Here is a 54,795-nt window from a genome sequence, read left to right as displayed (position 1 = left end):
GAGACGTCGCCGGCGATCATCGCGGGGCCGAGCTTGTCCAGCATCCAGGAAGCGGCGGAGCCGCCGAGCAGCACCCGGCGCAGCAGGTTGAGATCGAGGCCCGAAGCGCGGCCGAGCGCGAGCGCCTCGCAGATCGCCTGGATGTTGATGCCGCAGATCAGCTGATTGCAGAGCTTGACGGTCTGGCCGGCGCCGGATGCGCCGACATGGGTGATGGTCGTGCCCATCGCGCGGAAGAACGGCTCGGCCTTGGCGAACGTGTCCGCATCGCCGCCGGCCATGATCGAGAGCGCGGCGTTCCTGGCGCCCACCGGCCCGCCGGAGACCGGCGCGTCGATGAAGCCGACGCCTGTCTTCTGCAGGTCCGAATGGATGCGGCGGACGGCGACCGGCGAGATGGTGCTCATGTCGACGATCAGCTTGCCCGGCGGCGGGGAATTCAGCAGGCCCTGCTCGCCGTAGATCGTCGCCTCGACGTGGGGCGTGTCGGGCAGCATGGTGATGACGATATCGGTGCCTTGCGCGGCATCGGCAGGGCTTTTGGCACGCGTCGCGCCTTCCTTGACGCTGTCGGCCAGCGCGGCTTCGTTCAGATCGAAGACGCGGACCGCGTGGCCCGCCGCCTGCAGGTTGCGCACCATCTCCCGGCCCATCGTGCCGATGCCGATGAAGCCGACCTTGCCCTTGTCGTTCCGTCCCATGTCGTCAGTCCGTTTCTTGTTTAATCGGCGTCTTGATTGAAGGGCTGTGCGCGATCAGCCCGAGGCACTGGTCTTGTCGATGTCACCGACGACGGCGCGTCTGCGGTATTCGTCGCCGATGGCGAAATGCTTGCGCAGCGTCGCATCCGCGCGCTCGGGATCGCGCGCAATGAGGGCTTCGAAGATGCGGCGGTGATCGTCGACAAGGTAGGTCTTCATCGACGGGAAGGCCTGCACCAGCTCGCGGCGGCTGCGATGCGAATGTGTCAACAGGCCCGCCATGGAGGCGTGCAGCACGCTCAGCGTCTCCGAATGCGAGGCGACGACGATCGCGCGGTGGAAGTCGAAATCGGCCATGCCGCCGGCATCGGCTTCGTCGATGGTCTCGCCGATCTTCGTCAGCGCGCGCTGCAGCCGTTCGAAATCGGCGATGTTGGCGCGCTCGCAGGCGAGCCGGATCGCCTGGCATTCGATCGCGACGCGCGCCTGCATGACGTCCTCGAGCATGTCGGCCTGCTGGGCGAGGGCGAAGGTGAAGAAGTCGTTCAGCACCGAGACATCTGGCCGCGTCACGACGGTGCCGATGCGGTCGCGGATCTCGACGATCCCGAGGACGGTGAGGGCGCGCAGCGCCTCGCGGACGATTGGCCGGCTGACGCCGAGAAGGGTGGCGAGCTCGCGCTCCGAAATCAGGCGGTCGCCCGGCCGGAGCGAGCCGGTAAGCAGGCGCTCGCGCAGGAAGGCAAACACCTTCTCGAACCCCTTTTCGCCGTCGGCGGCTCGCTTGAACTCCATCCCCGTCTCTTTGGTCTGATCGTGGTCAGACCAGTATGCTTACCAGGGCGCGGAGGTCAAGAGCCTTCCCTCGGAGGGACCAGCGGGGCGAGCTCTATCGCGGGGCACCGCAATGATGAGGCTTCATGGCGCCGCCGCCTTGTCGGTTGCCATCTTTCGTCTGAGAGGGCTCAGCCTTGAATGTTCCGACCGGCTCTCCTCGCGTGCTCCTGATGTTCGACGGACGCAAGGAGGTCCAGTTGGCTCGCCAAAGCGAGATAGGCGTTTGAAACGCTCACAAGCACATTGGCGAGCCGCTTCGCCGACATGGCATCATTCGCGCGCGCTCGGTATTGCTCCGCAAGCTTGCGACAATCCTCGGGTTTGAGCATTCAGCCCCCAAAGAGAGCTGAACACCCGCGCTGCACTCCTGGTTCCTAATCGCGAGTCCACGCAGCTGTACAAGCATCGTCGGTTGCGGCTCGCGCTCCGAGTTGCCATCATCCTCGCAAACCGAGATTCTTCCAGTGACCCTCACGTCTCTCCGAAGCAGTGTCCGCCTCCTCTACGAGGGCGCAACGCCGGACGGCGTGCGCTTCCGTTATGCGCTGCTCATCTTCGATATCGTGACGGTGCTGTTCATTATTGCGACCTCGTTCCTGCCGCCCAGTGACATCGTCGAGACGCTCGACGTCCTGTTCGGCGTTATTCTGCTTGCCGACTTCTCCGCCCGGCTCCTGGTCGATCAGCATCCGTTTCAAAAATTCACCCAGCTCGCGACGTGGGCTGACATGGTCGCGATCGTATCCTTCCTGGCGCCGCTTGCCGGCGAGGCGGGCGGCTTTCTCCGGATTCTGCGGACGTTGGGCCTGCTTCGCGACTACCAGATGCTGGTGAGGCTCCGCATCGATTCACCGTTCTTTCGTCGCAACGAGGAGGTCATCTTCGCCGTCACGAACCTCGCCGTTTTCATCTTCGTGATGACCGGGATCGTCTACGAGACCCAGAAGTTTCGCAACGAGGAGATCCGAAACTATGCCGATGCCCTGTATTTCACCGTCACGGCGCTGACGACGACCGGCTTTGGCGACATCACCCTGGCGGGTACGTTCGGTCGTCTGATCACCGTCGTGATCATGATTTTCGGCGTAACGCTGTTCTTCAATCTCGCCCGCGCACTCCTCAGTCCTCACAAGGTGCGGTTTCAATGCCCGACGTGCGGGCTCCAGAGACACGATGCCGACGCCGTGCATTGCAAGGCCTGCGGTACCGTTCTCAATATTCCCGATGAAGGGGCGATCTGAAGAGCCCTCGGCGCGACGTGGACGCCTTCGATGGTGACATCATGCCAGTGTTTTGCCCGACGGATCAACTTTGATTTCGGTTTACCCGTAAGTCATTGAGCGGACAGAGGTCGGCTACTGTGCATGGGGTTGTTTTTCATACTTTTATCGGGCGGCCCGCTGCTGACTGCATTTGGGTCACCGCAACACCACCCACGCCGGCGCGTGATCGCTGGCGCCGTCCTCGCCGCGGATCTTCTTGTCGACGCCGGCTTTGGCGAGGCGCGGGGCGAGAGCAGGGCTGAGCAGGAGATGGTCGAGCCGCAGGCCCGCATCGCGCGGCCAGCGGTTCCGCTTGTAGTCCCAGAACGTGTAGATGCGCTCGTCGGGATGCAGCTCGCGGATCGCGTCGCACCAGCCTTGCTCGACCAGCGCGGCAAAGGCCGCGCGGCTCTTCGGCTGGATCAGCGCATCCTTGTCCCATGAGCGCGTCGGATAGATGTCGATCTCGGTGGGCGCGACGTTGTAGTCGCCGGCGAGCACCACCGGCAGGTCCTGCTTGATGAAGGTGTTGGCGTGCCGCCGCAGCCGCGCGAACCAGTCGAGCTTGTAGTCGAATTTAGGTCCCGGCTGCGGATTGCCGTTGGGCAGATAGATGCTGGTGACGATGACGCCGCGCACCGCGGCCTCGATGTAGCGCGCTTCGAGATCGGCAGGCTTTCCCGGCAAGCGGTCGCGCGTCAGCACGGGCTCGGCATTGCGGGCGAGGATGGCGACGCCGTTCCATGTCTTTTGTCCACGCCACACCGCGCCATAGCCGGCCCTTTCGATGGCGGTCGCCGGAAATTCGCCATCACTTGCCTTCAACTCCTGAAGCGCGACGACATCGGGCTTCGCAGCGCGCAGCCATGCCAACAGATTGGGCAGGCGGCGGTTGATGTTGTTGATGTTGAATGTCGCAATCTTCATTTAGAGCTACCGGCTCTGCCTTTCGTCCCTGGAGATACAATGTCCAAGTTGAGCTTTGCCGCTACCGCCTTCGTCGTCGCGTTCTCCGGGGCCACGGCACAGTCAGCCGAAACACGCGGCGCGTGCAAGGCGGACTACGACAAATTCTGCGCCGGCATCGCGCCGGGTGGCGGCATCGTCGCCTGTCTCAACGCCAAGCGCGACCAGCTCAGCGCCACCTGCAAGACGGCGCTGGACAGCAGAAAGAAGAAATAATCCTTGTGTTCCGGACGCGCGGAGCGCGAGCCGGGATCCAGAAGGTGACACGGTGAACTGCTGAGATATGGGCCCCGGCTCTGCAGCGCACTACGCCGCGAAGTGCGGCGCACTGCGCTGCGTCCGGGGCACGCGCGCGTGTTAACTCGGTAGCGGCGGCAACGCCGACGGCTGTTCGATCGGCGGTGGGGAAGGCGGCTGCCCGGCGTTCGAGGCGGGCTCCGGCTTCGTCAGCGGCTCCTCGACATTGCCGCCCTTGTAGACGCGGGCATAGCGGCGGCCGAGGCTGGTCAGCACCTCATAGCCGATCGTGCCGAAATGGTGCGCGAGTTCGTCGACGGTGATGCCTTCGCCGAGCAGCGTCACCATGTGGCCGCGCCGCACCGCGTTCGGCGGCAGATCGGTGATGTCGATCGCGATCAGGTCCATGGAGATGCGGCCCGCGACAGGGCAGCGCTTGCCCGCCACGATGACATCGGCGCCGCGGGTGCCGTCATTGGAGCTGGCGGCGCGGAAATAGCCGTCGGCATAGCCGACTGCGATGATCGCCAGTTTCGTCGGCCGCCGCGCGGTCCAGGTGCCGCCATAGCCGACGGTCTCGCCGCGCTCGATGCTGCGGATCTGCACGATGCGCGCCTTGAGGTCGACCACCTGCTGCATGGGATTGTCGGCCTCCGGCGTCGGGTTGACGCCGTAGAGCGCAGCTCCCGGCCGCACCAGGTCGAACTGGAAGGGCGCGCCGAGGAAGATGCCGGAGGAGTTGGCGAGCGCCGCCGGCACGCCTGTGAACTCGCTGGCGATGCTGCGGAAGGCCGCGAGCTGTCTGGCATTGATCGGGCTGTTGAGCTGCTCGGCCGAGACCAGATGGCTCATCACCAGCGTGATGCCGTGATCGCCGGCGTTGATGCGGGGGATGATGGCCTGCGCTTCCGACAGCGTCAGCCCGAGCCGGTTCATGCCGGTGTCGATGTGAACAGCGGCGCCCCCGTTCCAGCCGGTGCGGCGGCAGAACACGTCCCATTCGGCGAGCTCGTTGAGATCGCCGATCACCGGACGGCAATTGATCTTGGCGTAGTGCTCGCCGGTGTTCTGGAAATAGCCGCCGAGCACGTAGATCGTGGGCTCCGGAACGGCGGCGCGCACCTTGCGCGCTTCCTCGATGGTGGCGACGAAGAAGGTCTTGCAACCGGCTTTGCTCAGGGCGCGCGACACCTGCTCGGCGCCGCAGCCATAGGCGTCGGCCTTGACCACCGCCGAACATTCGGCCGGCACCGCGGTCTTCTCGAGCTTGCGCCAATTGGCGATGATCGCATCGAGATCGACGGTCAGCACGCCGCCGAAGGCGGCGAGCGCGGCAGCCTGGTTGGCCTCCGGGGAGAGGGGGCCGGATTGCGGGATTGATTTCGGGGCGGACGCCATTGTCATGGCGTCGTTTTACGCAAGAGACCGGCCCCGTTCAACCCGGGGAACAATCTAGTAGTCGCTGCGGTCCGGCAGTTGGCCGTCATGCGCGAGGTCGCCGAAGCGCGTGACCGAGGCATCGAAGTGCAGCTCGACGGTGCCGGTCGGACCGTGGCGCTGCTTGCCGATGATGACTTCGGCGCGGCCGACCGTGCGTTCCATGTCGGCCTGCCATTTGGCATGCTCTTCGGTGCCGGGGCGCGGCTCCTTCATGGCGAGGTAATATTCCTCGCGGAACACGAACAGCACGACGTCGGCGTCCTGCTCGATCGAGCCGGATTCGCGCAGGTCCGAGAGCTGCGGCCGCTTGTCGTCGCGCGATTCCACCTGGCGCGAGAGCTGCGACAGCGCGATCACGGGAACGTTGAGCTCCTTGGCCAGCGCCTTCAGGCTGGTCGTGATCTCCGTGATTTCCTGCACGCGACTGTCGCTGGCGCGCTTGCCCGAGCCCGAGAGCAGCTGGATGTAGTCGATCACCAGGAGATCGAGACCCTTCTGGCGCTTGAGCCGGCGCGCGCGCGCCATCAGCTGCGCGATCGACAGGCCGCCGGTGGCGTCGACGTAGAACGGCAGCGACTGCAGCTCGATCGAGACCTGCCGGATCTTCTCGAAATCGGCTTCCGTGATGCCGCCGCGGCGGATGTGGGAGGAGGGAATGCCGGTGCGCTCGGCCACGATACGCGTGGCGAGCTGGTCGGCCGACATTTCGCAGGAGAAGAAGCCGATCACGCCGCCATTGGCGGCCTTCATGGTGCCGTCGGCCTGAAGCTCCGGCACGTAGGCCTGCGCGACGTTGTAGGCGATGTTGGTCGCCAGCGACGTCTTGCCCATGCCGGGGCGTCCCGCAACGATGATGAGGTCGGAATGCTGCAGACCGCCCATCTTGGTGTCGAGGTCACGCAGGCCCGTCGAAATGCCCGACAGCTTGCCGTCGCGCTGGAACGCCTTGGCTGCGAGATCGACGGCGACCGTGAGCGCCTGCGAGAATTTCTGGAAGCCGCCGTCATAGCGGCCGGACTCGGCGAGCTCGTACAGCTTGCGCTCGGCGTCCTCGATCTGCGCCCGCGGTTGGAAGTCGACCGGCGCGTCATAGGCGACGTTGACCATGTCCTCGCCGATGCCGATCAGGTCGCGGCGCAACGACAGATCGTAGATGGTGCGGCCATAGTCCTGGGCGTTGATGATGGTGGTGGCTTCGGCCGCAAGCCGCGCCAGGTATTGTCCGATAGTCATGCCGCCGACATCGGTATCGGCCGGCAGGAACGTCTTCAGCGTGACCGGGGTGGCGATCTTGCCCATCCGGATCAGGCTGCCGGCGGTCTCGAAGATGGTCTGGTGCAGCGGCTCGAAGAAGTGCTTGGCCTCCAGGAAGTCGGAGACGCGGTAGAAGGCGTCGTTGTTGACCAGGATTGCGCCCAGAAGGCTCTGTTCCGCCTCGATATTGTGCGGTGCGCTCCGATAGGCGGGAGTTCCGGCATCGGGCGCGAGTTTGAGAACGTTCGAATCAGTCAGTGCCATGGTCGGGCGTGCTTAGCAATTTTCTTGGGCGGATGCGGGGCCGGGATAAAGCGCCGCCGCAGGTCAAAGCGGAAGCAAAAGCTGACCGCTATCAACCGCTCAGTTAAAATGGTGGATGATTAGCAGTCGCAGCACACGCCGCGCTTGACTGGATTTTGGCGGAACTCGCTCGGCGCAGAGAGCTGTGATCGCGCCGCGGAAAAATCCTGAAATCCGTGAACCCGGGGGGCTGACGTGCAGACCTATCGAGAAGCGCGCGAAATGACGCTCGCTGACCGATTCGGCTCGGCTTCAGACCAGCAGGAGGTAGACCAGCGCAACCAGGGCCGCCCCAACGCCGGTGACGATCAGGGCGTAATCGGTGCGAAGGTCGTCCTGCACGTCAAACGAGGTTTGGGTCTCTTTGCTCATGGCGACGGTCTAGGCCAGGCCCGACCAGACTTCTGTGAAGCAGATCACATCTCCCCGGATTCTTTCGGGTGTCATGCCGGAACAGGCGGATGGGCAGGGGATTATCTCATTCCCCCGCCAACAGGGATACGAGGCGAGCGATGCAGCCAGAACGGCAGCACCAGAACTGGCAAAGCGAGACAGGCAGCCGGCTTTGGCTGTCGGGGCTGATCGCGGCTATGAAGCACGCGGAGCGGCCCGAGGTGCGTCGCCAGCCGGTCGCCCCCGAAATCCTGCTGGAATTGCGGGCGCAATTGGCGTTAACGGCGTCTTTCCGGACGTCCGGGATTTCGACACTTCGTCACTAGGATCCGGACCTATTCACCAGCCAGCTTGAGCTTCGGCATGGCCGCGCCCTCCCGGGCCCGCAGCCGGGCTTCTTCCTGCGGAATATAGTCGCGGGTCATCGGCACCACGCCCTGGCGACGGGTGATCTGGATCTGGAAGTTCATCATGGCTTGCTTGCGGAACGTCATCTCGCAGGCCGCGAGGTAAAATTCCCACATCAAGGCGAAGCGCTCGTCGTAGAGCTGCACGGCTTCCTCGCGCCGCGCCATGAACCGCTCGCGCCAAGCCTTCAGCGTCTCGGCGTAGTGCAGGCGCAGAATCTCGATGTCGCAGACCAGCAGGCCCGCGCGCTCGATCGCCGGCAGCACCTCCGAGAGGGCGGGGATGTAGCCGCCGGGGAAGATGTATTTGGCGATCCACGGATTGGTCGAATCCGGGCCCTGCGAACGGCCGATCGAATGCAGCAGCATGACGCCGTCTTCCTTCAGCAGCTCGGCGCAGCGCTGAAAGTAGGCGTCGTAGAACCTCGCCCCGACATGTTCGAACATGCCGACAGAGACGATGCGGTCGAACGTACCTTCGACGTCGCGATAATCCTGGAGCTGGAATCTGGCCGAGCCCGTCAGGCCCTTTTCGGCGGCGCGCGCATTGGCGACCTGCAGCTGCTCGGTCGACAGCGTGATGCCGGTGACGTCGGCGCCCGCGATCTCGGCGAGATAGAGCCCGAGGCCACCCCAGCCGGAGCCGATGTCGAGCACGCGCTGGCCATTGCCGACGAGAAGCTTCGCCGCGATGTGCCGCTTCTTGGCAAGCTGCGCGTCGTCCAGCGACATCTGGGGCGTCTCGAAATAGGCGCAGCTATATTGCTTGTCGGCATCGAGAAACAGCGAATAGAGCCGGCCGTCGAGATCGTAATGATGAGCGACGTTTTGACGGGAGCGCGGGCGGGGATTGAACTGCTTGAGGTGCCGCGTCAGGTAGCGCAGGTGCCACCACGGCTTTGCCCACTGCGGCAATGGGTCGGGTTGATCGAGCAGGATCGCGAGGGCATCAGCTATGGTGCCGCGCTCGACCACGAACTCGCCGTTCATGTAGGCCTCGCCCAGCCCCAGCTCGGGATTGACGAGGACCCTCCGCTCGGAGTCCGCAGTGACGAAGCGGACTGCGACCGGCTCGCTGGAGCCGTCGCCGACGGTGAACTTCGACCCGCTTGCGCTGGTCACCGTCAACGACCCGCGGCGGATGAATTGGGACAGAAATCGACGCAACAAACGGTCCATCGGCAATCCTCTCGAGCGAACCCGAAAGATGCGACTACCCGGCCTTTATAACTGACGCCCAGGCGCCGCAGCGGTTCCTATGCGTTTGCATTCAAATCTAGCGAGCCGGTTCCGGCTGCGCTATTGCACTGTGTTCAAAGTAGATATTCGAAAACCGCTTAATCACATCCTTGCGCGCGGACCTGCTTCCATTCGCGGCTCAATCGGTTAAAAGGTGACCGCCGCCGCGCCGGATGCCGGCTGCATTTGCGGAAATTCAACGGAGATGATGGGAATGTCGAGCCGAGCGCTCAGCCTCGCGACGGTGTTGCTTCTGATTGGCTTCGGTGCGGCTAATTCCGTTCTTGCGCAGGCGACGAACCTCGAGGCTGGCAAGACCCCGTCGCAGCTGTTCTCGCAGACCTGCAATGTCTGCCACAAGAGCCCGCGCGGGCTGCTGAAGTCCGTGTCGCCCGGCTCGCTGCCGGGATTCCTGCGCCAGCACTACACGACGAGTTCGGACATGGCGGGCGTCCTCTCCGCCTATCTGATCTCGAACGGTGCCACCGACACCCGCTATCAGGCCAAGGACGCCAAGAAGGACGGCGCCGCGCCTGAACAGCAGGGTCGACGCCAGCGCGCGCAGGATGCCGCGAGGCCGGACGGCGAGGGCGCTGCTCCTGCCGCCGAGGGTACGCGCCAGAAGCGTGCGGCGCGGCCGGCCGAGGAGGGTGCCAAGCCGGAGGGAGAGGCTGCGCCCGAGACACGCAAAGGCAAGCGGCGCGCCAAGCCCGGCACGGAGGAAGCCCCGAAGGTCGATGCCGCGGCGCCGGCGACCGACGACAAGAAGAGCGAGCCGAAGCCGGAGCCCGTCAAGCCTGACAGCGCCAAGGTCGAGCCGCGCAGCGAGACGCCGGCGCTGCGGCCAGATCCGGTCCCGCAGGTGACGCCGGCCGCTCCAGCCGCCGCCAAGCCCGCTGAGCCGGCCGCGCCCAAGCCGGTGGAAGAGGCTGCTCCGAAACCTGCCGAGCCGGCCCCCGCGGCCAAGCCGCAGGAACAGGCGCCGCCCGCGACCGCTGCAGCCCCGCCGCCGCCGCCGGCGCCGCCTGCGTCCTCCGGTCCGCCGGCGCCGCCGATCTCGCGCTAAGTCACCCGGATCTTTCGATCGACGATGCGAAGGCCGCGCCCATCCGCGGCCTTCGCACCGTCTTGACCCTCATTAGAGTAGTGCTCTAGAGTATTGCTCTAGGAGGCGCCCATGACGGCGAGCGTACGAGACGACCTGTTGGCGGCCGGCCTTGCCGTGTTCGACCGCGTCGGCTTCGAAGCCGCGACCGTGGCCGCGATCCGCACCCGCGCGCGGGCTTCCAACGGCAGCTTCTTCCACGTCTTCGGTTCGAAGAAAGAACTTGCCGGTGCGTTGTTTCTGGAGGTCCTGCGGCACTATCACGCCGCGATACTGGCTGCGCTCGATCCCGGCCCCGACGCCGAGCAGGGCATCGATCGCCTGATCCGGGCGCATCTCGACTGGGTCGTCGCCAGCCGGCGCGAGGCGCGCTACCTCTTCGAGATCTCGCGCAGCGAGTGGGGCGAAGACGTGCGCGACGCCCAGCGAGCGCAGAATGCGCGGCTTGCCGAAGGCATTGAGCGCTGGCGCGCGCCGCTGGTCGCAAGCGGCGAACTTCTGCCGATGACGCCGGTGATGTTCGTCAGCCAGCTGATCGGTCCGGCGCAGATCTTCTGCCGCGCCTTCCTGTCGGGTCGCGAGCGCACCGATCCGCGCATCGAGGCCGATACGCTGATCGCCTGCGCCAATCGTGCGCTGAGGCCGTTCGATCGCATCAACAAGCCATAAGGGGAGATCGCATGCGAGCCGAAGCTGATCCGGAATTTGCGCCGATTGCCGAGCGCATCCACGCCAATATCGGCCGGCAGGGTTTCATGAACCTGGTCGGCGCCGAGCTCTCCGAATTGGCGCGCGGCACCTGCACCATCGCCGTGGAGCGCCGGCCGGAGCTGTTACAGCAGCACGGCTTCTTCCATGGCGGCGTCATCGCCTTCCTGGTCGACAACGCCACCACGATCGCAGCCGCCACGTCGCGCGGCCAGCCGGCGTTGACAGCGGAATACAAGCTCAATCTGCTGTCGCCTGCGGTCGGCGAAAAGCTGATCTGCCGCGCCCGGGTGATCAAGCCGGGCCGCCAGGTCGCGGTGGTCGCCGCCGACGTGTTCTGCGTCAGCGACGGCGTCGAGAAGCATACGGCCACCGCGCTGGCCTCGATCGCGATGCTGAGCGAGGACGTCGTTGCGAAAACGAAAAGCCCGGCCGCGTGAGGCAGCCGGGCTCCGTTGTTTCTTCGTCATTGCCGGGCTTGACCCGGCAATCCATCAAGAAAGCTTCTTTGACGATGGATGCGCGGGTCAAGCCCGCGCATGACGAGTTGTGGCTTACTTCTCTTCCGCAGCCGGCGCCGGCGCGACCTCGTCGTGCTGGGCTTCCGGATCGAAGAACTCGCCGGCGGCGGCGATCGCCTCGGCGGCCGCATCGCGATCCTCGTTGCGGGTCGAGATGTCCTCGCCGCGATTGATGCGCTCGGCCTCGTCCTGGCTGCGGGCAACCGTGACGGTGATCTCGACCTCGACCTCGGGATGAACGGCAACGGTGATCGAGTGCTTGCCGATGGTCTTGATCGGCGCGTCGAGCTGGATCTGCGGACGGGCGAGCGAAACGCCGTCGGCTTCGAACGCGAGCACGATGTCACGCACGTTGACCGAGCCGAACAGCTGGCCGGCTTCCGAGGCCTGGCGGATCACGATGATGTTCTTGCCCTCGATCTTCTCGGCGACCTTGGACGCCTCGGCCTTCGAGGCGAGATTGCGCGCTTCGAGCTCGGCCTTCATGCCGTCATACTTGGCCCGGTTGTCGGCGGTGGCGCGCAGCGCCTTGCCGCGCTTGAGCAGGAAATTGCGGGCGTAGCCGTCGCGAACCTTCACGACTTCGCCCATCTGGCCGAGCTTGTTGACGCGTTCCAGCAAAATGACTTCCATATTCGTTCTCCTTTTGAAGTGCTCTCGAGGTTTCAGTTTCGGGTTGAACTCAGGGTGTAGGCAGTGGCGGCGGCTGCCGGCTGCGCAGGAAGCGTTCGCGCAAGCCGAACAAGGCATCCGCAAGCCCAAGAATCACCATCGCGACCACGGGCCATCCGAACACGACGACGGCGGCGTAGGTCGAGCCGAGCCAGAACGTGCGGCCGTTCAGCGCGAGCGTCAGCGTATGCAATACGGCGAAACCGGCCAGCGCATAACTCATCATCAGCGCGGCGGTGGCGATCTGCGCCACGATGCCAAGCAGCCCCCCGGTGAAGCAGAAGGCGAGGGAGATGCAAAGCACCACCAGCGTCATCTGCGGAAGCTCGGTGGTCTTGAGGTCCGGCCAGGGACGGCGCAGCCGGCCCGACGTCGCGGTCACCTTGGCGCTGAGCCAGAGGTTGAGGGTGAGCGTCATCGTCGCGGCAATCGTGGCGGCGGCGGGTGCGATGCGCACCAGCGCGTCGACGAACTGGCTGGCTTCGCCCGAAGTTTGCGGGTCGGTGGCGCGCAGGAGGCGCGTCAGGCCACGGCGCAACGTGCCGATGATGGTCTCGGCGTCGGTCCCGAGCGTGAGCAAAGCGGCCATCGTGGTCAGCGTCGCGAAGCCTGCAATCCAGAGCAGGATGCGGCCGACCGGGTACCACTCGACGTCCGGCTCCGCGGAGGGCGCGGTGCCGGTCGCAGGCGCGGCGCTTCCCACCTGACGTCCGAGCAGGACGAGATGGCCGAGCCACCACGCCGGCAACGCGACGGTGACGGCGAAGGCGATGCAGTAGGGCAGGCCGAACAGGGCGCCAAGGCCGATTGCGGCAGCGATGCCGCCGAGGCTCGCGCAAAGCGGGCCCCAGCCGATCGCGGCGACCATCAGGGGGAGCGGAGCGAGATAGAACAGGACAAGCGCGATCAGCGCGCCCGAGATGATCGAGGCGAACATCAGGGCCGACGCAGCGCCGGCGATCAGGGCTATCAGTCCAAAGGCCATCATCAGCTGTCCCGCTCCCTTCGAGCGGTTAGAGGCGTCGCTTGCCCCAACCATCGGCGACCGGACGACCCGGAAGCCTTATGAGTTCGAAAAAGTCGCGACCGGCGGCGCAGCGTCCGCCGGTCGAATTGGTCGTATCAGCGAATGACGTAGGGCAGGAGGCCCAGGAAGCGCGCGCGCTTGATGGCGCGAGCGAGCTCACGCTGCTTCTTCGCGGACACCGCGGTGATGCGGCTCGGCACGATCTTGCCGCGCTCGGAGACGTAACGCATCAAGAGCTTGGAGTCCTTGTAGTCGATCTTCGGAGCATTGGCGCCCGTGAACGGGCAGCTCTTGCGACGACGGAAAAACGGGCGGCGTGCACCAGCTTCAGCCATGATTCTTACTCCCCATCCGTGGTTTCAGCTTCGTCGCGCGGACGGCGCGGACCGCGATCGCCGCGGAAACCGCCCTCGCGGTCGCCACGGAAGCCGCCTTCGCGCTCGCCGCGGAAGCCACCGCCGCGGTCGTCACGCTCGCGGTCGCGGTCGGCCTTGCGCATCATCGCGGACGGGCCTTCCTCGAGCTCCTCAACGCGGACGCTGAGATAGCGGATCACGTCTTCGCTGATGCGCTCCTGGCGCTCGATCTCGGCGATCGCCGCGGACGGCGCGTCGATGTTGAGCAGCACGAAGTGCGCCTTGCGGTTCTTGTTCATCCGGTAGGTGAGGGAGCGCACGCCCCAATTCTCGGTCTTGGTGATCTTGCCGCCGAGACCTTCGACGATACCGGTCATCTGCGCAGTCAGCTCTTCGACCTGCTGCGGGCTCGCGTCCTGACGCGCGAGAAAAACATGCTCGTAAAGAGGCATGGTCGTCCTTTCCTCATGTTGGCGCATCGCCCGGCGTCAAACCCTTAAGAGGCCTTCGGAAAGGACTCTGGGATCAAGCTCAGAAGGCGGAAACACGGGACGACGGGCCGACTGGCCCTGCCACATCAAAATCACGAATGATTTGCTGAGACCGTCCGTTCAGCTCCCGGCCGGGGTCTGCGGATGGGCGCCTTATACGGATTTTGGCCGGCTTTGCAAGGTGGCGGGGCATTTTCAAGCCGAGCCGGTCCGCCCCTCCAACGGGAACAAGAACCCCATCCTCCAATACCAAGATTCGGCTTGATCTATTTGTTTGTATATCATACAAATAAATCAGCGGAGAAGATCCTATGGCAGAAGCGTCGGCCGATGCGCCGCTCGAAGCGGCAGGCGACCCCAAGCACGCCGCGCGCGCGACGCGCTCGGCCGGCCGCAAGATGCGGTCACTGCTCCTGGATGCTGCGAGCCCGCTGTTTCGGGAGCGGGGGCTGTCAGGCACGTCGATTACCGACATCGCGGCCGCCGCGGACGCGTTCCCGAGCCAGATCACCTATTACTTCCGCACCAAGGAGGCGCTGTTTGTCGAATGCGCCTGCCGCGATCTGTTGTACCTGGCACGTGCCACCGAGCAGGCGGCGCTCAAGGCGCGGACGCCGGGGGAATACACCCATGCGCTGGCCGAGACCGTGACGGCGAACGATTCGGTCGCCTTCTTCGCTGAGGCGCTGACGCTGACGCGGCGTCGCCAGGATCTCGCGCCATTGGTGGAGCGCACCATCGAGCGCCTGCACAGCGAGGGTACGCGCGCTTATGCGGGGCAGGTCAAGCGGCACGGCTGGCGCTCGCTGCGCGCGCCCGACGAAAGCTCGCGGCGGTTCTGGGCCGTCGCCATCGGCGTCATTCTCGAGGGCTACGCGATGGGCCGCTCGCCCGAGGCGCTCTGCGCCGAGATGCTGCGCGTGCTGGGCGAGCAGGCGAAATCCACTGAAGACACCGGGCGCCTGCGTCTCGTCGAGGTGCGCGAGGCATCCGACAATTCGAATGGAAAGGGTTAGGCCATGACCGCGCTTCGCATGCGTGCCCGCGATTTCCTGACCGACGATCAATTGGCCGAGGTGCGCCAGCGCGCGACGTGGAAAGGCGCTGCGCTGATCGCGCACGCCTGGGCGCTGATCATTGCAGCCATCGCGCTGGTCGCATGGTGGCCCAATCCGCTCACCTATATCTTCGCCGTCGCCATCATCGGCTCGCGCCAGCTCGGCCTTGCGATCCTGATGCATGACGGCGCACATGGCTGCCTGTCCGCCGACGAGAAAACCAATCTGACGCTGAGCCAGTGGTTCTGCGCCTATCCGCTGTTTGCGGAGACGCGCAGCTACCGGCGCTATCACCTTCAGCACCATGCGCGCACGCAGCAGGAGGACGACCCCGATCTGGTGCTGTCGGCGCCGTTTCCGATCACGAAGCTGAGCTATCGTCGCAAGTTCATCCGCGACATCACTGGGCAGACCGGCTATCAGCAGCGCAAGGCGCAGTTGCTCAACGCGCTCGGGCCAAGGGACTGGTCGTGGCGGCGACGCGCGGCGCATTTCTGGGAGATGCTTGGCCCGCAATGTGTGGTCAACGGGATCATGTTTGCCGCGCTCGCGGCGGCCGGCGTGTGGTGGGCCTATCCGCTGCTCTGGCTGGTGCCGCTCTTGACGTGGATGATGGTCATCACCCGCATCCGCAACATCGCCGAGCACGCCGTCGTCCCCGATAGCAACGACCCCTTGCGCAACACGCGCACGACGCATGCCAATTTTCTCGAGCGCCTGTTCATCGCGCCGTATTACGTGAACTATCACCTCGAGCATCATCTGTTGTTCTATGTGCCCTGCTACAATCTGCCGAAGGTGCACCGGCTGCTGAGTGCGAGTCGGTACGCCGATCGCATGGAAGTGCAGCCGAACTACGCTTCGGTGCTGCGGCTGGCCACGGCAAAGCCGAACCGCGAGGATCGGCCGGGGCAACTGGTGAACAGTGCGCGGCGCGCGCGGGCAGGAGCGGACGTCGATGCCAACCAGACCGCCGGCGGGTTTTGAGGGGCTTATTCCCCGTTGAATGCTGCTCCAAGTTCCCGTCTCGGCTTGACAGTGCGGCCCCGGACGGTGTCTACGGCCCCCTTTGGAGCATGATCCGGAACCATGGCCCAAGGAACCACGGCGTAAGGCCGGGCGTAAATCGGCTGCCGGTTCAGAACAGGGATCATGCCTGACAGCAGGGAGCGCCGATGACGGCTGCATTCACATTTCCTGGGCAGGGTTCCCAGGCTGTCGGCATGGGCAAGGCCCTGGCCGACGCCTTTCCGGTGGCGCGCGCCGTATTCGACGAGGTCGATGCCGCGCTCGGGGAGAAGCTGACGGCCATCATCTGGGAAGGTCCGGCCGAAACTCTCCAGCTCACCGAGAACGCTCAGCCGGCGCTGATGGCCGTGTCTGTCGCGACCTTGCGCGTGCTCGAGGCGGAGGCTGGTTTTTCCGTGGGACGAGATGCTGCCTTCGTCGCCGGCCACTCGCTCGGTGAATATTCGGCGCTGGCGGCGGCCGGCAGCCTGACGGTTTCGGATACCGCGCGTCTGCTTCGCACCCGCGGTCTCGCAATGCAAAAGGCGGTCCCGGTCGGCGCCGGCGCGATGGCCGCGCTGCTCGGTCTCGACTACGAGGCCGCCATGGAGGTCGCGGGCGAGGCGGCGCAGGGGCAGGTCTGCCAGGCCGCCAACGACAATGGCGGCGGCCAGGTCGTCGTCTCCGGCGACAAGGCTGCGGTCGATCGCGCCGTCGAGATCGCCAAGGCCAAGGGCGCCAAGCGCGCGATGCTGCTGCCGGTGTCCGCCCCGTTCCATTGCAAGCTGATGCAGCCGGCTGCGGATGCCATGGCGGAGGCGCTGTCGAAGGTCACGATCAAGGCGCCGGCCGCCCCGCTGGTGTCGAACGTGCTGGCGAGCGCCATCACCGATCCCGACGAGATCCGCCGCCGCCTGGTCGAGCAGGTCACCGGCACGGTGCGCTGGCGCGAGTCGGTGGCTTACATGGCCGGGCAGGGCGTCACCCGCTTCTTCGAGATCGGCGCCGGCAAGGTGCTGACCGGTCTCGTCAAGCGTATCGCGGAAGGCGCCGTCGGCATTGCGGTCGGCGGCCCGAACGATATTGCCGCCGCCAAGGATGCATTGGCCGCAGCGAAGCAGGCTTAAAGGAGCCCATCAATGTTCGATCTGACTGGCCGAAAGGCGCTCGTCACCGGCGCGACCGGCGGCATTGGCGGCGCGATCGCGCAGGCGCTGCACGCGCAGGGCGCCACCGTCGCCATTTCAGGGACGCGCAAGGAGGTGCTGGACGAGCTCGCCGGCAAGCTCGGCGAGCGCGCCCACGTGCTGCCCTGCAATCTCTCCAAGGCCGATGAGGTCGAGGCGCTGGTGCCCGCTGCGGAAGCGGCGATGGGCCAGGTCGACATTCTCATCGCCAATGCCGGCATCACGCGCGACAATCTCTTCGTGCAGCTTCGCGACGAGGACTGGGACGAGGTCATCAACGTCAATCTGACCGCGACCTTCCGCCTGGCGCGCGCCGCGACCAAGCTGATGATGCGCAAGCGCTTCGGCCGCATCGTCGCCATCACCTCGGTGGTCGGCGTCACCGGCAATCCCGGGCAGGGCAATTATACTGCGTCGAAGGCCGGCCTGATCGGCATGATCAAGACTTTAGGGGCCGAATACGCCAAGCGTGGCGTGACCGCGAACTGCATCGCGCCGGGCTTCATCAAGACGCCGATGACCGATGCGCTCAACGACAAGCAGCGCGAAACGATTCTCACCAAGGTTCCGGCCGCCCGCCTCGGGACGCCAGAGGACATCGCAGCGGCCGCCGTCTATCTGAGCTCGAACGAAGCAGCCTACGTCACCGGGCAGACCATCCACGTCAACGGCGGCATGGCCATGATCTGACGTCTCGTGCCGCGTCGCCTGTCACGGCGGTGCGGCATGCGGCAAACGGCCGTTTCCGGAGCGAAATGAGGCTTGTAGTCAAGGCAATTGAAGTATGATAACCGGACCTCCAACGGATGGGCAAAGAACGCCATTGCAGGTTTTTGAAACCCTGTATATTGGCGATGCGGAGCCTTTGGCCGTCGTTCGCCGGGGCCTCCATCGGTTAGGATGGGCCAAATCAAAGTTCGTAAGCGAAGGCAGTCAAACGACCACGACGGCTCGTATCGTCCCGGGGGGTCGGGTCTACAGGGAACAACACGAGGTTAAGCAATGAGTGACATTGGCGAGCGGGTTAAGAAGATCGTGGTCGAACACCTTGGTGTTGAACCCGAGAAGGTTGTCGACAACGCGAGCTTCATCGACGACCTCGGCGCCGACAGTCTGGATACCGTCGAGCTGGTGATGGCGTTCGAAGAGGAATTCGGTTGCGAGATTCCGGACGACGCTGCGGAAACGATTCTCACCGTCGGCGACGCTACGAAGTTTCTCGAGAAGAACGCGAAGAGCTAAGGCTCTTCAATTTCGCGGGGACAACATTGAAACCGGACGGGCCGCTTCGCAGCGGTCAGCCGGTTTCTTGTTATTGGCCGTGATTCTTTCGATGCGGAGTTTTCGGATATGAGGCGGGTTGTCGTCACGGGTCTCGGCATGGTCTCGCCACTCGGCTGTGGCGTCGAGCCGACCTGGAAACGCATCCTCAACGGCGAAAGCGGTGCGCGCAGGATCGAGAGCTTCGATGTCTCCGATCTGCAGACCAAGATCGCCTGCACGGTCGTGCGCGGCGACGGCTCGAACGACAGCTTCAATCCGGACAAGTGGATGGAGCCGAAGGACCAGCGTAAGGTCGACGACTTCATCATCTTCGGCATGGCCGCGGCCGGCCAGGCGCTCGACGACGCCAACTGGCATCCCGAGACCGAAGAGGACAAGTGCGCGACCGGCACCATGATCGGCTCCGGCATCGGCGGCCTCAACGGCATCGCCGACACCGCGATCCTGCTGAAGGAGCGCGGGCCGCGCCGGGTGTCGCCGTTCTTCATTCCCGGCCGCCTGATCAATCTCGCCTCCGGCTACGTCTCGATCGCCCACGGGCTGAAGGGACCGAACCATTCGGTGGTCACGGCCTGTTCGACCGGCGCGCATGCGGTCGGCGATGCCGCCCGCCTGATCGCGCTGGGCGATGCCGACGTGATGGTCGCGGGCGGCGCCGAGTCGCCGATCAGCCGCATCGGCATTGCCGGCTTCAACGCCGCGCGCGCGCTGTCGACCGGTTTCAACGAGACTCCCGAAAAGGCCTCGCGTCCCTACGATAAGGACCGCGACGGCTTCGTGATGGGCGAGGGCGCCGGCGTCCTCGTCCTGGAGGAGCTGGAGCACGCCAGGCGCCGCGGCGCGAGGATCTATGCCGAGGTGATCGGCTATGGTCTGTCGGGCGATGCCTATCACATCACCTCGCCTTCGCCCGATGGCGACGGTGGCTTCCGCAGCATGTCGGCCGCGCTCAAGCGTGCCGGGCTGACGCCGTCCGATCTCGATTACATCAACGCGCACGGGACCTCGACGCCGCTCGGCGACGAGATCGAGCTCGGCGCGGTCGAGCGTCTGCTCGGCAACGCCGCCTCCAAGGTCGCGATGTCCTCGACCAAGTCGTCGACCGGCCATCTGCTCGGCGCGGCCGGTGCGATCGAAGCGATTTTCGCGATTCTGGCGATTCGCGATAATGTCGTGCCGCCGACGATCAATCTCGACAATCCGTCGGTCGAGACCGCGATCGATCTCGTGCCGCACAAGGCGAAGCAGCGTGAGGTCAACGTCGCGTTGTCGAACTCTTTTGGTTTTGGCGGTACCAATGCGTCGGTGATCGTCCGGCGCCTAGTCAGTTAGTTTGTGTTTGAGACGAATCCACCGTTTTGCCGTATTCGGCGATAGTCATGGACGTGGGCGCGTGCGTTTTTGGCAGGGCAAGCGATTGTCGGGCCGCTATTGAACCGGCAGGATTCAGGTTGTTTCGATGAGTGAAAGGCCGCCCATTTCACCCCGGAGTCCGCGGGCCGCGCTCGAGCCCGAGCAACTTCCGCCGCCGCCCAAGCGGTCGGACCGCGCGCGCAATCCGTTCGTCGTCGTCGGCAACGCCATCATCACCCTTCTGCTGATCGCCATGCTCGGCGCCGGCGGCGTCTATTATTACGGCCGCCAAGTGCTCGAGGCGCCCGGACCGCTGAAGGAGGACAAGATCGTCAACATCCCGCAGCGTGCGGGCAAGCGCGACATCGCCGAGACGCTGAACCGGGAAGGCGTGACCGACGTCAATCCCTGGGTGTTCATCGCCAGCGTCGCCGCGTTGAAGGCGAGCTCGGACCTCAAGCCGGGTGAGTATTCCTTCCAGAAGAACGCCTCGCTGCGCGACGTCATCGGCACCATCGTCGAGGGCAAGGTGGTGCAGCACGCCGTGACGATTCCCGAAGGCCTGACCTCCGAGCAGATCGTGGCGCGGCTGTCCGACAACGACATCTTCACCGGCAGCGTGCGCGAGCTGCCGCGCGAAGGCACGCTGCTCCCGGAGACCTACAAATTCCCGCGCGGCACCCCGCGCGAGCAGGTGGTCCTGCGCATGCAGCAGGCGCACAAGCGTGTGCTGTCGGAGATCTGGGAGCGCCGCAATCAGGACATTCCGGTCAAGACGCCGGAGCAGCTGGTCACGCTGGCGTCCATCATCGAGAAGGAAACCGGCAAGGCGGACGAGCGCAGCCGCGTCGCCGCGGTGTTCGTCAACCGGCTGAAGCAGCGGATCAAGCTGCAGTCCGATCCGACCATCATCTACGGCATCGTCGGCGGCAAGGGAACGCTGGGCCGGCCGATCAAGCGCAGCGAGATCACGCAGCCCTCGCCCTACAACACCTACGTGATCGACGGCCTGCCGCCGGGCCCGATCTCCAATCCGGGCCGCGCCTCGCTCGAAGCTGCCGCCAACCCGGCCCGCACCCGCGACCTCTATTTCGTCGCCGACGGCACCGGCGGGCACGCCTTCACCGAGACCTACGACGCGCACCAGAAGAACGTCGCCAAGCTCCGCGCGATGGAGAAGCAGATCCAGAACGACACGGTCGAGCCGCCCGAGGACGCGCAGCCGCCGGCGGCTGCCGGGCCCGGCGCCGCCGACGCGCCGACTGCGACCACGCCGGCACGGCCCAATCAGCAGAAGAGACCGCCGGCGGCGCGCCCGGCTGGTCCCGCCAATTCTGCACCGGCGCGGCAGGGCGCGGTGCAGGGCTCGCCGCCAGTGGTCCAGCGCTAAAAGCCCGCGCGCAGACCAGCTGGCGGGCATTACGCATTCCACTTTCCGGCAAAATAGTCTTAAGATTCGCGTGGCTTGATAGCCTCGCGAATCCCGTGTTCCTGGAGAATTTGAACTGATGGCGCTGTCGTCCATGACCGGCTTTGCGAGATGCCACGGCGCGAGCGGGCCGTATACGTTCGAATGGGAGTTGAAGTCGGTCAATGCCAAGGGCTTCGACTTGCGCGTGCGGCTGCCGCAGGGGTTTGACGAGCTCGAGGCCCATGCCAAGAAGCGCGCGGGCGAGCTGCTCTCGCGCGGCACCGTCTATGCCAATCTCACCGTCAAGCGCACCAATGCCGCCGCCACCGTCCGCATCAACGAGGACGTGCTCAACGCGGTGCTGAAGGCCGCCGCGCTGATCTCGGGGAAGGTCGACGCGGTGGCGCCGAGCATCGACGGCCTGCTCGCCATCAAGGGCGTCGTCGAGGTCGCCGAGCCCGAGGGCGACGAGGAGGAGGACAAGGCGGCGCGCGCCGCGGCCGCCGAGGCCTTCGGCAAGGCGCTCGACGAGCTCGTTGCGATGCGCAAGCGCGAGGGCACTTCGCTCGGGCAGATCCTGACCCAGCGCGTCGACGAGATCGAGGAGCTGGCGAAGAGAGCGGAGGCCGCGCCCGGCCGCAAGCCGGAGGCGATCAAGGCGAAGCTCGCTGAGCAGATCGCAGCGCTGCTCGATACCTCCGACCGTTTCGATTCCGACCGCCTGATGCAGGAGGCGATCCTGATCGCCACCAAGGCCGACATCCGCGAGGAGCTCGACCGCATCGCCTCCCACATCGCGCAGGCGCGCGAGCTGATCGGCAAGGGCGGCCCGATCGGGCGCAAGCTGGATTTCCTGGCGCAGGAGTTTCACCGCGAGGTCAACACCTGCTGCTCGAAGTCGAACGACATCGAGTTGACCAACACGGGCCTCGCCATGAAGAACGTGGTCGAGCAGTTCCGCGAGCAGGTGCAGAATCTGGAGTGATCCATGACGACGGGCGGTCACGGAACTGACGGTGTCGAGCGGCGCGGATTGATGTTCGTGCTGTCCTCGCCATCAGGCGCGGGCAAGACGACGCTGTCGCGCATGCTGATCGACCGGATGCCGGGCTTGAAAATGTCGGTATCTGCGACCACGCGCGCGATGCGGCCGGGCGAGGTCAACGGCAAGGACTATACGTTTGTCGACAAGGCGACGTTCGATGCCATGGTGAAGGCCGACGAACTGCTGGAATGGGCGACGGTGTTCGACAACAACTATGGTACGCCGCGCGGTCCCGTGGATGCGGCGTTGTCGGCCGGCCAGGATGTGCTGTTCGACATCGACTGGCAGGGCACCCAGCAATTGAAGCAGAAGGCGCGCGCCGATGTCGTCAGCGTCTTCATCCTGCCGCCCTCTGCGGCCGACCTCGAGAAGCGCCTGCACTCGCGCGCGCAGGATTCCGACGAAGTGATCCGCAAGCGGATGAGCCGTGCCAGCGACGAGATGAGCCACTGGGCCGAGTACGATTACATCGTGATCAACCACGCGGTCGACGAAGCCTTCGCCGAGGTGCAGTCGATCCTGAAGGCCGAACGGCTCAAGCGCGAGCGGCGGATCGGCCTCGTAGGCTTCGTGCGAAGTTTGCAAGGTCAGCTTCAAGGTTAGGCCGCGACAGGCGCGGCCCTTGCTTGGCCAGCTGTTCCAGCATCGTCGTGATGACGTCGACGTCGACCGCATCGGCGTCCCGACCCGCCGGCGCGTCATCGTGAGCCTTGCCGCTCTCGACAGCGGCGAGCTTGGGCGCTGCGGCGACGGGCTGGAATATCTTCTCGACCGTCTCGTTCTCGACCTTGTTGCTTCTGGTCTCGACGGGTTCTGCGGCCGGATTGGCGGCAAGTTGCTTGCGCGCGTCGATCAGCTCGATCTCGCGGCCGATCGCAGCGAGTTTCGTCACTTGTTTTGTCGGTTGCGGACGTGCCGCATCGAAATCGATCGGGCGCGGCGGCTGGGCGGCGGCCGGTGGTGAATCCCGCCAGGGCGCGTGGCTTCCGTCATGGTCCTGCGGCGCCCAATCGTCCCAATGCCCGCGGCGGTCGGCGGCCTGGGCGCGGACCCGTCCGCCGGCGAAGCGGTAGATGACGCTGGCGAGGATGCCCGCAAGCGCCAGCGCACCGCCGATCACGAGCATCAGCATTTGCAGCGAACCGCCGGACTTGTCAGTCGTGCCATCGGCCGCGGGCGGGAGCGGAGCAGGGGATTTTGACGGCTTCGCGTTTGGCTGCGCGGCTGCTGCAAGCGTGGTTGGCGCCGGCTGAGGCGCTGGGGCGGTGGACGCTGTGGAGGCCTCGGGCCAGCGCGCGGTCACGGCCGGCTGCTGCGCGTTGGTTTCGGCGACGCTGCTCGGCTGCGGCGCGACCGCGGGTGCATTCGCCGCGGCCGGCGCGGGCGCGGCCATGTTCGGCGTGCCCGCTGCGGCACTCGTCTGCGGCGCGATATATTCGGCGCGCGCGTTCTGCACGGCCTGCGGCGATGCTGCATCCGGCTCGGACGTATCGGTCGTCGCCTGCGCGGTCTGTGCGGCTTTGCCGCCTGCGGCGCGCAGATACCAGCACTTGCGCTTCGTCGTGCGATCGAGGCGATAGTACCAGTGTTGGCCCTGCGGCGCGGCATCCTTCGGCGAAGCCAGGCAGTCGGGCGCCGCATTGGCCGTGCTCGATGGTGTCGGCGCGTTCTGCGATACCGCGGCCAACGGCGCGCCCGCAAGGATGCTGGCGACGAGGGTCGAAACGAACTTTGCGGTGCGGTTGCCCATCCTGGTCTCCCGGTTACGCATGACGCAACTCTTAACCACCCCTTTGTCATCAAAGACTTGGGTGGCAATGAGCCGCAAATCCGGAGAGGATGTGGCCTGAATCGGGCCCGCGCGGCGTTCGTTCCGCCGCCGGATAAGACTTTCCAACGCCACGATCAGAGTTCCACGCCACGACCTGAGCCGATTGACACGATAATAAGTTCATACTAATCATTAGTCATAACTTATTATAGGTCGAGCAAGCGGGGCATCGGGCGGTGAGTGGCTATGGCTAAAGACAGCGCACAACTGGCCGCACTCGGCGATCCCACCCGCAGGCGGATCTTCGAGCTTGTCGGCGCACGGCCACGCACCGTCGCTGAGATCACGCGACAGCTGCCGGTGTCCCAGTCGGCCGTCTCGCAGCATCTCAAGGTGCTGCGCGAATCCCGCTTGGTTCGTGCAGAGCCGAAGGGCGCCAGCAACGTCTATTACGTCGACCCGGCGGGGCTCGGACAGATGCGCGCCTGGCTCGACCGGTTCTGGAGCGACACGTTGGCCGCTTACAAACTAGCCGTCGAAAAACCACCGGAGGGATCCAGATGAACACACGTGTATCGATTGCGCCCGTAAAGCATGCCATCGTCGTCGAGGCGCCGATCGAGCGCGCGTTCAAGGTCTTCACCGAGGACTTCGGCAGCTTCAAGCCGCGCGAGCACAATCTGCTCGCCGTTCCCATCGCAGAGACCGTATTCGAACCTCGTGTAGGCGGAAGCATCTATGATCGGGGGATCGACGGCAGCGAATGCCGCTGGGCGCGCGTATTGGCGTTCGAACCACCCAATCGAGTCCTCTTGAGCTGGGACATCAGCCCGCGCTGGCAAATCGAAACCGATCCCGCCAAGACCAGTGAATGGGAGGTCCGGTTCATTGCGGAGACACCGAGCCGGACCCGCTTGGAGCTGGAGCACCGTCACCTCGATCGGCATGGCGAGGGCTGGGAAGGCGTCCGCAGCGGCGTTGACAGCGATCAGGGTTGGCCGCTCTATCTTCGGCAGTTTGCCGAGCGGATTGCCGGCGAGCGTTGACGCGCTTCCTTCCAATGCCGCGCTCATGATGAGGAGAGGCCCTGTCGGGCGCTCCGATCGGGCCCGGAAACTTCTCGCCTCCGCAGCCGTTATTTCGCGGCTGAGGAGACGTCATGCCGGTCAAGGATCAGATCAAGAACTTCGCCAAGAAGCTGGTGGAGGAGCAGCCCGATGCGGCGACGCTGCGGGGGCTGGTGCGAGCCCGCAAGCCTACCGTTATGCACTTTCGCGACGATGGCATCGTGCCGAACCATCCGCGCTTCCCGGCGCTGCTCTATCGCGGCGCGGTGAAGCTGAACGGTCGGCGCTTTCCGCCCGAGGTCGTCATCGACACGCTGTTCGACACCAACGGCTGGGGCCGGTCGTGGCGCGACACCGTGTACGACTTCGTCCACTATCATTCCCAGATCCATGAAGTGATGGGCGTGGCGCGCGGCACGGCGAGGATCGAGTGCGGCGGGATCAAGGGCCGCATCCTGAAACTGAAGGCCGGGGACGTGCTGGTCCTGCCCGCGGGCACCGGCCACCGGCTGATCGAATCCAGCCGGGACTTTATGGTCGTCGGCGCCTACCCGCAGGACGGCACCTATGACGAGTGCACCGACACGCGCCAGCGTCCCGACGCGGTCAAGCGCATCGCGAAGGTCCGCAAGCCGAAGACGGATCCCGTGCTGGGGAGCGGTGGACCGCTGCTCGCCGCGTGGCGGTCCGCTCAGCTCAGATAATCAGGCGTGAAATCCGCAAGTCTGCGCAGCTCGTCGGGCTGCAGCAGCTCGATCTCGCTGCCGTCCCAGGCGATCAACCCGCGATGCCTCAGCTCCTGAATGGTGCGGTTGACGTGGACGATGGACAGGCCACAGGCGTCCGCGACGTGGCGTTGCGTCATCGGCATCTGGAAGCAGTTGCGCTTGACGAGGCCGACGATCTCCAGCCTTGCCGCGAGCTCGCAGATGAGGTGCGCTACCTTGGGCAGCGCCGCCTGTGCGCCGAGGCGGGCGATCCATTGCCGCGAGATGGCCGCGTCGATCAGCGTCTCGCGCCAGAAGGCGTGGGTCAGGTGGATCGAGCTGTCGAGCAGCTGGCGGAGCTGGCTGTGGGCGACGGTGCCGACGATGGTCGGGCCGAGCGCCACGAGGTCCGCGTCCATCGGCGTGACCAGCAGCGTGTGCAGGCAGGGCATGTCGCCGGGAACATGGAAGGAGAGGGTCTGGTTGCGGTCGCCGACGATGCGCGACTGGTAAAGGAAGCCGCTGACGACGAACACGCAGCGGGTCGCGGCCTCACCCTGGCGTAGCACGATCTCGCCATCCGCGACCTGGCGCAGCGTGGACGGCAAGTCCGCGATCTGCCGGCGCTCGTCCTCGGACAGGCCTTCGATCACCTGGAGACGGGCGATGAATTTCGAATGTGGCATGAGCCTCGCGTGCCGCTTCAGCCGTCCCGCGGCACGGACGCCTCGGCCAGGCGACGCGACAGTTTCGCAAGCGTCCAGTCGGAAACCGGCACGGAGCGGAACTCGCGGATGGCGCGAGCGAGCTCCTGATCCGACATCGGCCGAACCGGCTCCCTCAGTGTTCCCTTCAGCAAGGCATCTCTGATGCTGTCCAGATGCTCGCAGGCATCGGATGCGAACAGGCGCCGGATGCGTTCCAGGAGAGTGGTGCTTTTCATATGAAGGCCGGCCGTCCGAAATCGGGGGAATGGCGTGGCTGCGATCGATGCGTCGCAAGCCGGTTAGCAACCTGTGCTACCGATCTGCGTTCTAGTCCGCTGAACGCAAGCCGGACGTATCATTTGATAGAACCGGCGAGATTTTTGGCCGCCCCATGGAAAGAGCTCACGACGTGCTGATACGGAACCTCGGCGAGCACACGGTGCTCGTAGAGGAGGATATTGCCGAGATTCGCGCGTTGACCTTCATGCTGCGCGATTACGCACCCAATGAGGATTTCATCCGTCAAGGCGACGAGCCCGAGCATTCCGCTTTGGTCGTCTCCGGCATGGTTGCCCGCTATCACCTGCTCGGCAGCGGGCGGCGGCAATATCTGGCGTTCCACCTCACCGGCGATCTTCCGGATGCGCAGGGGCTGTTCATCGATCAGATGGATCACGGGCTCAGTGCGCTCGGGCCGGCGTCGGTTGCGTTCATCCCGCACCGCGAATTGTTCATCGCGTTCCGACGGAGGCCGACCTTCGGGCTCGCAGTCTGGCGCGAGACGCTGCGCGACGCCGCGATCTTTCGCGAGGCCATCACCAACAACAGCGCCCGGCCGATGCAGACGCGCATGGCGCATCTGTTTTGCGAGCTGTTCTACCGTGCCCGCGCGGCGCAGCTGGTGCGCGGCAATCGCTGCCGCATGCCGATTAGCCTCGCACAGCTCGGCGAGACGCTCGGCATGGCAATCGCGACGGTGAATCGGACGCTCGCAGATCTCAGGCGCAGCGGCGCGATGGATCTTCGCGACGGCGAGCTGGTCGTGCTGAAATGGCGCGAGCTGCAGCGGCTCGGCGATTTCAGTCCGGCCTATCTTCATCTGAAGCGGCAGTCGCCGCGTCAGGCGTGATAGAAGAGGCATCAGCCCTCCGCGGTTGCCGCTCCACCACGTACCTCGTCGAAATGCTTCTTCACCCAATCGTTGCAGCAGCAGGCTCTCGCCTCGAGCGCTGCTGCGTCGAGGATCAGGATGGCGCCGCGGCGGGTCGCGAGGATGCGCCGCGCCTTGAACATCTGGATGACGCGGCTGGCATAGCTGCGGGAGACGCCCAGCATGCCGGCGAGCTGCTCGTGGGTGAGCGGAATCTCGGCTCCGCCGATATGTTCCTGCGCGGACATGATCCACTTGGCGGCACGCTGCTCGATCGAATGCGCTGCGTTGCAAGCCGCAGTCTGCAAGAGCTGCGCGAACTGACAGTCGGCGTAGCGCGCGAAGGCGTCCTGGAGCGTCGCCGACCTCGGCTGCGCCTGCTCGAGCGCGCGCAGCGGCAGCCGCATCAGGGTGCCGCCGAGCTTCACGATCATGCGCGAATAGGCGAGCGAAGGGCTTCGGCCGGCGGCGATGCCCACCGCACCCTCGCGCCCCACCAGCAGGCTTTCGACCTCGCGGTCGTCCTCGACCGGCACGGCGAACGACACCAGCGCGGGACCGCATGGAAAATGGACCGCGGCGACGTCGTCGCCGGCGTGATGCAGGACGTGGCTCGCCTCGACTTCAATCGGCTGGAGGTGAGGCGCGAGCAGTTCGAAATCCTGATGATTGAGCTGCCGGAGCAGATCGTTCTGGGGCCGACCGGTCACATTGTGTTCTCTTGGGCGGGCCGGGAATCGGCGCCAGCGGCAAACCTACGTTTCCGCGGCGGAACCGACGGTTCCAAAGTGCACACAACGGACGTTCGAACGTTGAAAACTAGAGTACGGCGTCGCGGCTTCAGCGGGCTGGACGGCAGCGAGGATCGTCAGCCGCAGCGGATTTCGCGATCCTCCCTCAGTCGGCCCTGTGACGCGGCGGCGCGGTAAGCGTCGATCGCCCGGTTGGCGAGCATCAATTGCCGGCGCTCACCGGTTCGAAGCTGGGCCTCGATGGCGTCGAGCAGGAAGTTCGCGCTCGCGTCCGGCGGCCCGAGCTCGCCGCTCTTCTCCAGGCAGCTCCAGGCGATGAAGAATGCGCTTTCGACGGTGCAACGGATCGACATGCGCAGCCAACGCGGCGCGGCCGCAGGCGTTCCGTGCGGCCGGGCGAGACTTGCGTCGGACCCGCCGCGCCGCGGTCAGTTCTTCAGGACGATGCGGCCGACGACCTTGCCGGCACGCAATTCGTCGATCCACTTCTGCACGTCGCCCATCGGCTCCTCGCGCATCGGCGTCGGCTTGATCTTACCGGCGCGGGCGAGCGCCATCAACTCGTGAGCCTCCGCGAGCGTGCCGACCATGAAACCTTCGATGGTCATGCGCTTGTAGACCCATTGCACCATCGGCAGCGTGAACTGGCCGCCCATCAGGCCGGAGACCACGATCTTGCCGCCGCGCGCGGCAACCGCGACGGCAAAGGCCATCGACTTCTCGTTGCCGGCGAAATCGACGATCTCGTCGAAGCCGCCTTCGGTCTCTTTCAGGATGCGCTTGATCACGTCGGGCTCGGCCGGATCGTAGGCGACAGCGGCACCGTTCTTGAGTGCGGTCTCGCGCGCGGCCGGCGAGAGGTCGGCGACCGTGATCGGCTGCTTGAACATCGCCTGCGCGAACGACAGGCCCATCATGCCGACGCCGCCGAGGCCGATCAGCAGCAAATTGCGCTGGCGCGGACGGTCGACCAGGCGCTTGAGCGCGCCATAGGCGGTGACGCCGGAGCACATCAAGGTCGCGGCCTGGTTGACGGGCAGGGGATCGTAGTCGAGCAGATATTTGGCGTCGGGGACCAGAACGTGGGTGGCGAAGCCGCCGTCGATGGAGACGCCGAGGAAGCGTTGCTTCACACAAAGGTTCTCGTCGCCATTGGCGCAGTCGCGGCACTGGCCGCAGCCGATCCACGGAAACACCGCCTTCTGGGCGCCGACGAGGCTCGCCGGAACGTCGGGGCCGACCTCGTCGACGACGCCGGCGATCTCGTGGCCGAGCGTGAAGGGCAGCGTCATGCCGCGCGTGGTGTCGAGCTTCTTGCCGCCGCCGAGATCGGCATAGCCGTCCTGGATGTGGAGATCGGAATGGCAGAGACCGCAGCGCTCGATGCGGACCAGGACCTCACGGCCTTGCGGCTTGGGCGTCTCGACGATGGTCTCACACAGCGGCGCATCGAACTTGACCAGGGACTGCCGACGCATCAACGCCATTTTCTTTCCTCCGGAATTCTTGGTTACTCGGTTTCGCTGCGTATATCCGCCAATTCACGCGCCATGGCAACAAAGCCGGAGATGGGAATGGTCTCGGCGCGCCGCGTCGCGTCGACGCCGGCCGCTTGTGCAAGCCGCGCGGGATCGACGCCGAGCGATTTCAGGCTTTGCCGCAGCATTTTCCGGCGCTGGCCGAAGGCGGCGGCGGCGACCTGCTCGAGCAGCCTGCGATCGCAGGCAAGCGGCTCTGCGCGCGGCTTGAGGCGCACGACGGAGGAGGTCACCTTCGGCGGCGGCACGAAGGCGGACGGCGCAATGTCGAACAGGATCTTGGTCTCGCAGCGCCAATTGGCGAGTACACCGAGCCGGCCATATGCCTCCTCGTCCTCGCGCGCGACGATGCGCTCGCCGACCTCGCGCTGGAACATCAGCACCATCATCTCGTACCAGGGCGGCCATGGCTCGGTAATGAGCCAGTTGATGAGAAGCTGGGTCGCAATGTTGTAGGGCAGATTGGCGACGATCTTGGCGCGCTCGCCCGCGAGCAGCGGGCGGGGATCGAAGGTCATGGCATCGCCATGCACGATCTCGAGTCTACCAGGGTAGCGCGCGGAAATATCCTGCAAGGCCGGGATCGCGCGCTCGTCGTGCTCGATGGCGATGACGCGCCTTGCGCCGAGCGCGAGCAGCGCCCGCGTCAGCCCGCCCGGGCCGGGGCCGATCTCGACGATGGTGGAATCCTCGAGCGGTGCCGCCGCACGCGCGATGCGCGCGGTGAGATTGAGGTCCAGCAGGAAGTTCTGGCCTAGCGATTTCCTGGCCGACAGCGCGTGCTGGCGAATGACCTCGCGCAGCGGCGGGAGGTCGTCGATCGCGCTCATCAGCTTGTCGCAGCCGCCATGCGGCTGGCGAGCCGCAGCGCGGCGATCAGGCTCGCCGGGTTGGCCTTGCCCGTGCCGGCGATGTCGAAGGCGGTGCCGTGATCGGGCGAGGTGCGGATGAAGGGCAGTCCGAGCGTGACGTTGACGGCGTCGTCGAAGGCGACGGTCTTGATCGGGATCAGCGCCTGGTCGTGATACATGCAGACCGCGCAATCAAAGGTCCGTCGGGCCGCCTCGTGGAACATGGTGTCGGCGGGTAGCGGCCCTTTGGCCTCGATGCCGTCGTTGCGCAGCACTTTCAGCGCCGGGGCAATGACCGTCTGCTCCTCGTGGCCGAGCGAGCCGTCCTCGCCGGCATGGGGATTGAGACCGGAGACCGCGATGCGCGGCGTTGCGATGCCGAAGCGGGACTTCAGCTCGGCGGCGACGATGCGGACGGTCGAGACGATCAGCTCGCTGGTGAGCTCGCCCAGCGCATCGCGCAGCGAGACGTGGATGGTCACGGGCACGACGGCGAGCTGGGGCGACCACAGCATCATCACCGGCTGCGGCACGCGGCCGTTCTCCGCGGCGAGCTCGGCGAGGAATTCGGTATGGCCGGGATGACGGAAGCCGGCGCGGTAGAGCACGCTCTTGGCGATCGGATTGGTGACGACGGCGCCGGCACGGCCCGCGCGCACGTCGATGACCGCCTGCCGGATCGAGGCGAGCGCGGCCGGCGCGCTGGATGAATCGGGCCTGCCGGGCTCGGCGGTGGCGCGCTCGCCGGTCGCGACCACGGGCAAGGCGTCCGTGAACGCGGAACCCGCTTCACTGGGGCTCACCGCGGCGATCCTGATATCGGCGCCGAGCGCCTTGGCGCGGCGCGCGATCAGGGCCTCGTCGCCGAGCAGATAGAAGGCGGGCAGGTTCAGCTCGCCCCGCCTGAGCCAGGCCGCGATCGTGATGTCGGGGCCGATGCCGGCGGGCTCTCCCAGGGTGAGGGCAAGAGGCTTGGCTGCAAGAGGCTTGGCTGCAAGAGGCTTGGCTGCGGACTCGGTTGAGGGCTCTGAGAAGGGCTTGGCCATCAGCGGTTGCGATATTCGATCATCGCCGCCTTGCGCAGCTCGTCGAGATAGGCCTTCTGCGTCTTCTCGTACTTCTCCTGATACATCTTCTCGCGGACCTCACGCTTCTTCGGCGTGTCGATCATGGTCGGCTTGCGCGAACACAGCACCACCATCTCGATGCCGTTCTTGGTCATCTCGGGCGCGGTCAGGCGGCCGATCGGGGTGTCGTCGAGCACCTTGCGCAGCGGCTCCGGCAGCTCCGCGGTGGTCTTGGTGACGGTGTCGCGGATGGTCGCGTTCGGGGTCGAGCGGAACAGCGAATTGGCCTCCTCGCAGCTCCCGACGCGGGCGCGATAGGACTCGGCTTCTTTCTTCCGGGTTTCCAGGAACGCCGCCGACGAGCCGCGCGGCACGATCAGCACGATCGGCTGCATCTTGTACTCGGTGCCCTCGACCTGGAGCTTTTCGCCGGTCTGCGCCTGCACGGCCTGCGCGACGTCGCGCTCGCCGACCAGCAGCTTCTCCTTGAAGCGGCCGCGCACGAGGCTGCCCCAGACCATCTCGGCCCTCATGCGGCTCTTCAGCGTCTCCGGGCGGACTCCCTTGGATTCGAGCGACTTGGTGAGCTGATCCGGCGTGATGCGCATGCGCTGCGCCATGCCGTCATAGGACTGGTTGATGTCGGAGACGCTGGGATCGACGCCGTATTTCTTGCCTTCCTTGATCTTGACCTTGTCGTCGATGAGCACGTTGATGACCTCCTGCCGGCTGGGGGTCTTCTGTGTCGACAGCTGGTCAAGCCTGGTGCGCTGCTCGATGTCGAAATCGGTGATGGGATCGCCGTTGACCATCACGGCGATGTTTTGCGCGCGCGACGGCGAGGGCAGGGCGGCGAACATCAGCCCGGCACCGATGGCGAGAAGGAGGCGGAAGACAGGCAATGGCGTCGTCATGATGTCGCTCGCATGTCGGCCGCGTCGAGATAGGGCAAACGCGGCCGGCACTTTCAAACCATTCACTGGAGGCCGGCGGAACCGCTGGAAGTCGACGAGTTCGCCAGCGTGCGCAGGCCGATTTGGAACATGAACGCATGGCTCAGCGTGGGCGGTGCGGTGCCCGCGGAATAGCTATACGAAGTTACGTAATTCGCCGCCAGCACGAAGCAATCGTCGACATAGCCGGCACCGAGCACATATTGGTTGATCTTGTTGGCCTCGAGGTCCCAGCGCGCCGAGCCCGACACCACCCAGTTGGTCGCGACCTTCAGCGAGCCCGTCGTCAGGATGCCCTCGCGGCGGGTCAGATAGCCCAGCTCCGGCTGCTCTGCGTAATTGCCGTACAGCACGCTGACTGACCAGCGATTGAAGTTGGCGCGGCCTTCCGCCTCGAAGCGCTGCACGTTCCAGGTCTGCTCGTCCATGCGGGAGCGGACGCTGAACGTGTAGGTGCTGTTCGGCGAGTAATTGGCGCTCGCAACGTAATCCGACCGCGGCTTGTCGAGGCCGGAATCGCGGCCGGTATTGATGGCATCCTGCACCGTGAAGGAGTTCAGGCCGAACAGGTGGTAGGACTGGCCGAACAGCACCTTGACGGCGCCGCCCCTGTCGAACTGCGTGGTTGACTGCACGCCGACATTGGCGCGGCCGCCGCCCTCGACGCGGTCGTAGCCGGAGAACTTGTCGACGCTGAACAGATTCGAGGCGTCGAACACCAGGCTCTGGGCGTCCTCGTTCGGCAGCCTGCCGGCGTAAGTCTCGTTCGGCCGGATGATGATCTGTGCGATCGGCTCGAGGGTGGTCGAGCCCCAGGGCTGAACGTTGATGAAGGGATAGCGGTACTCCAGGCCCACCGTCGGCATCAGGCGGAACGCCTCGGTGTCGCCGACGGGCAGGTAGTTCGACACGCCGGGCTGGTTGGAGACCGAGGACTTGATCGCGTCGGCGCGCAGGCTCGCGAACGGCGTCCAGATCTGGCCGAACGGATCGGTGAAGGACTTGCGCCACTGCGCTTCCGCGGTGAGGCGGGTGTAGGTGCCGGGGAAGCCGCGCAGCAGGCACTGCGAGGGCATCCGCGCCAGCGGATCGGCCGATGCCGTGGTGCACAGGCTGTTGGTGTTGGCGAGCGTCGTGATCGGGTCGAACACCGCATCGTCGCGCGACAGGTTCACGAAATTGGTCTTGTAGCTGACCTCGCCGCCGAAGACGGGATAGTTGAGCACGTTGGAATAGTCGATCACCGGGTAGACGATCGGCACCTGGCTCTGGTTGCCCGAATAGCTCAGCCAGTACATTGTGCGCGCATCGAAGAAGCTGCGGTTGCCGACGCCGGTCAGATAGAGCTGCGACAGCGCTTCCGTCGGCAGCAACAGGAACGAGCCGAGCGGGTCGCGGTACTGATAGAGCCGGTAGTCCGAGAAGAAGTAGTAGTCGGACATCAGCACGCCGTCCCAGCCCCAGACCCATTTGTCGTTGAGGGCGAACTGACCCTTGGTGTCGATGGCGCCGCGGAACTCGCGGTCGCCGGGCTGGCCGGCGAATGCTCCGGGATCGAGCTGGTAGATGCCGTAGGCACGGATCTGGTAGGCGCCGTCGATTAGGCGCTGGCGGAATTCGCCCTGCAGCAGCGCGCCTTGCCGCGACAAGAAGCGCGGGGTGATGGTTGCGTCCATGTCGGGCGCGATCGCCCAGTAATAGGGAACCTCGACGCCATAGCCCGTTCTGTCCGTGCCGGAAATATAGCCCGGCATCAGGAAGCCGGATTTACGCTTCACGGTCGGGTCGGGAGTCGAGAAATAGGGCATGTAGGCGAGCGGCACGCCGAAGAACTCGATCTGTGCCGTCTCGAAATACAGCATCTTCTCCTGCTGGTCGTGGATGATGCGGGCACCCTTGACCTGCCACAGCGGCGGCTTCTTCGGATCGTCCTTACACGGCGCGCAGGCTGTGTAGACGCCGTTCTCGAACACCGTGTAATTGCCGCTGGAGCGGTCGGCGCGGCTCGCGGCCATGCGGGTCTGGTCGGCGGTGTCGACGCGCAGCGAATCGACGAAACCGTCGCGGTAATCGTCGGAGAGATCCAGGATCTCGGCATAGGTGATCTTGCCGTCGGCATCCGTCATGCGGATGTTGCCTTCGGCATGCAGCCGCTTGGTCTTCTGGTCGTAGATGACCCGGTCGGCCTCGACGCTGGTGCCGTTGTAGAACAGCTGCACGTTACCGACCGCGGAGACGCGCGAATTGTTGTAGTCGTAGTCCACCTCGGTGGCCTGAACCAGCATCTGGTTGTCGTTGGGGGCCCTTGGCGGCTTCGGACGCGGCGGCAGAGGATTGTAGGTGAAGCTCTGGGCCTTCGCCGGCGCCACCGCGGCAGCGTCGATCAAGCCGCCGAGCGAGGCAGCCGCGACGACGGCAATCAGGAGCCTGCGGACGGACAAGCCGCGCCCGTTCGCGCGCACCCATGTGCGCCGCGTCAAACGAGACACGAGCCCTCGGCGGACGGCAGTCACTATCCGTCCTCCTGATAGAGCAAGGCCAAAAAGCCGGTGAGGCCGCCCACCACAACGGGCAACCACGCCGCAGCGATCGGATGCATCAACTCAGCCTTGCTCAAGTCCTCAGTTACTTTCGACAGAACGTAGAGCAGAAAGCCTGCCCCCACGCCACTCAAAACCATCTTCTGCACGCCGCCCATCCGGAAGAAGCGCAACGACACGGAGGCCGCGAGCATCACCATGGCTGCGAGCAAAAACGGCTGTGCCAGAAGCTTCTGATACTGGAGTCGGTATCCCGCTGTCGCGAAGCCCGAGCTTTCGGAGGAGCGGATGTAGCTCGGTAGTTGCCAAAAGGACACAGTCTCGGGGGTGGAAAAGCTGTTGCGGACCTGCGCCTCGGTCAGCGTGGTCGGAATCTCCAGGGTGGCCTGGTCGATCGGCGGTCCGTCCAGCGAGAAGCGGCGGACGCCCTTGAACAGCCAGCGGCCGGCATCCAGCGTCGCCTCGCGTGCCTCGACCCGCTCCTTGAAGTGCAGGTCCTGGTCGAACCGGAACAGCGTCAGCCCGGTGAGCCGGATGCCCTGCTGCTCGCTGCGCGCCGCATTGATGATGGTCTGCCCGTCGCTGGTCATCTGGTTGAGCCAGAAGCCCGAAGCGTCCTGGATGCCGCCGCCGGGTGCCGAGCCGAACAGCTCGGCTTCCATGCGCTTGGACAGCTCGCGCAAATTGGCCGACATCGGGTTGTAGGCGACGGTGGCGATCACCCCGATCAGAAGCGCGCTGCCGAGCGCGGGCGAGATGAACTGCCAGGCGGAGATGCCCGCGGCGCGCGCCACCACGAGCTCGAGCCGGCGGGAGAGGGCGAGATAGCAGGTCATGGCGCCGATCAGCATGCAGAACGGCGTCAGCTTCTCCAGGAGCTGCGGCACCCGGAACAGCGAGGTCTCGGCCACCATGATCGCGGAGGCTGATGCAAGGCCCGAGGTCTTGCGCACCATCTCGATGTAGTCGACCAGCACCAGCAGCAGGAAAATGCCGCCGAAGACGCCGAGCGCCGCGACCACGAAGCGGCCGGCGAAATAGCGCCCGAGTGTGTTGGTGAGCATGCTCATGCGGTGGCCGGACGTCCGAACAGCCGCGCGATCCGTGCGTTCGACCGGTTGATGGCCTCCATCAGGCCGGGAGGCGGCTCGACCACGACACCGCGGATGATCATCCACAGCCCGGCGCCGATGGCGCCGAAAACCATCGCATATTGCGCCAGCACCGGGCCCGGCGACTTCACCGCCATCACCGAGCAGGCGAAACCGGCCATGCGCAGGCCGAACACCGCCACGATCGAGGAGGCGATGGAGAAGTTGCGGCTCTGGCGAGTGGTGCGCGGCGCTCCGAGGAAGGCAAAGGTCAGCACCGCAAAGGCGAACGGATAGATCGGCGCGAGCAGGCTGTCATGCAAGGCCGCGCGGAACTGCCCCGGAATCTGCTTGTAGACGGGATCGTTGTCGGATGGCGAGAACAGCTCCCAGAGATAGCGCTCGCGGATGCCGAGGGTGACGTCGCGGCCCTTGGCGAATTTCGACATGTCGAAGCCGTAGCGGCCGAAGGCCACGAGCGCCGGATCGCGCTTGCCCGCCTCGAAGCGCTGGAGATTGCCGGTTTCCAGCACCAGGAACGAGCCGGTCTCGTTCTTCACGACCTCGCCGTGCTCGGCGACGATCGAGACGCGCTCGTTCGGATCGCGGCGGTCGTCGATGAAGATGCCGGCGAGGATGCCGCCCGGCTGGCGTTCGCGAATCCGGATCGTAAGGTTCTCGTCGAGCCGGGCGAAGCGGCCGGGCTGCAGGATGTTGGTGAGCACGTCCGCGGTGATCTCGGCATCCCACTGCTTGATGCGCCGCATCCCGTCCGGGGCGAGATAGGCCGCGATGAAGGCGACCAGCAGGGCCACCACGCAGGTGGCATAGAAGAACGGAACGAACAGCCGGATCGGCGAGAAGCCGGCGGCATTCATCACGATGATCTCGGAATCGGTCGCGAGCTTGTTCAGCGTGTGCGAGATCGCGATCATCAGCGCGATCGGCGAGATGATCAGGACCAGGGCCGGGATCACGAGGCTGGTGATGCCGAGGAAGGTGAGGATGGTCTGACCCTGGCTCGTCATCAGGTCGATGCCGCGCAACGCCTGCGTAATCCAGATCACGCCGGTGAGGCTGACCAGGACCAGCGCAAACGACGCCAGCGTCGTGCGGAAGATATACCTATCGATCGACCCCATGCGCTACCGCACGAATTCCCACCAAGCCCCAATTCCGATCGGAATTCCGGCTGCCCAACCAATCCCCGATCAGGGGATCCCCAAGGTTGGCCAACAGCTCTTCCGCCAGTTCATTCTCTCACTACCATCCCTTTGATCCGTCAACAAAATGGCTGCCCCATGGCACCCTCATCATATGGTTAATATTTCGCTGTTGTGGCGTGGGGGCCACGGCGGAGCTTGGCATCTGCCGGGCGGCTGGCCATAGTGGGGACGCCTCAGTGAATCGCCGTTCAGGTCCGGTTGTGGCTGGAACGCCCGAACGACGAAAAGCCCCATCTTTTGGAGGAGTTATCCATGTCCGATGCCATCAAGGTCGGCTTTGTCCCGCTGTCTGCCGCCCCTCGTGGCATCCTGGTCGTGTTCTGCGACGACGGCCTGAAGCTCGGTCCGGCGACGGTCAAGGCCCTCGGCGGCGCTGCCGAGATCGTGAAGCGCGCGGCGGCTGCGGCCGCCTTCAAGGGCAAGAGTGGTGCTGCGCTGGACATTCTGGCGCCGGAGGGGGTGAAGGCGACCCGGCTGATCGTGATCGGCGCCGGCAAGGCGACCGGCCTCAAGGCCAACGATTTCCTCAAGTTCGGCGGGGTGGCGGCCAGCAAGCTGCCCGCCGGCACCAGCGCCATGACCATCCTGGCGGAGCTGCCGGGTGGCGCCATGACGAGCGAGCAGGCGGTTGCGATCGCCTCGGGCCTGCGCTTACGCGCTTACAAGTTCGATCGCTACAAGACCAGGAAGAAGGACGGCGAGGAGGGCGGCGTGCGCGCCGACGTCTCGCTTGCGGTCGGCGATGCCGGTGCGGCGAAGAAAGCGTTCGCCGCCGCCGGCCATGTCGTCGACGGTGTGATCATCGCACGCGACTTCGTCAACGAGCCGCCGAACGTGCTTTTCCCGGAGGAGTTCGCCCGCAGAGCGGGTCAGCTCCGCAAGCTTGGCGTCAAGGTCGAGGTGCTCGACGTCAAGGCGATGCAGAAGCTCGGCATGGGCGCGCTGCTCGGTGTCGGCCAGGGTTCGGCGCGGCCGAGCCGCACGGTGATCATGCGCTGGGACGGGGGCAAGAAGGGCGAGGCCCCCGTCGCCTTCGTCGGCAAGGGCGTCTGCTTCGACACCGGCGGCATCTCGATCAAGCCGGCGGGCAGCATGGAGGACATGAAGGGCGACATGGGCGGTGCGGCCTGCGTCGTCGGCCTGATGCATGCGCTCGCGGCGCGTAAAGCGCGGGTCAACGCGGTCGGCGCCATCGGCCTCGTCGAAAACATGCCCGACGGCAACGCGCAGCGGCCGGGCGACATCGTCACCTCGATGTCCGGCCAGACCATCGAGATCATCAACACCGACGCCGAGGGCCGCCTCGTGCTCGCCGACGTGCTCTGGTACGTCGCCAAGAAGGTGAAGCCGAAATTCATGGTGGACCTTGCGACGCTGACCGGCGCCATCATGGTGGCGCTCGGCACCGAGCATGCCGGCATGTTCTCCAACAACGACGAACTGGCCGACCGGCTGCTCACGGCCGGCATCGAGAGCGGAGAGAAGGTCTGGCGCATGCCGCTCGGCCCGGAATACGACAAGCTCATCGATTCCCAGTTCGCCGACATGAAGAACACCGGCGGCCGCCATGGCGGCTCGATCACCGCCGCGCAGTTCCTGCAGCGCTTCGTCGACGGCGTGCCCTGGGCCCATCTCGACATCGCCGGCACCGCCATGGGCGCGCCGAAGACCGACATCAACCAGAGCTGGGGCAGCGGCTACGGCGTCCGCCTGCTGGACCGTCTGGTCGCCGACCATTACGAGCGCAAATGACCCGACATGACTGAAGTGCTGTTTTACCATCTGCAAAACATGACGGTGGAGAATGTGTTGCCGCCGCTTCTCGAGAAATCGCTCGAGCGCGGCTGGCGCGTCGTGGTGCAGTCGACCTCGGAGGAGCGCGCCGATGCGCTCGACTCGCATTTGTGGACCTATCGCGACGATTCATTCCTGCCGCACGCGACATGGCGGGTGAACGATGTGGCCGACCAGCCGATCGTGCTGGCGATCGAGGGCGGCAACCCGAATGGGGCCAATGTCCGCTTCCTGGTCGACAACGCCGCGCTGCCCGAGGACGCGCAGGGCTATGAGCGCATGGTGCTGCTGTTCAACGGCGACGATCCCGACGCGCTTGCGCTCGCCCGCGCGGCCTGGACGGATTGCAAGGCGCGGGGATTTGATGTCACCTATTGGCAGGCCGACGACCGCGGCCGGTGGCAGAAGCGCAATTAGCCGCAATTAATGATAATTTGCAGTTTTCGGGCGATGCTGGCTTCGGCCACCTTCATGCCGCAAAGGGATGTTGGGACAATCGCTTAGGGCTGGTCCTTCACGTGGGGAATTCGTTTATCGTGCGACATCAAAAGCTTCCCGGCTCGCTCTTGATTGCGTTGGCTGCCGTAGCACCGCTGGTCGCGGGCTGCGCGGGCGGGGCCGATTTGCTGTCGAAGGATGCCGAATGGTTCCAGAAACCCGGCCGCCTCTTCATCAAGAACATCTCGATCGAATCGCCGCCGCTGACCCCCGACAAGCCGGTGCGGGCTGAGGATCTCGTCAGCGCCGACGGCGCCTGTCCCGGCATGGCGCCGCCGCCCGGGCCGGCCGACGCCAACGCCTCGACGACGGCACCGATGGGCGGCACGGTCGCGCTCGGCCACACGGAGTGCGACGTGGTGCGCGGCATCGGCGCGCCCTCGACCGTCAACCTGTCCAACGACGCTGGCGGCCGCCGCGTCGCCGTCGTCACCTGGACCACTGGTCCGCGCGCCGGCATCTACACGTTCACCGCTGGACGTCTGTCCTCGATCGAAGGCAATCCGGACCCGCAGTCGGTGCCGAGGGCAGCCAAGCCGAAGAAGAAGCAGGCGTAGGCGGGGATCGCCTCCGCCGCGGTGAAACGGAAGAATCTTCGACCCGGGACATCAGCGGGGCGGACCCGATGCAAAGCCCCGTTGGCGGCGCCCTCAGAGAATCGGCTTGGTGCTGAAGCGGTCAGGCTGGCGAACGGGCAAACGGCCCTTCATCTTAAAGCCGTCGCGCATATTGAGACCGAGCAGAACGATGTTCGTTGCTCCGGCGGCCAGTTCGAGAGCCTGCACGGCGTAGAACGTGGTGTCGAACTCCGCGGCCTTCGCCTTGGAGGCAAGAAACAACGCGGCGGGAATCAGAATCAGGATGCCGTTGCCGGCAATGAACGGCATGCGTTCGATCTTCGCACCGATCAGCCCGGCGCGCCGCTGCTTTGCCAGGACGAATCCCGAGCCTCCCGTCGCCGCAAGCATCGGAATGAGCAGCAGGAAGCCCCACGGTATGGCGGTCTTCACCATGGCTATGGTCTCGTGCGATGCAAACAGCTCGGTGAGAGCCGTGGAAAACCAGAAGGTCGCAATGGTGATCAGTGCGACCGCTCCCGCGACTGGGTGGATGATCTTGGTCATGGGTCTGCCGTTTTCGAAGCGAGCTACGCGACGCAGATGCCTGATACCGCGACTTTCTGGAACAGGTGCGGGGAGGCGACCGCGGATGCAGGGTAAGCCGAGATCTTCGACCTGAACTCGGGGTGCGTGAACGCAGCCCGGAAGTCGGCAGTCGTCTGCCAAACTGCGTAGTTCAGATACGTGGGGCTTTCGCCGATCGCGCGGTGAAGCTGGGTGGAGATGAAGCCGGGCTGCCGTTTCATGAAGGCGGCATCGTCCTGCCAGACCTGGAGAAAGCTTTGTTCGTCGGCCTTGTCGAGCGTGAAGAGATTCACCAGCACCAAAGGGCCGGTGTCGATGCCGAGCTGACGCTCGATGGGAAAGTCAGGGTCCAGTGGGCGTAAGCTTGCCATGACGAACTCCGTCGAGATGGTTTTATGGTGTCAATATGGTATTATGGGAAATCTATTAGTTTGACATTATGATGTCAATATCTGTCTATGGTGACGGATGCGGAAATCCCTGCGAACGCCGGCCGGCGATGCTCTGACGAACCTCATGCTTGACTTGTTCCGGTTGAACAGCCTGCTCCTGACCGCAGGGGACCGCTTGGTGGCCCGGCTGGGGCTCACCAGCGCCCGCTGGCAAATTCTCGGCGCCATCGTGCAGGCGGAGCGACCGCAGCCGGTAGCCTGGCTCGCCCGCGATCTCGGCGGCAATCGCCAGAACGTGCAGCGGATTGTCAACGACCTCCACGCGGAAGGCCTCGTTGCCTTCGAGGCCAATCCGCATCACCGCCGCGCACAGCTCGTCGTCCTCACCGACAAGGGACGGCGCGCTTTCGACGCCGCCATGGCTTTGCAGATGCCGTGGGTCAACAGCCTTTCCGAAGGGCTTGCGGTCAAGGATCTGCAAACGGTTCATCGCATCGTCGCGGCACTCCGCAACAAGCTCGAGAGCGAAGCCGAGCCGCAGACGTAGCGCTTGGGCGAACGGCAAGGTCGCGCGGTCACACCGGATGCAGTGTGGTCGGCATCGGTGCACCTTCGACAGCTGCAATGTTCCTGACGACGTTGCTTTCGTGATGGTCGCGCGCCCCGGAATGCGCTTTGATGGCGCAAACAACAATCCGGAGGAAACCAATGCGATTCATTGCCCTCGTATCGGCTCTGCTCTTGTCGTCTGGCGCGGCATTCGCGCAGGACTATCCGACCAGGCCCATCACCATCCTGGTTCCATTCGCCGCGGGCGGGCCGACGGACACCATCGCCCGCCTGACGGCCGCAGGCATGGCGAAATCCCTGGGCCAGCAGGTCATCGTCGAGAACGCGACCGGCGCCGGCGGCACCATCGGCACGACCCGCGCTGCGCGCGCCCAGCCGGACGGCTACACGCTGCTGATCCATCACGTCGGCATCTCGACCGCGGCGACGCTCTACCGCAACCTCAGCTACGACACCAAAACGGCCTTTGCGCCGATCGGGCTCGTGACCAACGCGCCGATGACCATCATTGCGCGGCCCGATTTCCCGGCCAACACGCTCAAGGAGCTCGTCGCCTACGCCCAGCAGCAGGGCGACAAGCTGACCTACGCCAACGCCGGCCTGGGTGCGGCCTCGCATCTGTGCGGCATGCTGTTCATGACCGCGATCCAGAAGCAGCTCACCACGGTGCCCTACAAGGGCAACGGCCCGATCATGAACGACCTGCTCGGCAAGCAGATCGATCTCACCTGCGACCAGGCGACGAACACGACCGGGCCGATCACGGCCAAGCAGGTCAAGGCCTACGCGATCACAACCAAGGAGCGGCTGAAGAGCCTGCCCGATCTGCCGACGGCCGACGAGGCCGGCCTCAAAGGCTTCGAGCTCGGTGTCTGGCACGGCATCTATGCGCCCAAGGGCACGCCGCCGGCGGTCGTTCAGAAGCTCACCGCGGCGCTGCAGACCGCGCTCAAGGATCCCGCGCTGATCGCCCGGTTCAACGACATCAACACCGAGCCGGTCCCGCAGGACAAGGCGACGCCGGAGGCGTTGGGCGCGATGCTGACCAGCGAAATCGACCGCTGGGCGCCGATCATCAAGGCCGCCGGGCAATACGCGGACTGAGTTGTGGCGTCCCGCCAGGTCTGCCGGCCGAGCGCGTAAAAGAGCTGCTTCTTCAAAGGCTCACGCGCCGGTGCCATCATGCCGGTACTGTGCATGGGTTGTTTTGCGCGGTTGGTCGGAGCGGCTTCGCGGTGGAGGCGTTAGCCCGCGGCCTCGTCGAACTGCGTGCTCGCCTCGAGCCATTGCTCCTCGGCGCGCGCCAGCGCGTCGGCGGCATTGGCGCGCGCCTTGGACAGCTGCGCCGCCTGCTTGGGATCGCGCGTGAAAATGTCGGGCAGGGCCAGCGCCGTGTCGATCTTGGCGATGATCTCGCTGACGCGGGCGATCTCGGACTCGGCTTCCGCGATGCGCTTCTTCAGCGAGCCGCGATTGTCCGCTCTTGGGCGCTGAGGCTTCTCAGGCGGCGCATTGCGCTCGCGCGGGGCCTCCGCGTTGCGCGTGGACAGCACCAGGCGGCGATACTCGTCGAGATCGCCGTCGTAATTGGTCACGGTGCGATCGGCGACGATCCAGAGCCTATCGGCGCAGGCCTCGATCAGGTAGCGGTCGTGCGAGACCATGATCACCGCGCCGGGAAACTCGTTGATCGCTTCCGCCAGCGCGCCGCGGCTGTCGATGTCGAGATGGTTGGTCGGCTCGTCCAGGATGATCATATTGGGGCCGAAGAAGGTCGCAAGGCCCAGCAGCAGCCGCGCCTTCTCGCCGCCTGACAATTTGCCGGCCTTGGTGTCGGCCGCCTTGCCGGAGAAGCCGATCGCGCCGGCGCGGGCGCGCACCTTGGCTTCGGGCGCATCGCCCATCAGCTTGCGGACGTGGTCGTAGGCGGAGGCGTCCTCGTTGAGCTCATCGAGCTGATGCTGCGCGAAATAGGCGATCGACAGCTTGTCCGCGCGCGTCACCTTGCCCGAGAACGGCGCGAGCCGTCCGGCGAGCAGTTTTACAAGCGTCGACTTGCCGTTGCCGTTGGCGCCCAGCAGCGCGATGCGGTCGTCGTTATCGATGCGCAAGGTGACGCGATTGAGCACGGGGCTCGCCGGGTCGTAGCCGACCGAGGCGTTGTCGACGGCGATGATCGGCGGCGACAAGATCTTCTCCGGTGCCGGGAAGCTGATCTCGCGCACGTCCTCGGTGACCAGCGCCGTGATCGGCTTCAGCCGCTCCAGCATCTTGACGCGCGACTGTGCCTGCCGGGCTTTCGATGCCTTGGCCTTGAAGCGATCGACGAAGGACTGCAGGCGGGCGCGTTCGGCCTCCTGGCGCTTGACCGCCTTGGCGTCGAGCAGCTCGCGCGCGGCGCGCTGCTCCTCGAAGGAGGAGTAGCTGCCCTTGTAGAGCGTGAGCTTGCCGCGCTCCAGGTGCAGGATCTGGTCGACCGAGCTTTCCAGGAGATCGCGGTCGTGGCTGATCACGATCACCGTGCGCGGATAATGCGCAAGGTGATCCTCCAGCCACAGCGTGCCTTCGAGGTCGAGATAGTTGGTGGGCTCGTCGAGCAGCAGAAGGTCGGGCGCCGCGAACAGCGTTGCGGCGAGCGCGACGCGCATGCGCCAGCCGCCGGAAAACTCGGCGCAGGGGCGGAGCTGATCGGCGGCGGAGAAGCCGAGGCCGGAGAGGATCGCGGCCGCGCGGCTTGGCGCCGAGTGGGCGTCGATGTCGACGAGGCGGGTCTGTATCTCGGCGATGCGGTGCGGATCGGTCGCGTGTTCGGCCTCGGCCAGCAGCGCATCGCGTTCGAGGTCGGCCTTGAGCACGACGGAGATCAGGCTTTCGGGACCGTTCGGCGCTTCCTGCGCCAGGCTGCCGATGCGCCAGCGCGGCGGCAGGGACACCGAGCCGTGCTCGGCCGCAAGCTCGCCGCGGATCACCTTGAACAGCGTCGACTTGCCGGTGCCGTTGCGTCCGACCAGGCCGACGCGCGATCCGGGCGTGATCTGCACGGAACTCTGGTCGATCAAAAGGCGTCCGGCGAGGCGGATGGAGAGGTCGGTGATGGCGAGCATGCGGCCTTGTCACCGCAAGGCGCGGCGAACGCAACTCGTTTTTGCGTTAGTGCGTCTCCCGCTCGCGCCGCTGCAGCTCGTTCAGGAGCTGCTCGAGATGGGTCGGAAGGCGCGGCTCGGGCCGGAGGCTCTGCTGCAGCCGTTCGCCCACGGCATCGCAAATCGAGCGGCTGGTGCGCCGGTCGATCTGTTCGCTGTCATTGGCAAAAAGCCCAGCCATCGCAATGTTCCGTGTTTCTCGAAGTAAGGACACGGTACCAAGTCATTGCCGGCGAAATGGTTTCGCTGGCTGTGGGGAAAGCCGGGTATTCTCGTAAAAATTGTATGAGCGGCGCCTTGTACGCTCAAGGCAAAGCCCCGGCGAGGGGGGCTCCGGGGCTTCTCTTGGAAGGTACCTTGGGGGGCTTAGGTAGCCTTCGGAAGGTGCTGACGGGCTCAGTAGCAGCGGTTGATCAGCCGCCAGCGGGGTCCCCAGGGGGTCGGGACCAGCCGGCGCACATAGCAGCCGCCATAACCGTAGGAGACGGGACCGCCAGCGTAGAAGCGCGGTCCGCCCCAGCCATGGCCGTGGTGATGGCCGTGGTGATGGTGCGCGTGCCCGTGGTGCCGGCCACCGCCATGCCCGCCACCTTGCCAATGCGCGGAGGCCGAGGTCGGCGCCAGCGCAGCTCCCAGCGCGACCGCGGCGACAGCGGCAAGCGAAAGTTTCCTCAACATGGTTATCTCCTGAAGACTGCCAGCGCGGGGCTATCGCGCCGATGGAAAGGCCGCCGAAACGGTCCGCCTGAGGTCAGGCTTCGGTTTCGATGGGCCCAACCTTACGCCGGGGAAGCTGAACCGGATCCTGACGGCGGTTTCAGATTGGGTTCATCTGGGTGAAATTGTTGTCATCCAGCGGATCGGAGCCATCCCCTCGCGGAAACCGCCTATGAGGCCGTTCCGCGGTCGCTTGCCGTCCGGCAAAGGCGCCGATATAAGCCCCGCAACCCCGAACCCCCGCTTTCTCCCCAAGGACAAGATCATGGCCATCGAACGCACTTTCTCGATCATCAAGCCCGACGCGACCGAGCGTAATCTGACCGGCGCAGTCAACGCCGTGATCGAGAAGGCGGGCCTGCGCATCGTCGCGCAGAAGCGCATCCGCATGACCAAGGAGCAGGCCGAGACCTTCTATGCCGTCCACAAGGCGCGCCCCTTCTTCGGCGAGCTCGTCGAGTTCATGACCTCCGGCCCGGTCGTGGTTCAGGTCCTGGAAGGCGAGGGCGCGATCGCCAAGTACCGCGAGGTGATGGGCGCGACCGATCCGTCCAAGGCCGCCGAGGGCACCGTGCGCAAGCTCTACGCCAAGTCGATCGGCGAGAACTCGGTGCACGGTTCGGATGCGCCGGAGACCGCCGCGATCGAGATCGCGCAGTTCTTCTCGGGTAACGAGATCGTCGGCTGATCCAGTCGGGAGACTAGAGGCGACGGGCGAAGGGACTCATTGTGGACTGGCTCTGGCAGATCTTCGATCCCGCTACGATCGGGACCTTCTTTACCCAGTTCCGCAACGAGATGGCCGCACCGACCTTCTGGATCGCGGTCGGCAAGATCATCTGGATCAACATCCTGCTCTCCGGCGACAACGCGCTGGTGATTGCACTCGCGTGCCGCGGTCTGTCGCCGCGGCATCGGCTCTGGGGCATGATCTTCGGCGCCGGCGCAGCGGTGATGCTCCGGATCATCTTCACTGGCGTCGTCGCTACCCTGATGGAGCTGCCGTACCTCAAGCTGGTCGGCGGCGTTGCGCTGATCGTGATCGCGGCAAAGCTCCTGGTGCCGGAGAACGAGGACGAGAACGACGTCGACGCTGCCGCGCATCTGTGGCACGCCATCCAGATCGTCGTGGTGGCCGACATCGTCATGAGTCTCGATAACGTCATTGCGGTCGCTGCCGCGGCCAATGGCAGCGTGCCGCTGCTGATCCTCGGCCTTACCATCAGCGTGCCGCTGATCGTCGCCGGCGCCGCGCTGATAATGGCACTGCTCACAAAGCTCCCGGTGCTGGTCTGGGCCGGTGCGGCGCTGCTCGGCTGGATCGCGGGCGAGGTGATGGCGACCGATCCCGGGGTCACGCCGCGGCTGCACGCGCTGTTCGAGGGGCCGTTCGGCGCCTCGCTGGACGGCGTGCTCGGCGCCCTTCGCATTCCCCCGCAATTCGGCCATGGCGGGGCCGGCGGCGAGTATTTCTGTGCTGTGGTCGGAGTCGTCGTCGTGCTGGTGGTCGGCACCATCTGGCGCCGGCGCAGTGTCACCGCGGCCGCCCTCGAATCCTCCGAACGGCACGCCAAGGCCTCCGCGGAGTGACGTTGAAGCGCTGATCGGTGCGGCCGCCCCTCCAGCGATGAGAGGCGTCCACATCACTGGGGCGCTTCCCGCGTTGGCAGGACGCGAGCGATCACCGGCCACGGGTTCGACCGAATCCTCCCATCATTGCATTCGTATGACCCGCGCGCATCACGCTTCGCGAGAGCTCGCGTCGCGCGCGCGTGCGCGCGGGCGTTGCGTGGAGAGTCGTCGTTCGCAACCCTCACGCGATTTAGACCTTGTCTTATTATAAACTACTGAGATTTAAGGGTGCTTTCGTTGACTCGACGAGGGTTCCCACGGCACCTCGCCCCGACGTTCATGTTCATGAAATCGGAAGGTGCGATGTCGTCGAAAGTGTATTGTCGTCCTGTTGCCGTTCTTGCCCCTCGCATCAAGACGCTTCTGACGTGCGCCAGCCCGAGAGCCTTCGCGGTTTCCGTGGTCTCCATTGCCTTGTGTAGCGACGGCGTCCTGCACGGCAGCAGCGCGCAGAGCGCCGCGCCCCAGGCCGCGGGGGGAAGCACGTTGCCGGCGGTGACCGTCACCGCAGATGCGCCGAAGCCGCGCGCGCGTCCACGAGCCAATCCAGTCAGGAGGGCGGGCCGCGGCGCGCCTGCGAACGAGCGGGCCAAATTGCAGGCGGAAGCGACCCCGACCGCTGCGAGGCCCGGTGCACTGCCGCGGACCTACGCCGGCGGGCAGGTGGCACGTGGAGGCCAGGTCGGCTTGCTTGGCAACAAGGATTTCATGGATACGCCGTTCAACATCACGAGCTTCACGGCGAAGAAGATCGAAGATCAACAGGCGGTCACCGTCGCCGATGTCGTCAGCAACGATCCCTCGGTCCGTTTCACCGGCCAGACCGGCGGCATTCTCGATTCCTTCTTCATCCGCGGCTTTCCGATCGGGGAAGGCAATGTCGGGGAAATCGCCTTCCACGGCGTCTATGGCGTTGCACCGAACTACCGCGTGTTCACCGATTACGTCGAGCGCATCGAGATCATCAAAGGCCCGACCGCGCTGCTCTACGGCATGGCGCCGAACAGCAGCGTCGGCGGCACCATCAACATCGTTCCGAAGCGTGCCGGGGATGTCGATCTCACGCGGGTCACGACCGACTACGCGTCAAACACCCAGCTCGGCACACATCTCGACGTGAGCCGGCGGTTCGGCGAAAACCGCGAATTCGGCATTCGCGTCAATGGCAGCTATCACAACGGCGATACGCCGTTGGACAATCAGTCCCGCGAGGCGCATGTCGGCTCCGCAGCGTTCGATTATCGCGGCGAGAAGTTCAGGGCCTCGCTCGATTTCATCGATCAGGAGGAAAAGTTCGACGCGCCGACGAGACCGTTCCTGGTCGCAACCGGCGTGGCCGTTCCGACCGCGCCGGTCGGACGGCGCAATGTCACCCAGGCCTGGGAGTTCGCCAAGGTTCACGACAATTCGCTTCTGGCGCGCGCCGAATACGACGTGACTGACGCCGTGACGGTGTTTGCAGATGTCGGAGGCGGCAGGACCCAGGTCGACCGTCTGTTCGGGACGCCAACGATCCTGAATGCGGCTGGAAACACCACGTCGACACCGGGACGGTTCAAGTTCGACATCGACAGGAACGTGGCCGACGTCGGCGTGCGGGCCCGGATCGAGACTGGCGCGATCAGTCATGCCGTGAGCTTGCAGGGGAGCTACTATGGGGATGAGATCTCGCGGGGCTCGGTGAACGGCACGGCGGTGTCGTCCAACATCTATGCGCCGATCGCGCGTCCCCAGCAGTTCGTTGCGGCTCCCGCGACCGTGCCGCGGCTGTCGGACACCGAGCTGACCGGCATTGCGCTGGCCGACACCATGTCGGTTCTCCAGGAGCGGCTTCAGCTGACGGTCGGCGTCAGGCAACAGGGCGTCAGGTCGAACAACTACAACACCACCACGGGCGCCGTGAGTTCGGCCTATGACCAGACGGCGTTCACACCGATGGTCGGCCTGGTCGTCAAGCCCTGGAGCAACGTTTCGCTCTACGCCAACTATATCGAAGGGCTCAGCAAGGGCGACACCGCGCCGACGACGGCGGCAAATCAGGGCGAGGTCCTTGCGCCGTATTTGAGCAAGCAGAAGGAAGCAGGCGTCAAGGTCGATTTCGGCGCGCTCGCGACCACGATCAACCTGTTCGAGATCACCAAGCCGTCGGGGCAGACGGGTGCCGGCAACGTCTTCCGGGCTGATCAGGAGCAGCGCAATCGCGGCGTGGAATTCACCGTGTTTGGAGAAGTGCAGCCCGGCATTCGCGTTCTTGGCGGCGTGACATTGATCGACGCGGAGCTGACGAAGACGAGCACGCTGGCCAATTTCGGCAAGACGCCGATTGGAGTGCCCGAGGTGCAGGCCAATCTGTCTGCCGAATGGGATACCCCGTTCGCACCAGGGCTGACATTGGTCGCCAACACCATCTATACCGGGCACCAATATCTGAATGGGGCCAACACGCAGGTCGTCCCGGCCTGGACGCGGCTCGATCTTGGCGCGCGCTACAACACGCGCATCAACAACCGGCCCGTCACGGTTCGCGCTCTGGTCCAGAACGTGTTCGATACCAATTACTGGGCGGGCGTGGCGAGCTTCTCTGCGCTAGCGCAAGGCTCGCCCCGAACCCTGCTCTTGTCGATGTCGACCGACTTCTGAGCTTTGGCCTCCTCGGGCCGGCTGCGGAGCTGGATCAGGCGCGGACGACGGGTGCTCTGAATGGACCAAACAATCAGGGCGCCACGTCGAGGCGGCTCGGCGCCCGCCCGATCCAGTATGTTGCCCGGACGCGTGCAGCACGCGCTGCTGTGGGCGCACCGTTGGTTCGGATTGATCGGCGGCATCGTCGTGGTGCTGATCGGCCTGACTGGAAGCTTCATCGTCTTCTACCGGGAGATCGATGTCGCCCTGAATCCGGCGCTCTATGCGCCCGCCGGTCCGGAGCAGAGCGTCACGTTAGCGGAGGTGATGCACGCCGCCGCTGCAGCGGATCCGGCGCCGATCGCGACGATCCTGGCACCGGATCGGATCTGGCCGGTCTGGATCGTGATCCATTCGCATGAGACCGCGCCAGGCAGCTACCCGAACCGGTGGACCACCATGGTCGATCCTTCGAACGGCAAGGTGCTCGGACGGCGTGACTACGCCAACGCATTCGCACTCAAGGTTTACCGTCTCCATTTTACGCTGCTGCTCTATGAGTTCTGGGGCAAGGAACTGGTCGGCGTGGCCGGGTTCGTGCTGCTCGGCTTGGCGGTCTCGGGTCTCTTCCTTTGGTGGCCGAAGCCGGGGCGGTTTTGGCGATCGATCTCGGTGCGCAAGAACGTCTCGCTGCTCCGATTTGTTCTGGACCTTCACGGTGCGGCAGGCTTTTGGGCGCTGTCCGTGCTCTTGTTGATCTCGATCACCGGCGTCGGCATCGTTTTTCCCGACCTGGTGCGGCCCATCGTCGGCCTCGTGTCGCAGCCGACGCCTGATCGCTCGCCGCGAGTCGAAATCCCGCCTCCGGCAGGGACGCCGGTGCTCTCACCTGACGCGATCATGCGACGCGCACAAGAGGTCCAGCCCGGTGCGACGGTCGCCATGCTCCATCCGCCGACCGCAACGCGCAACACCTGGCGGGTGCAATTCCGTCCTGATGGAGCTGATCCCGCCGTGCGGTCGCGTGGAGCGATCTGGCTCGATCCGTGGAGCGGCGCTGTGGTGCACGACCGCACGCCGGGCACCATGTCGATGGCGGACCGCTATCTGGCCGAGCAGCTCTGGCTCCACAATGGCGCGACGTTCGGATTCGCAGGACGCCTGCTGGTGTTCGCGGCCGGCTTCGCACCGCTCGTCCTCTTCGTCAGCGGCGCGATGATGTGGCTCAACAGACGGCCCGGGAAGATGAGGCCCGGCTGAGAGGTCAGCGCCTGACGATTGAACCGGCGCGGCCAACCAGGCGGGCGAGCTGACGGAAGCGGCTGCCGACGCGGTCGGCGACGAGGTCGCCGAGCCGGTGCTCGAACACCAGCATCAATTTGCGGCCCTGGCTGCGGAAATGCGTGGCTGGCAGGACGCCGGGACGTGCGGCCGAGATCAGATGCGCGACGCGGAACGCGGCGCCCAGGAGGCGCGCGCGTTCGAGCTGGGCCGGCGTCAGCAGCTCCTGCATGGTGACCGGCGGCTGGTTTTCCTCGCTGAGGCCGGCATAGCGATAGAACACCGACAGGCCGACGAAGGCGCGTTCGGTGTGGGTGATCGCGCCGAAATTGCCGTTGACGACGAGGCTGAGCGTCTGCTCGCCGCGATGATCGGGATGCACGCGCCAGCCGATGTCGGAGAGCAGGCACGCGGTGTGGCGGAGGCGGCGGTCCACTTCCGTCTCGCGCAGCTTGACGACGCGCACCAGGCGGTCGGTCCAGGCGATCAGCTCACGCGCGTGCCTGGCCGAACGCGACAGCAGCTGGTTCAGCTCCTCCGCCGCGCAGATCAGCCCGTCCTTGTTGCGTTCGGTCTCGGGCAGCTTCTCGTGCAGCAGGCCCTCGCGCACGCCGAAGGTGGAGAACACGATGTTCTTTGGCTTCGCGACGCGGATGATGTGCTCGAGCACCAGCGCCGCATAGGTGAGGAGAGGGCGCCGCGCATCGGCGACGATCTCGATGTCGGCAAGCATGTCGGCGGCGGCGAGGCGCCGCAGGCGGCGCGAGAAGTCGAGCGCCTCGGCAGCCGGAATGGAATAGCCGTGCATCACCTGGAGCGGATAGCCGCTCTGGATGATGTGGATGCGCGCGAGCGCGCGCCAGGTGCCGCCGACGGCATAGAAGGTGCGACCGCGGCCAGCAGTGAGTAACTGGACTCCGTCGATCTCCTCGCGCACGATGCGGTCGGCGCGCTTGAGCGATTTGTGGGCGAGGTCCTGCAGTGCGAGGCCGCCGAGCGGCAGCGTCACGCCGCTGCGTACGGCGTTCCTGCGCACGTCGATCAGCTCGAGCGAGCCGCCGCCGAGGTCGCCGACGATGCCGTCTGGATGGTGGATGCCGGAGATCACGCCGAGCGCGGACAGTCGTGCTTCGCGCGAGCCCGACAGGATCTCGATCTTCACCGCGCAGATCCGCTCGGCCCTGGCGATGAAATCGGAGCCGTTGGAGGCGTCGCGGCATGCGGCGGTCGCGATCGCGAACACGCGTCCGACCTTCATCACCCGGCACAGCGCACGAAACCGTTTCAGCGAGGTCAGCGCCTTGTCGATGGCGTCGGGCGCGAGCAGGCCTGTGCTCTGCACCTCGCGCCCGAGGCCGCACAACGTCTTCTCGTTGAAGATCGGGATCAGGCTGCGCGCCAGCGCCTCGTAGACGACGAGGCGGACCGAGTTGGAGCCTATGTCGATAACCGCGACGCTCGAGCCGCGCTTGCGCGGCCGCTTCACGTCGCAAATCCCCGATCAGGATTGATGACGTTCGTTCCGGCGCGTGAGACGACGCGGCGAGGATTCCTTGAGCGACTTTCCACGGCCAGACAGACTCGGATTCGTCATGAAGTAGTTGTGGACGTTGAAAGGCTCCTCGCCCTTCGCGGTCTTCATACGCGTTGAAGACCCATCCGGCAACAACTGCCAGCTCTGCTCATTGTCCTTCAGGTTCGCGACCATGATCTGTTCGAGAACCTGCTGATGCACCGTCGGATTTTGCAGCGGACACAGCACCTCGACGCGGCGGTCGAGGTTGCGCGGCATCATGTCGGCGGACGAGATATACACAGCCGCTTTCGCGCTCGGCAGTCCCTGGCCCATGCCGAAGCAGTAGATTCGGCCATGTTCCAGGAAGCGGCCGATGATCGACTTGACGCGGATGTTCTCCGACAGACCGGGAATGCCGGGCCTGAGGCAGCAGATGCCGCGCACCACGAGCTCGACCTGGACACCGGCCTGCGAGGCCTCGTAGAGCGCGTCGATGATGTCGGGATCGACCAGCGCGTTCATCTTCATCCAGACCGCGCCGGGACGGCCATGCCGCGCATGTGCGGTCTCGCCTTGGATGTGCTCGATGATGCGCTTGCGCAAGGTCAGCGGCGACACCGCCATCTTTTCCAGATCGCTCGGCGCGGCATAGCCGGTGATGAAATTGAACACGCGCGCGGCATCGCGGCCGATCGTCGGGTCCGAGGTGAAGTAGGAGAGGTCGGTGTAGATGCGCGCGGTGACCGGGTGATAATTGCCGGTGCCGGTATGGACGTAAGTCGTCAGGCTGCCGCCCTCGCGGCGCACCACCATCGAGAGCTTCGCGTGCGTCTTCAATTCGAGGAAGCCGTAGACGACCTGCACGCCGGCGCGTTCGAGATCGCGGGCCCAGCGGATGTTGGCTTCTTCGTCGAACCGCGCTTTCAGCTCGATCAGCGCGGTGACTGATTTGCCGGCTTCGGCCGCTTCGGCCAGCGCGCGCACGATCGGTGAATTGTTGGAGGTGCGGTAGAGCGTCTGCTTGATCGCAACGACGTCGGGGTCGCGCGTGGCCTGCTGCAGGAATTGCACGACGACGTCGAACGACTCGTAGGGATGGTGGACGATGAGGTCCTTCTGCCGGATCGCGGCGAAGATGTCGCCGCCATGCTCGCGCACGCGTTCGGGGTGGCGCGGCACGTAAGGGGTGAATTCGAGGTCGGGCCGGTCGAGGCGGGTGAGCTGCGAGAGCTCGTTCATCGCCTGCACGCCGTCGACCAGGAAGATCTCGTCGTCGGCGGCGGAGAGCGCGTGCTGCACGAAGCTGCGCAGCTGCTCCGGCATCTTGGCGTCGATCTCGAGCCGGATCACCGATCCGCGGCGGCGGCGCTTCAGCGCGGTCTCGAACAGGCGGACGAGATCTTCGGCCTCCTCCTCGATTTCGAGCTCGGAGTCGCGGATGATCCGGAAGGCGCCTTGGCCGTGCAGATTGTAGCCGGGGAACAGGCGGTTGATGAACAGGGCGGTGGCCTGCTCCAGCGAGATCAGGCGCACCGTGCCATCCGCCGGCAGGCGGATGAAGCGGTCGATCTTGCCGGGCATGCGGATCAGCGCGTTCATCTGCTTGCCGTCGGCGGCGCGCGTGAGCTGCAGCGCGATGGTGAAGCCGAGGCTCGGAATGAACGGGAAGGGGTGGGCCGGATCGATCGCGAGCGGGGTCAGGAGAGGGAACACGTTATGGAGGAAGTAGTCCTCGATCCAGGTCCGTTCTGCCTTGCTGACGTCCTTGCCGTCCACCAGCACGATGCCGACCTCGGCCAA

The 54,795-nt window shown here is 65.4% G+C and carries 56 protein-coding genes and 1 pseudogene (2 of these 57 running past the window's edge); 28 read left to right on the top strand and 29 right to left on the bottom strand.

Features of this window, described 5'->3' with window-relative positions:
• Window positions 1-704: pseudogene (locus ABIA45_RS11305) on the bottom strand (NAD(P)-dependent oxidoreductase) (its annotated part extends 199 nt beyond the left edge of the window); the annotation flags it as partial.
• A 51-nt stretch (window positions 705-755) separates the two neighbouring features.
• Window positions 756-1,496, bottom strand: a complete 741-nt coding sequence (locus ABIA45_RS11300; RefSeq protein ID WP_036000760.1) for a FadR/GntR family transcriptional regulator — start codon at window positions 1,494-1,496, stop codon at window positions 756-758.
• A 506-nt stretch (window positions 1,497-2,002) separates the two neighbouring features.
• Between ABIA45_RS11300 and ABIA45_RS11295 the strand changes: the two genes are divergently transcribed.
• The gene (locus tag ABIA45_RS11295) at window positions 2,003-2,779 is read left to right on the top strand and encodes a potassium channel family protein (protein ID WP_404652061.1); all 777 of its coding nucleotides are present in this window, start codon (window positions 2,003-2,005) and stop codon (window positions 2,777-2,779) included.
• A 177-nt stretch (window positions 2,780-2,956) separates the two neighbouring features.
• On the opposite strand, the gene ABIA45_RS11290 is transcribed toward ABIA45_RS11295, so the two are convergent.
• Entirely contained in the window at window positions 2,957-3,727 is a 771-nt protein-coding gene (locus ABIA45_RS11290) for an exodeoxyribonuclease III (RefSeq protein ID WP_275509577.1), read from the bottom strand.
• A gap of 39 nt (window positions 3,728-3,766) precedes the next feature.
• Between ABIA45_RS11290 and ABIA45_RS11285 the strand changes: the two genes are divergently transcribed.
• On the top strand, window positions 3,767-3,982 hold the full coding sequence (locus ABIA45_RS11285; protein WP_036022695.1) for a hypothetical protein: 216 nt from the start codon (window positions 3,767-3,769) through the stop codon (window positions 3,980-3,982).
• A 141-nt stretch (window positions 3,983-4,123) separates the two neighbouring features.
• On the opposite strand, the gene alr is transcribed toward ABIA45_RS11285, so the two are convergent.
• Both alr and ABIA45_RS11275 read right to left on the bottom strand, forming a co-directional pair.
• On the bottom strand, window positions 4,124-5,401 hold the full coding sequence (alr, locus tag ABIA45_RS11280; RefSeq protein ID WP_404655653.1) for an alanine racemase: 1,278 nt from the start codon (window positions 5,399-5,401) through the stop codon (window positions 4,124-4,126).
• Between the two features lie 54 nt (window positions 5,402-5,455).
• Entirely contained in the window at window positions 5,456-6,961 is a 1,506-nt protein-coding gene (locus tag ABIA45_RS11275; RefSeq protein ID WP_036000744.1) for a replicative DNA helicase, read from the bottom strand.
• 551 nt (window positions 6,962-7,512) lie between these two features.
• Here ABIA45_RS11275 and ABIA45_RS11270 point away from each other — a divergent pair.
• Window positions 7,513-7,719, top strand: a complete 207-nt coding sequence (locus ABIA45_RS11270; RefSeq protein WP_404541594.1) for a transcriptional regulator — start codon at window positions 7,513-7,515, stop codon at window positions 7,717-7,719.
• 9 nt (window positions 7,720-7,728) lie between these two features.
• On the opposite strand, the gene ABIA45_RS11265 is transcribed toward ABIA45_RS11270, so the two are convergent.
• Window positions 7,729-8,979 (bottom strand): class I SAM-dependent methyltransferase, encoded by a 1,251-nt coding sequence (locus tag ABIA45_RS11265; RefSeq protein WP_404652057.1) that lies wholly within the window; start codon window positions 8,977-8,979, stop codon window positions 7,729-7,731.
• A gap of 274 nt (window positions 8,980-9,253) precedes the next feature.
• On the opposite strand from ABIA45_RS11265, the gene ABIA45_RS11260 reads away from it, so the two are divergent.
• The 3 genes from ABIA45_RS11260 to ABIA45_RS11250 all read left to right on the top strand — a co-directional run bounded on the left by ABIA45_RS11260 (window position 9,254) and on the right by ABIA45_RS11250 (window position 11,292).
• On the top strand, window positions 9,254-10,105 hold the full coding sequence (locus tag ABIA45_RS11260; protein ID WP_404652055.1) for a hypothetical protein: 852 nt from the start codon (window positions 9,254-9,256) through the stop codon (window positions 10,103-10,105).
• Between the two features lie 111 nt (window positions 10,106-10,216).
• On the top strand, window positions 10,217-10,813 hold the full coding sequence (locus ABIA45_RS11255) for a TetR/AcrR family transcriptional regulator (protein ID WP_404652053.1): 597 nt from the start codon (window positions 10,217-10,219) through the stop codon (window positions 10,811-10,813).
• An 11-nt stretch (window positions 10,814-10,824) separates the two neighbouring features.
• A complete protein-coding gene (locus tag ABIA45_RS11250) occupies window positions 10,825-11,292 on the top strand; it encodes a PaaI family thioesterase (RefSeq protein ID WP_404652051.1) in 468 nt (155 codons plus the stop codon).
• A gap of 114 nt (window positions 11,293-11,406) precedes the next feature.
• Here the strand turns inward: ABIA45_RS11250 and rplI are convergent, their stop codons facing one another.
• The 4 genes from rplI to rpsF form a co-directional block, all read right to left on the bottom strand.
• Window positions 11,407-12,006, bottom strand: a complete 600-nt coding sequence (gene rplI / locus ABIA45_RS11245) for a 50S ribosomal protein L9 (protein WP_036000730.1) — start codon at window positions 12,004-12,006, stop codon at window positions 11,407-11,409.
• A gap of 49 nt (window positions 12,007-12,055) precedes the next feature.
• Complete coding sequence (locus tag ABIA45_RS11240) at window positions 12,056-13,033, bottom strand: DUF2232 domain-containing protein (protein WP_275509584.1); 978 nt, start codon at window positions 13,031-13,033, stop codon at window positions 12,056-12,058.
• Between the two features lie 134 nt (window positions 13,034-13,167).
• Window positions 13,168-13,407, bottom strand: a complete 240-nt coding sequence (gene rpsR, locus ABIA45_RS11235; protein WP_007592020.1) for a 30S ribosomal protein S18 — start codon at window positions 13,405-13,407, stop codon at window positions 13,168-13,170.
• A 5-nt stretch (window positions 13,408-13,412) separates the two neighbouring features.
• A complete protein-coding gene (gene rpsF, locus ABIA45_RS11230) occupies window positions 13,413-13,880 on the bottom strand; it encodes a 30S ribosomal protein S6 (RefSeq protein ID WP_025035823.1) in 468 nt (155 codons plus the stop codon).
• 350 nt (window positions 13,881-14,230) lie between these two features.
• Here rpsF and ABIA45_RS11225 point away from each other — a divergent pair, with 350 nt between their 5' ends.
• The 9 genes from ABIA45_RS11225 to gmk all read left to right on the top strand — a co-directional run bounded on the left by ABIA45_RS11225 (window position 14,231) and on the right by gmk (window position 22,868).
• A complete protein-coding gene (locus tag ABIA45_RS11225) occupies window positions 14,231-14,935 on the top strand; it encodes a TetR/AcrR family transcriptional regulator C-terminal domain-containing protein (RefSeq protein WP_404652049.1) in 705 nt (234 codons plus the stop codon).
• A 3-nt stretch (window positions 14,936-14,938) separates the two neighbouring features.
• Complete coding sequence (locus ABIA45_RS11220) at window positions 14,939-15,964, top strand: fatty acid desaturase family protein (RefSeq protein WP_404652048.1); 1,026 nt, start codon at window positions 14,939-14,941, stop codon at window positions 15,962-15,964.
• A gap of 188 nt (window positions 15,965-16,152) precedes the next feature.
• Window positions 16,153-17,112: an ACP S-malonyltransferase gene (fabD, locus tag ABIA45_RS11215; RefSeq protein ID WP_404652047.1), complete on the top strand. Its 960-nt coding sequence runs from the start codon at window positions 16,153-16,155 to the stop codon at window positions 17,110-17,112.
• A 12-nt stretch (window positions 17,113-17,124) separates the two neighbouring features.
• Complete coding sequence (fabG, locus tag ABIA45_RS11210; RefSeq protein WP_025035827.1) at window positions 17,125-17,862, top strand: 3-oxoacyl-[acyl-carrier-protein] reductase; 738 nt, start codon at window positions 17,125-17,127, stop codon at window positions 17,860-17,862.
• A gap of 312 nt (window positions 17,863-18,174) precedes the next feature.
• Entirely contained in the window at window positions 18,175-18,414 is a 240-nt protein-coding gene (locus ABIA45_RS11205) for an acyl carrier protein (protein ID WP_008551805.1), read from the top strand.
• 108 nt (window positions 18,415-18,522) lie between these two features.
• Window positions 18,523-19,788 (top strand): beta-ketoacyl-ACP synthase II, encoded by a 1,266-nt coding sequence (fabF, locus tag ABIA45_RS11200; protein ID WP_128261997.1) that lies wholly within the window; start codon window positions 18,523-18,525, stop codon window positions 19,786-19,788.
• 127 nt (window positions 19,789-19,915) lie between these two features.
• The gene (gene mltG / locus ABIA45_RS11195) at window positions 19,916-21,199 is read left to right on the top strand and encodes an endolytic transglycosylase MltG (RefSeq protein ID WP_404652046.1); all 1,284 of its coding nucleotides are present in this window, start codon (window positions 19,916-19,918) and stop codon (window positions 21,197-21,199) included.
• A gap of 118 nt (window positions 21,200-21,317) precedes the next feature.
• Window positions 21,318-22,205 carry a YicC/YloC family endoribonuclease gene (locus tag ABIA45_RS11190; protein WP_404652044.1) on the top strand — a complete coding sequence of 296 codons (888 nt, stop codon included), beginning with the start codon at window positions 21,318-21,320 and terminating at the stop codon, window positions 22,203-22,205.
• A gap of 3 nt (window positions 22,206-22,208) precedes the next feature.
• On the top strand, window positions 22,209-22,868 hold the full coding sequence (gmk, locus tag ABIA45_RS11185) for a guanylate kinase (RefSeq protein WP_057028965.1): 660 nt from the start codon (window positions 22,209-22,211) through the stop codon (window positions 22,866-22,868).
• Here gmk and ABIA45_RS11180 read toward each other — a convergent pair.
• On the bottom strand, window positions 22,801-24,015 hold the full coding sequence (locus ABIA45_RS11180) for a hypothetical protein (RefSeq protein WP_404652042.1): 1,215 nt from the start codon (window positions 24,013-24,015) through the stop codon (window positions 22,801-22,803). The genes gmk and ABIA45_RS11180 overlap by 68 nt on opposite strands.
• Before the next feature lie 267 nt (window positions 24,016-24,282).
• Here ABIA45_RS11180 and ABIA45_RS11175 point away from each other — a divergent pair, with 267 nt between their 5' ends.
• The 3 genes from ABIA45_RS11175 (at window position 24,283) to ABIA45_RS11165 (ending at window position 25,807) form a co-directional block, all read left to right on the top strand.
• A complete protein-coding gene (locus tag ABIA45_RS11175; protein WP_157284588.1) occupies window positions 24,283-24,600 on the top strand; it encodes a helix-turn-helix transcriptional regulator in 318 nt (105 codons plus the stop codon).
• Window positions 24,597-25,082: an SRPBCC family protein gene (locus ABIA45_RS11170; RefSeq protein ID WP_157284589.1), complete on the top strand. Its 486-nt coding sequence runs from the start codon at window positions 24,597-24,599 to the stop codon at window positions 25,080-25,082. Before ABIA45_RS11175 ends, ABIA45_RS11170 begins: the two co-directional genes overlap by 4 nt.
• 113 nt (window positions 25,083-25,195) lie before the next feature.
• Complete coding sequence (locus ABIA45_RS11165; protein ID WP_271547022.1) at window positions 25,196-25,807, top strand: cupin; 612 nt, start codon at window positions 25,196-25,198, stop codon at window positions 25,805-25,807.
• Here ABIA45_RS11165 and ABIA45_RS11160 read toward each other — a convergent pair.
• Together ABIA45_RS11160 and ABIA45_RS11155 are read right to left on the bottom strand one after the other, a co-directional pair.
• Complete coding sequence (locus tag ABIA45_RS11160) at window positions 25,795-26,496, bottom strand: Crp/Fnr family transcriptional regulator (protein WP_271547020.1); 702 nt, start codon at window positions 26,494-26,496, stop codon at window positions 25,795-25,797. The genes ABIA45_RS11165 and ABIA45_RS11160 overlap by 13 nt on opposite strands.
• Before the next feature lie 17 nt (window positions 26,497-26,513).
• Window positions 26,514-26,753: a hypothetical protein gene (locus ABIA45_RS11155; RefSeq protein WP_271547018.1), complete on the bottom strand. Its 240-nt coding sequence runs from the start codon at window positions 26,751-26,753 to the stop codon at window positions 26,514-26,516.
• Window positions 26,754-26,908: 155 nt separating this feature from the next.
• Between ABIA45_RS11155 and ABIA45_RS11150 the strand changes: the two genes are divergently transcribed.
• Window positions 26,909-27,646: a Crp/Fnr family transcriptional regulator gene (locus tag ABIA45_RS11150; RefSeq protein ID WP_157284591.1), complete on the top strand. Its 738-nt coding sequence runs from the start codon at window positions 26,909-26,911 to the stop codon at window positions 27,644-27,646.
• Between the two features lie 11 nt (window positions 27,647-27,657).
• Here ABIA45_RS11150 and ABIA45_RS11145 read toward each other — a convergent pair whose 3' ends face one another.
• The 9 genes from ABIA45_RS11145 to lptF form a co-directional block, all read right to left on the bottom strand.
• Window positions 27,658-28,377: a Crp/Fnr family transcriptional regulator gene (locus ABIA45_RS11145; protein WP_271547014.1), complete on the bottom strand. Its 720-nt coding sequence runs from the start codon at window positions 28,375-28,377 to the stop codon at window positions 27,658-27,660.
• 158 nt (window positions 28,378-28,535) lie between these two features.
• Window positions 28,536-28,772 (bottom strand): hypothetical protein, encoded by a 237-nt coding sequence (locus ABIA45_RS11140; protein ID WP_157284592.1) that lies wholly within the window; start codon window positions 28,770-28,772, stop codon window positions 28,536-28,538.
• Between the two features lie 75 nt (window positions 28,773-28,847).
• Window positions 28,848-29,906 (bottom strand): alcohol dehydrogenase, encoded by a 1,059-nt coding sequence (locus tag ABIA45_RS11135; RefSeq protein WP_271547012.1) that lies wholly within the window; start codon window positions 29,904-29,906, stop codon window positions 28,848-28,850.
• Between the two features lie 23 nt (window positions 29,907-29,929).
• Complete coding sequence (gene rsmA, locus ABIA45_RS11130) at window positions 29,930-30,787, bottom strand: 16S rRNA (adenine(1518)-N(6)/adenine(1519)-N(6))-dimethyltransferase RsmA (protein ID WP_271547010.1); 858 nt, start codon at window positions 30,785-30,787, stop codon at window positions 29,930-29,932.
• Complete coding sequence (gene pdxA / locus ABIA45_RS11125) at window positions 30,787-31,854, bottom strand: 4-hydroxythreonine-4-phosphate dehydrogenase PdxA (protein ID WP_404652039.1); 1,068 nt, start codon at window positions 31,852-31,854, stop codon at window positions 30,787-30,789. The genes rsmA and pdxA overlap by 1 nt, the downstream gene beginning before the upstream one ends.
• A complete protein-coding gene (locus ABIA45_RS11120; RefSeq protein WP_404652037.1) occupies window positions 31,854-32,789 on the bottom strand; it encodes a peptidylprolyl isomerase in 936 nt (311 codons plus the stop codon). Before ABIA45_RS11120 ends, pdxA begins: the two co-directional genes overlap by 1 nt.
• A gap of 62 nt (window positions 32,790-32,851) precedes the next feature.
• Complete coding sequence (locus tag ABIA45_RS11115; RefSeq protein WP_404652035.1) at window positions 32,852-35,341, bottom strand: LPS-assembly protein LptD; 2,490 nt, start codon at window positions 35,339-35,341, stop codon at window positions 32,852-32,854.
• A complete protein-coding gene (lptG, locus tag ABIA45_RS11110) occupies window positions 35,341-36,438 on the bottom strand; it encodes an LPS export ABC transporter permease LptG (RefSeq protein ID WP_036033998.1) in 1,098 nt (365 codons plus the stop codon). Before lptG ends, ABIA45_RS11115 begins: the two co-directional genes overlap by 1 nt.
• Complete coding sequence (gene lptF / locus ABIA45_RS11105) at window positions 36,435-37,601, bottom strand: LPS export ABC transporter permease LptF (RefSeq protein ID WP_157284597.1); 1,167 nt, start codon at window positions 37,599-37,601, stop codon at window positions 36,435-36,437. Before lptF ends, lptG begins: the two co-directional genes overlap by 4 nt.
• Before the next feature lie 336 nt (window positions 37,602-37,937).
• On the opposite strand from lptF, the gene ABIA45_RS11100 reads away from it, so the two are divergent.
• The 3 genes from ABIA45_RS11100 (at window position 37,938) to ABIA45_RS11090 (ending at window position 40,534) form a co-directional block, all read left to right on the top strand.
• Window positions 37,938-39,437 (top strand): leucyl aminopeptidase, encoded by a 1,500-nt coding sequence (locus ABIA45_RS11100; protein WP_404652034.1) that lies wholly within the window; start codon window positions 37,938-37,940, stop codon window positions 39,435-39,437.
• A 6-nt stretch (window positions 39,438-39,443) separates the two neighbouring features.
• Window positions 39,444-39,896: a DNA polymerase III subunit chi gene (locus tag ABIA45_RS11095; protein WP_157284599.1), complete on the top strand. Its 453-nt coding sequence runs from the start codon at window positions 39,444-39,446 to the stop codon at window positions 39,894-39,896.
• A gap of 158 nt (window positions 39,897-40,054) precedes the next feature.
• Complete coding sequence (locus ABIA45_RS11090) at window positions 40,055-40,534, top strand: hypothetical protein (RefSeq protein ID WP_271547271.1); 480 nt, start codon at window positions 40,055-40,057, stop codon at window positions 40,532-40,534.
• 93 nt (window positions 40,535-40,627) lie between these two features.
• Here the strand turns inward: ABIA45_RS11090 and ABIA45_RS11085 are convergent, their stop codons facing one another.
• Together ABIA45_RS11085 and ABIA45_RS11080 are read right to left on the bottom strand one after the other, a co-directional pair.
• Complete coding sequence (locus tag ABIA45_RS11085) at window positions 40,628-41,101, bottom strand: hypothetical protein (protein WP_271546999.1); 474 nt, start codon at window positions 41,099-41,101, stop codon at window positions 40,628-40,630.
• A 23-nt stretch (window positions 41,102-41,124) separates the two neighbouring features.
• Window positions 41,125-41,493 (bottom strand): antibiotic biosynthesis monooxygenase, encoded by a 369-nt coding sequence (locus tag ABIA45_RS11080; protein WP_157284601.1) that lies wholly within the window; start codon window positions 41,491-41,493, stop codon window positions 41,125-41,127.
• A gap of 97 nt (window positions 41,494-41,590) precedes the next feature.
• Between ABIA45_RS11080 and ABIA45_RS11075 the strand changes: the two genes are divergently transcribed.
• Window positions 41,591-42,061 (top strand): MarR family winged helix-turn-helix transcriptional regulator, encoded by a 471-nt coding sequence (locus ABIA45_RS11075; protein WP_271546994.1) that lies wholly within the window; start codon window positions 41,591-41,593, stop codon window positions 42,059-42,061.
• A 161-nt stretch (window positions 42,062-42,222) separates the two neighbouring features.
• Entirely contained in the window at window positions 42,223-43,188 is a 966-nt protein-coding gene (locus ABIA45_RS11070) for a tripartite tricarboxylate transporter substrate-binding protein (RefSeq protein WP_404652030.1), read from the top strand.
• 140 nt (window positions 43,189-43,328) lie between these two features.
• Here the strand turns inward: ABIA45_RS11070 and ABIA45_RS11065 are convergent, their stop codons facing one another.
• The 3 genes from ABIA45_RS11065 to ABIA45_RS11055 form a co-directional block, all read right to left on the bottom strand.
• Window positions 43,329-45,188, bottom strand: a complete 1,860-nt coding sequence (locus ABIA45_RS11065; RefSeq protein WP_404652028.1) for an ABC-F family ATP-binding cassette domain-containing protein — start codon at window positions 45,186-45,188, stop codon at window positions 43,329-43,331.
• Window positions 45,189-45,234: 46 nt separating this feature from the next.
• Window positions 45,235-45,408, bottom strand: a complete 174-nt coding sequence (locus tag ABIA45_RS11060; protein WP_167361656.1) for a hypothetical protein — start codon at window positions 45,406-45,408, stop codon at window positions 45,235-45,237.
• Window positions 45,409-45,623: 215 nt separating this feature from the next.
• Entirely contained in the window at window positions 45,624-45,905 is a 282-nt protein-coding gene (locus tag ABIA45_RS11055) for a sulfur globule protein precursor (protein WP_074447892.1), read from the bottom strand.
• Between the two features lie 304 nt (window positions 45,906-46,209).
• Between ABIA45_RS11055 and ndk the strand changes: the two genes are divergently transcribed.
• The 4 genes from ndk (at window position 46,210) to ABIA45_RS11035 (ending at window position 51,458) form a co-directional block, all read left to right on the top strand.
• On the top strand, window positions 46,210-46,632 hold the full coding sequence (gene ndk, locus ABIA45_RS11050) for a nucleoside-diphosphate kinase (protein ID WP_036000620.1): 423 nt from the start codon (window positions 46,210-46,212) through the stop codon (window positions 46,630-46,632).
• A 41-nt stretch (window positions 46,633-46,673) separates the two neighbouring features.
• Entirely contained in the window at window positions 46,674-47,534 is an 861-nt protein-coding gene (locus ABIA45_RS11045) for a TerC family protein (protein ID WP_275499374.1), read from the top strand.
• Window positions 47,535-47,879: 345 nt separating this feature from the next.
• Window positions 47,880-50,216, top strand: a complete 2,337-nt coding sequence (locus tag ABIA45_RS11040; RefSeq protein WP_404652026.1) for a TonB-dependent receptor — start codon at window positions 47,880-47,882, stop codon at window positions 50,214-50,216.
• Between the two features lie 117 nt (window positions 50,217-50,333).
• Window positions 50,334-51,458, top strand: a complete 1,125-nt coding sequence (locus ABIA45_RS11035) for a PepSY-associated TM helix domain-containing protein (protein WP_404652024.1) — start codon at window positions 50,334-50,336, stop codon at window positions 51,456-51,458.
• A gap of 4 nt (window positions 51,459-51,462) precedes the next feature.
• Here ABIA45_RS11035 and ppx read toward each other — a convergent pair whose 3' ends face one another.
• The gene (gene ppx, locus ABIA45_RS11030; RefSeq protein WP_271546978.1) at window positions 51,463-52,965 is read right to left on the bottom strand and encodes an exopolyphosphatase; all 1,503 of its coding nucleotides are present in this window, start codon (window positions 52,963-52,965) and stop codon (window positions 51,463-51,465) included.
• A 15-nt stretch (window positions 52,966-52,980) separates the two neighbouring features.
• Window positions 52,981-54,795, bottom strand: partial view of an RNA degradosome polyphosphate kinase gene (locus ABIA45_RS11025; RefSeq protein ID WP_198399804.1) — the 3' portion only. 375 nt of this gene lie beyond the right edge of the window; 1,815 of the gene's 2,190 nt are visible here — the last part of the coding sequence; its start codon lies beyond the right edge, outside the window; its stop codon occupies window positions 52,981-52,983.

Origin of the sequence: Bradyrhizobium sp. USDA 336, assembly GCF_044908355.1 — a bacterium.
Lineage (GTDB): Bacteria > Pseudomonadota > Alphaproteobacteria > Rhizobiales > Xanthobacteraceae > Bradyrhizobium > Bradyrhizobium yuanmingense.
Note: the sequence above shows the minus strand (reverse complement) of the source record. Positions and strands in the feature narration are given on the sequence as shown.

Bases quoted from the DNA above. Each gene is read 5' to 3' on its own strand.
- alr (WP_404655653.1), bottom strand. From the start codon at position 5,401: ATGGCGTCCGCCCCGAAATCAATCCCGCAATCCGGCCCCCTCTCCCCG.
- rpsR (WP_007592020.1), bottom strand. From the start codon at position 13,407: ATGGCTGAAGCTGGTGCACGCCGCCCGTTTTTCCGTCGTCGCAAGAGC.
- fabD (WP_404652047.1), top strand. From the start codon at position 16,153: ATGACGGCTGCATTCACATTTCCTGGGCAGGGTTCCCAGGCTGTCGGC.
- ABIA45_RS11205 (WP_008551805.1), top strand. From the start codon at position 18,175: ATGAGTGACATTGGCGAGCGGGTTAAGAAGATCGTGGTCGAACACCTT.
- rplI (WP_036000730.1), bottom strand. From the start codon at position 12,006: ATGGAAGTCATTTTGCTGGAACGCGTCAACAAGCTCGGCCAGATGGGC.
- rpsF (WP_025035823.1), bottom strand. From the start codon at position 13,880: ATGCCTCTTTACGAGCATGTTTTTCTCGCGCGTCAGGACGCGAGCCCG.
- ABIA45_RS11180 (WP_404652042.1), bottom strand. From the start codon at position 24,015: ATGGGCAACCGCACCGCAAAGTTCGTTTCGACCCTCGTCGCCAGCATC.
- ABIA45_RS11190 (WP_404652044.1), top strand. From the start codon at position 21,318: ATGGCGCTGTCGTCCATGACCGGCTTTGCGAGATGCCACGGCGCGAGC.
- ABIA45_RS11275 (WP_036000744.1), bottom strand. From the start codon at position 6,961: ATGGCACTGACTGATTCGAACGTTCTCAAACTCGCGCCCGATGCCGGA.
- pdxA (WP_404652039.1), bottom strand. From the start codon at position 31,854: ATGGCCAAGCCCTTCTCAGAGCCCTCAACCGAGTCCGCAGCCAAGCCT.
- ABIA45_RS11080 (WP_157284601.1), bottom strand. From the start codon at position 41,493: ATGGCAAGCTTACGCCCACTGGACCCTGACTTTCCCATCGAGCGTCAG.
- ABIA45_RS11095 (WP_157284599.1), top strand. From the start codon at position 39,444: ATGACTGAAGTGCTGTTTTACCATCTGCAAAACATGACGGTGGAGAAT.
- ABIA45_RS11160 (WP_271547020.1), bottom strand. From the start codon at position 26,496: ATGCCACATTCGAAATTCATCGCCCGTCTCCAGGTGATCGAAGGCCTG.
- ABIA45_RS11270 (WP_404541594.1), top strand. From the start codon at position 7,513: ATGCAGCCAGAACGGCAGCACCAGAACTGGCAAAGCGAGACAGGCAGC.
- ABIA45_RS11155 (WP_271547018.1), bottom strand. From the start codon at position 26,753: ATGAAAAGCACCACTCTCCTGGAACGCATCCGGCGCCTGTTCGCATCC.
- ABIA45_RS11165 (WP_271547022.1), top strand. From the start codon at position 25,196: ATGCCGGTCAAGGATCAGATCAAGAACTTCGCCAAGAAGCTGGTGGAG.
- ABIA45_RS11285 (WP_036022695.1), top strand. From the start codon at position 3,767: ATGTCCAAGTTGAGCTTTGCCGCTACCGCCTTCGTCGTCGCGTTCTCC.
- ABIA45_RS11135 (WP_271547012.1), bottom strand. From the start codon at position 29,906: ATGGCGTTGATGCGTCGGCAGTCCCTGGTCAAGTTCGATGCGCCGCTG.
- gmk (WP_057028965.1), top strand. From the start codon at position 22,209: ATGACGACGGGCGGTCACGGAACTGACGGTGTCGAGCGGCGCGGATTG.
- ABIA45_RS11265 (WP_404652057.1), bottom strand. From the start codon at position 8,979: ATGGACCGTTTGTTGCGTCGATTTCTGTCCCAATTCATCCGCCGCGGG.
- ABIA45_RS11120 (WP_404652037.1), bottom strand. From the start codon at position 32,789: ATGACGACGCCATTGCCTGTCTTCCGCCTCCTTCTCGCCATCGGTGCC.
- ABIA45_RS11240 (WP_275509584.1), bottom strand. From the start codon at position 13,033: ATGATGGCCTTTGGACTGATAGCCCTGATCGCCGGCGCTGCGTCGGCC.
- ABIA45_RS11060 (WP_167361656.1), bottom strand. From the start codon at position 45,408: ATGGCTGGGCTTTTTGCCAATGACAGCGAACAGATCGACCGGCGCACC.
- mltG (WP_404652046.1), top strand. From the start codon at position 19,916: ATGAGTGAAAGGCCGCCCATTTCACCCCGGAGTCCGCGGGCCGCGCTC.
- ABIA45_RS11260 (WP_404652055.1), top strand. From the start codon at position 9,254: ATGTCGAGCCGAGCGCTCAGCCTCGCGACGGTGTTGCTTCTGATTGGC.
- rsmA (WP_271547010.1), bottom strand. From the start codon at position 30,787: ATGAGCGCGATCGACGACCTCCCGCCGCTGCGCGAGGTCATTCGCCAG.
- fabG (WP_025035827.1), top strand. From the start codon at position 17,125: ATGTTCGATCTGACTGGCCGAAAGGCGCTCGTCACCGGCGCGACCGGC.
- ABIA45_RS11100 (WP_404652034.1), top strand. From the start codon at position 37,938: ATGTCCGATGCCATCAAGGTCGGCTTTGTCCCGCTGTCTGCCGCCCCT.
- ABIA45_RS11035 (WP_404652024.1), top strand. From the start codon at position 50,334: ATGTTGCCCGGACGCGTGCAGCACGCGCTGCTGTGGGCGCACCGTTGG.
- ABIA45_RS11085 (WP_271546999.1), bottom strand. From the start codon at position 41,101: ATGACCAAGATCATCCACCCAGTCGCGGGAGCGGTCGCACTGATCACC.
- fabF (WP_128261997.1), top strand. From the start codon at position 18,523: ATGAGGCGGGTTGTCGTCACGGGTCTCGGCATGGTCTCGCCACTCGGC.
- ABIA45_RS11150 (WP_157284591.1), top strand. From the start codon at position 26,909: ATGGAAAGAGCTCACGACGTGCTGATACGGAACCTCGGCGAGCACACG.
- ABIA45_RS11075 (WP_271546994.1), top strand. From the start codon at position 41,591: ATGCGGAAATCCCTGCGAACGCCGGCCGGCGATGCTCTGACGAACCTC.
- ABIA45_RS11255 (WP_404652053.1), top strand. From the start codon at position 10,217: ATGACGGCGAGCGTACGAGACGACCTGTTGGCGGCCGGCCTTGCCGTG.
- ABIA45_RS11175 (WP_157284588.1), top strand. From the start codon at position 24,283: ATGGCTAAAGACAGCGCACAACTGGCCGCACTCGGCGATCCCACCCGC.
- ABIA45_RS11290 (WP_275509577.1), bottom strand. From the start codon at position 3,727: ATGAAGATTGCGACATTCAACATCAACAACATCAACCGCCGCCTGCCC.
- ABIA45_RS11055 (WP_074447892.1), bottom strand. From the start codon at position 45,905: ATGTTGAGGAAACTTTCGCTTGCCGCTGTCGCCGCGGTCGCGCTGGGA.
- lptF (WP_157284597.1), bottom strand. From the start codon at position 37,601: ATGGGGTCGATCGATAGGTATATCTTCCGCACGACGCTGGCGTCGTTT.
- ABIA45_RS11250 (WP_404652051.1), top strand. From the start codon at position 10,825: ATGCGAGCCGAAGCTGATCCGGAATTTGCGCCGATTGCCGAGCGCATC.
- ABIA45_RS11300 (WP_036000760.1), bottom strand. From the start codon at position 1,496: ATGGAGTTCAAGCGAGCCGCCGACGGCGAAAAGGGGTTCGAGAAGGTG.
- ABIA45_RS11040 (WP_404652026.1), top strand. From the start codon at position 47,880: ATGTCGTCGAAAGTGTATTGTCGTCCTGTTGCCGTTCTTGCCCCTCGC.
- ABIA45_RS11220 (WP_404652048.1), top strand. From the start codon at position 14,939: ATGACCGCGCTTCGCATGCGTGCCCGCGATTTCCTGACCGACGATCAA.
- ABIA45_RS11170 (WP_157284589.1), top strand. From the start codon at position 24,597: ATGAACACACGTGTATCGATTGCGCCCGTAAAGCATGCCATCGTCGTC.
- ABIA45_RS11140 (WP_157284592.1), bottom strand. From the start codon at position 28,772: ATGTCGATCCGTTGCACCGTCGAAAGCGCATTCTTCATCGCCTGGAGC.
- lptG (WP_036033998.1), bottom strand. From the start codon at position 36,438: ATGAGCATGCTCACCAACACACTCGGGCGCTATTTCGCCGGCCGCTTC.
- ndk (WP_036000620.1), top strand. From the start codon at position 46,210: ATGGCCATCGAACGCACTTTCTCGATCATCAAGCCCGACGCGACCGAG.
- ABIA45_RS11070 (WP_404652030.1), top strand. From the start codon at position 42,223: ATGCGATTCATTGCCCTCGTATCGGCTCTGCTCTTGTCGTCTGGCGCG.
- ABIA45_RS11065 (WP_404652028.1), bottom strand. From the start codon at position 45,188: ATGCTCGCCATCACCGACCTCTCCATCCGCCTCGCCGGACGCCTTTTG.
- ABIA45_RS11225 (WP_404652049.1), top strand. From the start codon at position 14,231: ATGGCAGAAGCGTCGGCCGATGCGCCGCTCGAAGCGGCAGGCGACCCC.